Here is a 57671-nt window from a genome sequence, read left to right as displayed (position 1 = left end):
GCACTGGCTGAAAACTGCCCCGTCCTTCTCGCCCAGCTCGGAGAGTGCTTTTTCCGTGCGATGGCGGCGGAGTTTATACGTCAACAACCGCCTTCTTCTCCTGTTTTGGCGAGTTATGGCGCGCAATTGCCGGACTGGATTGCAACGTTTCAGCCATTGGCAGACTGGCCCTGGCTAAGCGATCTCACCCGGCTGGAAATGTTGTTTATTGAATCGCTGCACGCGGCGGACCCTGCTGTACAAACGGCAGAAGTGGCCCCCAGTGACGATCCCGCACAGTTGCTGATGGAGATCCATCCCTCGGTACGGCTCTTCAGTTCAGATTATGCCGTCTTCAGCCTGTGGGCCTCACACCAACAAAGTGAAAACGAGATGGCGCTGGACCCATTCCAGCCGGAACATATGCTGCTGTGCCGCGTTGACGACGACGTACGAATAATGTTGCTCAACCGTGCGGAAATGCAATTTGTTGCCATGATCCAGTCCGGTCGGTGTCTTACCGAAGCCCTAAATATCGCCGCTAGGGAGGATACAACTTTTGAGCCCCAGCCGGTTTTACAACGTATGCAGCACTACGGGCTGATCCTTTCTCTATATAGCAACACGGAGCGTTAAGATGGCATTCCTCAAAATATTAGTGTTAAAAGGGCAACACATTGCACAGGAAAGTGTTATCCCCTTTCTGGCGCGCATTAGCCTTGCCGCAACATTCTGGTTGTCGGGCCAAAGCAAAGTGGTGGGATTAAACATAGATATTTTAGAGGCACGCACACCCTGGCAACTAGGGATTCCGCGCGTTACCGACAGCTCCGTGTCGCTCTTTACCAGCGAGTACAAGCTTCCTCTGCTGCCACCCGATGTTGCTGCCATCATGGCCGCGACCGCAGAACACTTATTTCCGCTGCTGCTGATTGTCGGATTAGCGACACGCTTCTCTGCGCTAGCATTAATGGTGATGACGCTGGTGATTCAGATATTTGTTTATCCAGATGCCTGGCCTGTCCACGCTACCTGGCTGACGGCTCAGTTGTATCTGGTGACGTATGGCGGTGGGAGATTTTCGCTTGATCGCCTGATTTACCGCCATCGTACCTGATCCCCCCTCCCTACGTTACTTTATTTTGATTCTCGTTTTCGCCACGAACGAATGCGGAAGTGATAGTACGCAGGTCGGCAAGCTGTTGTCTGAAGTTTCGGCACCCGTCGCACATTCGCAAATGCAGCATTAGCTGAACATGTTGAGAAAGCACGATTTTTTCATCCAGCGCCTGAGATATCAGGCGCGTAGCTTGGTAACAACTAAGCATATTTACCCTCCTTAGAAAACCAGCGTTGTGACAAACATTCGCGTAAACGCATACGTGCACGCCAGAGCATCACATTCAGGTTGCTGACAGAGAGCGCCATTTCCTGACAGATCTCCTGAGTCTCAAGACCAATAAATTCGCGCATCATAAATGCCCGCGCGTTTTGCGTTGGCAGCTGTGTCAGACAAAGCTCGAAAACCGTCCAGAATTGCTCCTGCTCGGCCGCCTCATCCGGTAAATGCCAGCGCTGAGGAGGCTCGTTTCGCGGCCAATGACCAGATTCATCAAACAGTGCTTCGAAACTTTGCTCATCAACATCATCAGTCAGTTGCACGCTGCTGTACCGATAACGCATACGCAAGGCGTCCGAGATTTTGTTGCGCAGGATCGTAAACACCCAGCTCTTCCAGGCAGCTCGTCCGGCAAAAGAAGCGGCATTCTTCATCGCCCCTTCCAACGCCTCTTGGACAACATCTTCCGCCTGATGAAAATCATTCAGCTGCAAGCTGGCAAACTGCAACATCTGTTTATGCAGCATGGAAAAAAACTGCGGATCCCGCAGCAAGTTACTGATATCGGACATTTTAGTTTCTATCTCAACAGGATCGTTCTGGATAACCGGGTATTATTGGCAGAATCGCTGAAATTCACTCACATGACTTAGGGACCGTTTGGGGAACGGAGGTAATTCTAAATTAAATTTGTTTTTTGTACAGCAGGAGAAGTATCTTTTTCCAGAACAGATTACTTTTCACTCAACTTCATTGAATCCGTTTGCGCACAGTATCATAGGCTTTTTCATCCTCGCGTTTACCAACAGCAAGTACCTATTATCACGATTTCTTCGTTAATCACTTGATAAATCAACCGAAAACCAGCCACAGCGGCCACTCTCCTGCATAATGGCAGAAAAATTACTAATACCGGAATGAGAATTGAGTTTGTAACAAGGCGAACGAGGCTGAGTTACCTGAAGCATGGCCTCTCCCCAACTGAAAACATCACCGATAAAAACATTCTCCTAAATAAGGCAAATTATGGAAATATTTTCTCCAAACGCTGGAACAATAAAGAAATCTTCCTGATCAGGAAATTGATGTTTTCAGAAATCGTAGTGTTCGCGAGGATAATACGATCGGGGCCACCATGGACGCGGGTTTCGGCCTGTTCATCATCTTCCAATCCAAGAGAAGTCAGACGCAAGCTGCCATCAACCATCCGTTTGTTAATTGCACTGGCAGACAGTTTTTCTGATATTTCAATTTTGCCTGTATATACCTGCGGATAATACATAATTCACTTTCCTTATTGAAATCAGTCCGACGATATCATCATAAGCCAATACCCAATCAATAAAAATGCCGGCAGTAATATCAGCCGGCATAGCAGAAAAGAGAAAATGAGTTAGAAAATTATTTCACTTTTTCCTGATAACGTTTTGCTGCTTCATCCCAGTTAACAACACTCCAGAACGCTTTAATGTAGTCAGGACGACGGTTTTGATACTGCAAATAATAGGCATGTTCCCAAACATCCAAACCAACAATTGGATAGCCAGAAGCACCGGAAATAGCTTCACCCATTAACGGGCTGTCCTGGTTAGCAGTAGATACAACCGCCAGTTTGCCATCATCTTTCAATACCAGCCACGCCCAGCCGGAACCAAAACGAGTCGCAGCCGCCTGCTCAAATTTCTCTTTAAAAGAATCCACACTACCGAAATCACGTTCGATAGCTTCTTTTAATGGGCCTTGCAGGATTGTCCCTAATTTTAAGCCTTTCCAGAACAGACTATGGTTAGCATGTCCACCCGCATTGTTACGTACAAAAGTACGCTTATCAGCAGGTATCTTATCTAATTGCTGAATCAGATCATCAACATTCAGTTTTGCCAGATCAGGGAAGGCTTCCAGAGCGCCATTGGCATTATTAATGTAAGTCTGATGATGCTTGGTATGGTGGATTTCCATCGTCTGCTTATCAAAATGAGGTTCCAGAGCGTCATAAGAGTAAGGAAGGGAAGGTAATGAATAGCTCATATCATGTACTCCAGTCATATAAGAATGGTTCAAAGTCCACACCTTGTGAACAACATGATCATTATAGTTAATTAAATATTATTGGAAATGATTATCAATGCCATATTCTCACTATGGTTTTATCATACAACTGTGTTTCAGTGACTTATCAGTTAATTTATCTATATTTAAGATTATTATTGGATTAGGATTTTAAATTACTATTTTTGGTTAGCAATTAAACCTAATTATCCCCACCACACCAAATGACAATTACGTGAAAAATATTCTTTTTATTGCGTGATCTTCCGCGCAAAAAAAAAACAAAAATTCTCCTTACACTTTAGTTAACCTTGTTTTGACATACTATTAACATTCGCAAGGAGAATATTAATATGACCCAAATAATAAAGCACGCTATTCCTGCTGTCATTGCAGAACATGCCCTGATGAATAAACAACAATATCAGCAAGACTATCAATTATCACTGCAAGATCCCGAAAAGTTTTGGGGTGAGAAAGGTAAAATTGTTGACTGGATTAAGCCTTACACCAAGGTAAAGAATACCTCTTTTGATCCTGGACATGTCAATATCCGTTGGTTCGAAGATGGAACACTGAATCTAAGCGCAAACTGTCTCGATCGCCATTTAAAAGAGCGTGGTGATCAAACAGCTATTATCTGGGAAGGCGATGATCCAACAGAGTCCAAAACAGTAACCTATCGTGAACTGCATCATGATGTATGCCAGTTTGCTAATGCATTGAAAAATCTGGGTATTAAAAAAGGCGATGTTGTTGCTATTTACATGCCGATGGTGCCGGAAGCGGCAGTTGCCATGTTAGCATGTGCCCGCATTGGTGCTATCCATTCTGTTATTTTCGCAGGTTTTTCTCCTGATGCCGTATCCGGTCGTATCATTGATTCGAACACTAAATTGGTTATCACTGCCGATGAGGGTTTGAGAGCCGGACGTACAATTCCCCTGAAAAAGAATGTTGATGACGCATTAAGTAATTCAGCAGTTGTCAGTGTATCTAATGTTATTGTTTTTAAGCGTACCGGAAATATTGGTAATTGGCACTCAGGTCGCGACCTATGGTGGCATGAGTTGACAGTAGGCGTAAGTGCTGACTGCCCAGTTGAAGAGATGAACGCAGAAGATCCCCTGTTTATTCTCTATACTTCCGGATCTACCGGTAAACCTAAAGGCGTGCTGCACACCACCGGTGGCTACCTTGTATATGCATCCTTATCATTCAAATATGTATTCGATTATCATCCAGGCGAAATCTATTGGTGTACAGCAGATGTGGGCTGGGTGACTGGACATAGTTATCTGCTCTACGGGCCGCTTTCCTGCGGTGCTATCACTCTGATGTTCGAAGGCGTACCAAACTATCCTGCGGTTAACCGTCTAAGTCAGGTTGTTGATAAACATAAGGTAAATATCCTGTACACGGCACCAACAGCAATTCGTGCCCTGATGGCTGAAGGGGACAAAGCTATTGAAGGAACGAAACGGACTTCTCTGCGTATTTTGGGATCAGTCGGTGAGCCTATTAACCCGGAAGCATGGGAATGGTATTACCAAAAAATTGGTAACAGCAAATGCCCGATTGTCGATACCTGGTGGCAAACAGAAACCGGTGGCTTCATGATAACGCCACTGCCAGGAGCAACTGAACTGAAAGCCGGTTCCGCAACTCTACCGTTCTTCGGTGTTCAGCCAGCGCTGGTTGATAACCTTGGTGAGCAATTAGAAGGTGTTTGTGAAGGAAACCTTGTTATTACTGATTCCTGGCCGGGACAAGCACGCTCACTGTTCGGCGATCATGACCGTTTCGAACAAACCTACTTCTCTACCTTTAAGGGAATGTACTTTAGTGGTGATGGCGCACGCCGCGATGAAGACGGCTATTATTGGATAACTGGCCGTGTTGATGATGTATTGAATATCTCCGGTCATCGTCTGGGCACGGCTGAAATTGAATCCGCTCTGGTTTCCCACCCCAAAATTGCTGAAGCCGCTGTCGTCGGTGTTCCACATAATATCAAAGGGCAGGCAATTTATGCCTATGTCACGTTGAATCACGGCGAGGAACCTTCCCCAGAATTATATACCGAAGTCCGTAATTGGGTGCGTAAAGAGATCGGCCCGATCGCTACACCAGATATCCTGCACTGGACAGATTCTTTACCAAAAACCCGCTCAGGAAAAATTATGCGCCGCATCCTGCGTAAAATTGCTTCCGGTGATACCAGTAATCTGGGAGATACCTCAACACTGGCAGATCCAGGGGTAGTAGAAAAACTATTGGAAGAAAAACAAACAATGAATATTTCGTGACATACCATGCCGCCGTAAGGCGGCTTAATCAATGAATATAATAAAAATAGTAAGAGGACATTCTGATGAACGACGCCATTTACCAAGGGATCGAGAATAACCCTCGTTTCAAAGAATTAATTGAAAAACGAGGCCGTTTTGCATGGCTGCTATCAATAATCACATTAGTTTTGTATGTCAGCTTTATTTTCCTCATTGCATTTGCACCCGAATGGCTGGGTACCCCTCTTTATGCTGGTTCATATATTACCCGTGGGATACCCGTTGGCATTGGCTTAATTGTTATCTCATTCATCTTAACTGGCCTGTATGTAATCAGAGCTAATGGCGAATTCGATCGTCTTACCTCACAAATTCTTGACGAGGTAAAAAAATGAAGAAATTTTTGCTAACAATAATACTGCTATTTCCTGATCTCATATGGGCCGACACAATCTCTGGTTCCGTAGAAAAGCAACCGGTCAACATTCAGGCCATTATTATGTTTGTCCTGTTTGTTGGTTTCACACTCTATATCACTTACTGGGCCTCAAAAAGAACGCGCTCCCGTACTGACTACTACACTGCGGGTGGACGTATTACTGGCTTCCAAAATGGCATGGCGATTGCGGGGGACTTTATGTCCGCAGCATCATTCCTTGGCATTTCCGCTCTGGTCTATACATCTGGTTACGACGGGCTGATTTATTCTATCGGCTTTCTCATTGGCTGGCCCATTATCCTATTTCTGATTGCCGAACGATTAAGAAATCTTGGGCGCTACACTTTTGCAGATGTTGCTTCTTACCGGTTACAACAACGCCCAATCCGTACTTTATCTGCAATTGGCTCACTGGTTGTTGTTGCCCTCTATCTTATTGCACAGATGGTTGGAGCAGGTAAGCTTATCGAATTGCTCTTTGGCTTGAATTACCATATTGCGGTCGTATTAGTTGGTATTCTGATGGTACTTTATGTTCTGTTTGGCGGCATGCTGGCAACGACCTGGGTACAAATTATCAAAGCCATTCTATTGCTGGCTGGCGCTACCTTTATGGCTCTTATGGTCATGAAAGCGGTAAACTTCAATTTCAACATGCTGTTTAAAGAAGCTGTTGCTGTTCATTCAAGAGGTGAAGCCATCATGAGCCCAGGAGGGTTGGTATCTGATCCGATTTCCGCACTTTCTCTTGGTCTCGCATTGATGTTCGGTACCGCTGGTTTACCTCATATCATTATGCGTTTCTTTACTGTAAGTGATGCGAAAGAAGCACGAAAAAGCGTTTTCTATGCTACTGGCTTCATCGGCTATTTTTACATTCTTACGTTCATCATCGGTTTTGGCGCTATTTTCCTGGTCAGCCCAAACCCGTCATTTAAAGATGCTACAGGTGCGCTAATCGGTGGTACTAACATGGCAGCCGTTCACCTTGCAAGTGCAGTTGGAGGGAATTTGTTCCTCGGTTTTATCTCCGCTGTAGCTTTTGCCACCATTCTGGCAGTTGTAGCAGGACTGACACTGGCTGGAGCATCAGCAGTATCACACGACCTGTACGCAAACGTCATTAAGCGCGGCAAAGCCAACGAGCGCGATGAATTGAAAGTATCAAAAATAACTGTTGTGATACTTGGGTTTGTCGCAATCGGATTAGGTATTTTATTTGAGAATCAGAACATAGCCTTTATGGTTGGATTGGCATTCTCTATTGCTGCAAGCTGTAACTTCCCAATCATTCTTTTGTCTATGTACTGGCGCAAACTCACTACCCGTGGCGCATTAATCGGAGGTTGGCTGGGGTTAATTACAGCTGTCGTTTTGATGATCCTAGGTCCAACAATTTGGGTCAGCATTCTCAGCCATGAAAAATCAATCTATCCTTATGAATATCCAGCATTATTCTCAATGATTGTCGCTTTTGCCGGTTCATGGCTATTTTCTCTTACCGATAATTCACTACAAGGTATGCGGGAAAGAGAATTATTCAGAACTCAATTTATTCGATCACAAACAGGGCTTGGTATCGCACAAGGAAAATCACATTAGTTACGATTTTATACTCAACCTCTCCTTCGGGAGAGGTATTTTTATTAGGAAGCCATCTAAGCTATCGCCGTGTAAGCATTTGGCAGCACCATATAAATGCCAGTAAATACCGCACCTACACCGTGCTCACCACGGACCGTCACCTCCAACTTCACTCTCGCTTTGTAGCCTTGCGCAAGGCGAGCCAAATCGCCGCTCATATTTTTGAGATCCGCAACAGAACTTGGCCTGCCAACGATAGGCTTTTTGTAACGGATATTGGCATCAGCCAGAATAATATCACCCCCCAGTTGGCGTTCTTGTAACAACAGCCAAATCAACCCCCAACCGGTCAACGTTGCCAGTGAGAACAGACTACCTGCAAAGAGAGATTGATGAGGATTTTGATTCCCTGCTTCCGGCATCGTGGTAATAAAACTCTGGCCGGTATATTGAGAGATCCGCACCCCCATTTTCTCACTGAGGGGAATATGCTTGTACCAGGCTTTTTGCAGTTCATTGCACCAATCCGGCCGGTGAAGAATATCATCAAGCGTCGCAACAGGTTTGATCATCAGAAAATGGCGAATGGGTGTTGTTTGCGGGCTGGTAATTGGCCCACGATTTTCGAACCCCAGTTTACTGAAAAAATCTACCGCATGTTCACGGGCGCTGCATACTACCCGTTTCACACCTTCTTGACGGGCAACAGATTCCAGGGCCATTGCGATCAGTTTCCCCAACCCTTTGCCTTGCACATGGGGATGTACTGCCAGAAAGCGGATGGCCCCTTCGCTATCCGCGTTGATATATAAACGCCCTACCGCCACCGGGTTACCTTTCTCATCCACAACCATCTGGTGATGAGCCATGGTGTCATAACCATCTTTCTCAGAGCCTACAGGCTGATGCAATGGCTTACGCAACATTTCCCAACGAAATCGATAATATGCTTCCAGTTCTTGTTCTGTTTCAGGTACTCGCAGATGATACATAGAAACTGCCCCTTTCTTTTAATCATGATGTGTAATCGGGGGTAATTGCGCTTTACTGGCTGCTTTTCGTGGCTACACCTGCAACCAGAAAGTGACTGGTCCATCGTTTGTCAGACTGACTTTCATATCGGCAGCAAACCGCCCGATTTCTGTTTTTACACCACTTTGGCGGCATCGTTCAACAAAATAGCGATATAATTCATCAGCCTTATCCGGATTTGCGCCGCCAGAAAAACCAGGGCGCATTCCCTTTTGAGTATCAGCAGCCAGGGTAAACTGGGAAACAACCAGTAAACTGCCGCCAACTTGTTGGACATTCAGATTCATTTTGCCCTGCTCATCACTGAATATCCGATACCCTATCACTTTCTCACATAATCGTTTTGCCTTTTGTTGATCATCTTCTTTTTCAACGCCCAGCAATACCAGCAGACCGTGACCAATTGCCCCGATCATTTCGTTTTCAACAACAACATTTGCCTGTGTTACTCGCTGGATTAACGCAATCATACTTTTCCTTAGATATTAGCATCCGTGCACTATCCCCCATTATCAGTTCAATTACTCTTCTGTTCAGAAAAACCGATTGTTTTGAAATAGTCTGGGACTGTCTGCCGGTCAATAACATGAACACTATTTATGCCTAACGCACCGGCCGCCTCTACATTTTCCAGCACATCATCAAAAAATACCGCCTGATCCGGTGAGAAACCTTCTGCCTCAAGAACATATTTGAAAATATCAGGTTCAGGTTTGCGCATTGCCAAATCCTGGGACAGATAGAGGTAATCAGCCGATACCGCAATTTCCGGGTAATTATGCGGCCAATAATCCAAGTGCAAACGGTTTGTGTTGGATAACACCACAACCCGATGCCCTGCTTCACGTAATTTATTCATTATTTGAATAACTTCAGGACGAATATCAATAAAAATAGCATGCCATCCGGCAGCAAACTGCTCAAAACTGAGTGAAATATTCATTTCCTGACATAAAGTATCAGCGAACTCCAAATCAGTAATTTGACCACGCTCATGTTTTTCAAACGTTTCTCCCATTGAGAAACTTTTCGTCAACGTCGCAAGAGGTGTGCCGCTCAAATTACTCCAGACAGCTAAAACTCTTTTAAAATCAATATCAATAATCACATTACCCATATCGAAGATATATAGCATGACCACCTCCTGGTTAATTAGTAACTTTTTACTTTAATCGTATTTCTAATTAGAAAACAGTACGGAAAAGTAAAAAGCGAATTACTTCACGGTATTTTTCTTATGAAACGATAAAGTAGCCTCCAGATCAAAAAAGTAGAGTAAGGTGTTATTTTATGTTGTGGTTCCTCCTTTGTATTGGGCTTCTTCTGGCAGGATATTTCATATACGGCAAGATTGTCGAAAAAATATTCACCATTCGACCAGAAAGAAAAACCCCCGCGCTTTCTATGGCAGATGGTGTCGATTATGTTGCAATGTCCACCCCAAAAGTTTGGCTAATTCAGTTACTTAATATTGCCGGTGTCGGCCCTATTTTCGGCCCGATTCTTGGTGCCCTCTATGGTCCACTGGCCATGCTGTGGATTGTCTTCGGCTGTATCTTTGCCGGCGCAGTACATGATTATTTCTCTGGTATGCTCAGTGTTCGTGCACGGGGAGCATCAGTACCCGTCATCGTCGGTAATGAACTGGGCAAAGCCATGAAACATTTCATGAATATCTTTGCTGTCATTCTGCTGATGCTGGTTGGTGTAGTATTTGTTCTGAGTCCGGCAGGCTTACTGAACAACTTACTAAAAGAGGCTATCGGCTGGGATAGCATTGCTATCTGGGTTGGCGTTATCTTTGCTTACTATATTCTCGCGACACTGGTCCCTATTGATAAAATCATCGGTCGCCTTTACCCACTATTTGGTGCGTTATTGCTGTTTATGTCTGTCGCGCTTATGGTTGGTTTGGCTATGAGCGATAAACCTTTCTACTCACAAGGATTGGATTTCACCACTAACTTTAACCCGAAAGACCTTCCTGTTTGGCCGTTGTTGTTTGTCACGATTGCCTGTGGCGCTATCTCCGGCTTTCACGCTACTCAGTCCCCGCTGATGGCACGTTGTATGCAGAATGAGAAAAATGGCCGCTTTGTTTTCTATGGTGCAATGATTGGTGAAGGTATTATCGCGCTGATCTGGTGTACACTGGGGCTGAGTTTCTATGAAGACACTAACGCATTGCAGGCAGTGATTGATCAGGGTACTGCCTCTCTGGTTGTGCATGAAGTTTCCACTTCTCTGCTGGGCACTGTCGGCGGTATTCTGGCCATCCTTGGTGTGGTGATTCTGCCAATTACTTCCGGCGATACAGCGTTCCGTTCTGCCCGCTTGATTATTGCTGAATTCCTGAATATTCCTCAGCAAGAAATGACCAAACGCCTGTTATTAAGTGTGCCCATGTTTATTGTCGGTTATCTGATCACCAAAACCGATTTCAATATCATCTGGCGTTACTTCGGCTGGGCAAACCAAACTACAGCAATGGTTATGTTGTGGGCTGCCTCTGCCTGGCTGCTGCGCCGCGATAAATTCCACTGGATCACCACCCTGCCGGCCATGTTCATGACAGCGGTGTGCTTCACCTATCTGGCATTCGCTCCAGAAGGTTTTGCCCTGGATTGGAATATCTCTGTCGTTATCGGCCTGGCGGCAATGGTGAGTGTAACGATTATCTTCTTTGCAAAAGTCCGCTCTAAATCAGCTTCTGATAATATAGAAGCCGAAGCACTAAATGAGTAAAAACCAAAGAAAACATTAAATATTAATAACAGCCCCTTAGGTAAAATGTCGAGGGGTTTTAATTTCCACTGAGGTTAGGTTCCTTGATAATGTTAAAAACACCACAGTCAGAGCAATTGGTTTAAAGAAAGGGGAATTTCCCCAGTCGTAAATAGCTGGGAGAGCTTCTTTATAAGTGATGAACGCCCAACCAATGATTTCTTATCTAAAAGGGCATCCCAACACCAACCAGAACGCGAAACGTTTTAAAGACAAACCTATCAGTAATGATAATAAATGGGAGAATCTTCAAGCAAGGATGCAATTCACCTCCCATAATCATTGCCTGTTTAACGGTTAAATAAAAACAGCTCATTAAAGCAGAAACAGCCCCTTCAAATGAAATTACACTCATTATTCTGGGTGATGGCAAATACAATAAAAATTGACTACAATTATTATTTGCAACACAGTACGAATAGTGGTTGAACTATACACCATTCGAATACCAGAACTTCGCTTTAGCCGCATCCATGTCGGAAAAAGCGATAAATGCAGGTTTACGCATTTTCAAATACAGGTTGTTACAGATATACCAACAGATAGTTGACTTCATTAATGGCACCAATAGTTTTTCTTTATGGTCAACCGGTCTTTGGATGATTGCTCGCTTATTATCGAAGCAAGCAGTATCAAGCTTGGTATTATGAATTCCTCCCCTGAAGAAGGCTATCTGCTCAGGTGAAGGTTTTGAATGTTTTTAGCATTAATAGGAGAATGAACCATGTACATGTTTTTACCATTTTTACTCGCATTATTTGCAGTCATAACCACCCTGGTTGGAAAGAATAAAATTAGCTATACCCTATGGAGCCTTCTTCTGGTGACAACCATAGCTTGGTTTATTCATCATGCGACTGATTCGCTAAATCTATCTTTTTAACAGGAGACAATTTGATGAATCAGGTATTAACAACAAAACAGACGATCAGCTACGGCATGATATTCAACATCATTGGGTTATTTGGTATTAGTGCCGCACTTACCGTTGCCTTCTATTATCAACTAGTCCTTTCTGAATTGCCTTGCCCATTATGTCTGCTACAGCGGACAGGCATGATCATGATAGGATTTGGTTTCCTGTTTAATCTCCGTTTTGGAATAAAAAGCGCACACTATGGCATCGCGATTATCGGCAGTATCGTGACCGGAATTATTGCAATCCGACAAGTGTTTTTACATATCACACCTGGCGATATCGGTTATGGCTCTGCACTTTTTGGTATACATTTTTATACTTGGGCTCTCATCTCCTCAGTTATCGCTATCATCGCCATATCAGTCATGCTGATATTGAAAAGTCTGGTAAAAACGACCGAAGAAAAGGAAAGCAAGTCTGTTTTCGGTCAGATTATTATTGGAATATTTGTCGTATTAATTACAGCAAATTTGATCTCTACCATTTTGGAATGTGGCGGCGGGCAATGTGATGACAACCCAACGTTTTATCAATTGCTGGGTAAATAAATCCAAAAAAACTCAGGGCACCATCGGTGCCCTAAGCATTTGCATGGCAGAAAGATTACGCCTCTTTGCTGCGATGCGCACGACGACGGTCGTTTTCTGTCAGATGGCGTTTACGCAGGCGAATTGACACAGGAGTCACTTCTACCAGTTCGTCATCATCAATAAACTCCAGAGCCTGCTCCAGGGTTTTCTTAATATACGGAGACAAGGTTGTCGCTTCGTCAGTACCAGACGCACGGACGTTTGTCAGTTTCTTACCTGTCAGGCAGTTAACTGTCAAGTCATTGGAGCGGGAATGAATGCCGATCACTTGGCCTTCATACACTTCCGCACCATGCCCCAGGAACAACTTACCACGATCCTGCAAGCTATAAAGCGCATAAGCAACCGCTTTACCCTGACCATTGGAAATCATGACACCGTTCTGACGGCGACCGATTTCACCCGCACGAATATCATCATAGTGGCTAAATGTTGCATACAACAGGCCAGTACCAGAGGTCATGGTCAGGAATTCAGTCCGGAAACCAATCAAACCACGGCTTGGAATGATGTAATCAAGGCGCACACGGCCTTTACCGTCGGGCAACATATCGCGCAGATCAGCTTTACGCTCACCCAGTGCCTGCATCACATCACCCTGATGTTGCTCTTCAATATCCAGAGTTACCTGCTCGAATGGCTCTTGTTTGCGGCCATCGATCTCACGGAAGATAACTTTCGGACGAGATACCGCCAACTCAAAACCTTCACGGCGCATGTTCTCAATCAGAACAGATAAGTGCAATTCGCCACGGCCAGAAACACGGAACGCATCTGGATCTTCGGTTTCTTCAACACGCAGAGCGACGTTGTGAACCAGCTCTTTCTTCAGACGCTCAAGGATCTGGCGTGAAGTAACATATTTACCTTCACGACCACAGAAAGGAGAGGTGTTAACACAGAAGAACATGCTTACCGTCGGCTCATCAACAGCCAGTGGCGGCAGTGCTTCAACCGCATTGGTATCACACAGGGTATCAGAGATATTCAGCTCACCCAAACCGGTAATCGCAACGATGTCGCCCGCTTCCGCTTGCTCACTCTCAATACGCTCCAGACCCAGGTGGCCCAGAACTTTACCAATTTTGCCGTTCCGGGTTTTACCTTCGCTATCAACAATCGTCACGTTCTGGTTTGGTTTAACCGTACCACGCTTGATACGACCAATACCGATAACACCAACATAGTTGTTGTAGTCCAGCTGAGAAATCTGCATCTGGAATGAACCATTAAGGTCAACTTTCGGTGGCTCTACATGATCGACAATCGCCTGATACAACGGAGTCATATCTTCGGCCATATCAGTATGCTCAATACCGGCAATTCCCATCAGTGCAGATGCATAGATAATTGGGAAGTCCAGTTGCTCGTCAGTCGCACCCAGGTTTACAAACAGGTCAAACACCTGATCGACAACCCAATCAGGACGTGCGCCAGGACGGTCAACTTTGTTGATAACCACAATAGGTTTCAAACCATGAGCGAACGCTTTTTGAGTTACAAAACGGGTCTGAGGCATTGGCCCATCCATGGCATCGACCAGCAACAATACGCTGTCAACCATAGACATAACACGTTCTACTTCACCGCCGAAATCAGCATGTCCCGGAGTGTCTACGATATTAATACGGTAGTCATTCCATTTAATGGCGGTATTTTTTGCGAGGATAGTAATTCCACGCTCTTTCTCCAGATCATTGGAGTCCATCACACGTTCTGTCGCTGTCGCACGGTCACCGAAAGTACCGGATTGTTGCAGCAGCTTGTCAACCAGGGTAGTTTTACCATGGTCAACATGCGCGATAATGGCGATATTACGCAATTTTTCGATCACAAACTTTGCCTCAGGCATTTAGAAATAGCGCGCTATTGTACACACATTGGTCGAGGGACTAAACAGGATCACAAGAATCTGTTCTTAACAACTTGATACAAATGGAATTGTGATCCCTTTCACGCCTATAAAAGATGCACTATTGATAAAAATGCACCGACAGGGTGCAGGATAGTAACATAATCGCACTAATACAGTGCAATTTTCCTGAATATTAAAGTATTCCCCCATGGGGATACCCATAACACAGTATATTGCAAGGTGTCAGAAAGTTGGCACGCTTTTCGCAATTGTTTTCCTCATCTAATAAGATTGTTTTTTACAACAACAAGTTTGCAAACGCGTAAATAGCCTTGTTAAGGTAAAACAATGTAACTGTGTTTTCTTTAAGTCTTAATCTAAAACCATTTTACCAAGACCGACACAAACCAGGAGAAACCGAGTATGTCCGCTGAACATGTTTTAACCATGATTGAAGAGCATCAGGTGAAGTTTATTGATTTGCGTTTCACTGATACCAAAGGCAAAGAACAACATATGACCATTCCTGCTCATCAGGTTAATGCGGACTTCTTTGAAGATGGCAAAATGTTCGATGGCTCTTCAATTCACGGTTGGAAAGGTATTAACGAATCCGACATGGTGCTGATGCCAGATCCAAGTACAGCGATGCTTGATCCGTTCTTTGATGATGCCACTCTGATACTGCGTTGTGACATTCTGGAACCTGGCACGATGCAAGGCTATGAACGTGATCCACGTTCCATCTGCAAACGCGCTGAAGATTTTTTGCGCTCAAGCGGCATTGCAGATACCGTCCTGTGTGGTCCAGAACCTGAATTTTTCCTGTTTGACGACATACGCTTCGGCAGTTCTATGTCTGGTTCCTATTACCATATCGATGATATTGAAGCAGCATGGAACTCCGGAACTCGATACGAAGGCGGTAACAAAGGCCACCGACCTGCGGTAAAAGGCGGTTACGCCCCGCTGCCTCCGGTTGATTCTTCTCAGGATTTACGTTCAGCCATGTGCCTGACAATGGAAGCGATGGGACTGGTTGTGGAAGCTCACCATCATGAAGTTGGCACTGCCGGTCAAAATGAAATTGCTACTCGTTTCAACACGATGACCAAAAAGGCTGACGAAACCCAGATTTACAAATACGTCGTACATAATGTGGCGCACAATTTTGGCAAAACCGCCACCTTCATGCCAAAACCACTGGTTGGTGATAATGGCTCCGGCATGCACTGCCATATGTCCCTGTCTAAAAACGGCGCCAACCTGTTTGCCGGTGACAAATACGGTGGTTTGTCCGAACTGGCGTTGTTCTACATCGGCGGTATTATCAAACATGCCCGTGCACTGAACGCATTTACCAACCCGACAACCAACTCTTATAAACGTCTGGTTCCGGGCTACGAAGCACCGGTTATGCTGGCCTACTCTGCCCGTAACCGTTCTGCATCCATCCGTATTCCGGTTGTCGCCAGCACCAAGGCCCGCCGTATTGAAGTACGTTTCCCTGACCCGGCAGCTAACCCTTATTTGGCATTTGCCGCTCAGTTGATGGCTGGCCTTGACGGTATTATCAATAAAATCCATCCGGGTGATGCGATGGATAAAAACCTGTATGACCTACCACCGGAAGAAGCCAAAGAGATCCCAACCGTCGCTTCTTCTCTGGATGAAGCACTGTCAGCATTGGATACTGACCGCGAGTTCCTGACCCGTGGTGGTGTATTCACCGATGACGCCATTGATGCTTATATTGAATTGAAAAACAGTGAAATGGAGCGTGTCCGCCTGACACCACATCCACTGGAGTTTGAACTGTATTACAGTGTGTAATTAGCAGCGCCATTCCCGCTGATCATTTTTGTTGCCGTGAAACATTTAGCCCATCTTCGGATGGGCCCTTTTCCTGCCCCCAAAGTTCAGACTTTAACTGGGCCTTACGCTCGAATATGATACAGTGCACCAAAAAGGTGCGGGAGTGTAAATGAAAACGGAAAACCTACCCGATACCGGGCAAATATTAAACTCACTGATTAACAGCGTACTGGTGCTGGATACCGATCTCGTGATCCGCTATGCCAACCATGCAGCGCTGCAACTATTCGCTCAGAGCGCCCGTAAACTATTAGGTACACCTCTTCCGGTGCTGTTCAGTTACTTTTCACTGGATACAGAGCTGATGCACGCCAGTTTAGTCAGCGGTCAGAGTTTTACTGACAACGAAGTGACGTTAGTGGTTAATAACCGCTCTCATATTATGTCGCTCAGTGCCCAACCCATTTCCGGGCAGTTTATTTTGCTGGAACTGGCACCTATGGATAGTCAACGCCGGTTAAGTCAAGAGCAGGTACAACAAGCCCAGCAGATAGCAGCACGGGAATTGATTCGGGGGCTGGCACATGAAATTAAAAATCCTCTCGGCGGGCTGAGGGGAGCTGCGCAATTACTTTCAAGAGCGCTGCCTGATCCTGCTTTGCAGGAATACACCCAGGTGATTATTGAACAGGCGGACCGGTTGCGTCATCTGGTAGACAGATTACTTGGCCCACAACATCCGGGCGAACAAATTAAACAAAGCATTCATTATGTTGCTGAACGGGTCTATCAATTAGTCTCGCTGGAAATGCCGGATAATGTCACACTGATAAAAGATTACGATCCAAGTCTGCCGGAACTGGCTCACTACCCGGATCAAATTGAGCAGGTGCTGCTGAACATCACCCGTAATGCCTTGCAAGCTCTGGGCACACAGGGTGGCACCATTACCCTGCGTACCCGGACCGCGTTCCAAATCACCCTGCATGGTCAGCGCTATCGTCTGGCCGCCAGAATAGATGTGGAAGACAACGGACCAGGTATCCCGCCACAGATTCAGGACACACTGTTTTACCCGATGGTTAGTGCTCATGAAGGCGGAACGGGTCTTGGTCTATCCATTGCCCGCAATTTGATAGATCAGCACTCTGGTAAAATAGAATTTACCAGTTGGCCGGGGCACACAGAATTTTCTATCTACTTACCGATCAAGAAATAGAGGATAGCTATGCAACGAGGAAAAATCTGGATCGTTGATGATGACAACTCAATCCGCTGGGTACTTGAACGGGCGCTAAGTAGCGCGGGGATGGAATGCATCAGTTTCGCAGACGCTGATAGCGTACTGACTGCACTGACCCAAAGCACACCGGATGTCCTGATTTCTGATATCCGTATGCCGGGAATGAACGGCTTACACCTGCTAAATAATATTAAGCAGAGTCACCCGTTGCTGCCGGTCATTATTATGACAGCCCATTCTGATCTGGATGCCGCAGTCAGTGCCTATCAACAAGGCGCTTTTGATTACTTACCAAAACCCTTTGATATTGATGAAGCTGTCGCACTGCTGGAACGCGCGCTTAGCCACTCCCGCGAACAGAATCAACCCGCTAAAAACCCACAGGTCATTACACCGGTTTCCGACATGATAGGTGAAGCGCCTGCTATGCAAGATGTTTACCGCATTATTGGCCGCCTTTCCCGCTCTTCGATCAGTGTGTTGATTAATGGCGAATCCGGTACAGGAAAAGAGCTAGTGGCTCATGCCTTGCACCGCCACAGTCCAAGAGCCAATGAGCCATTTATTGCACTTAACATGGCAGCGATTCCCAAAGATCTAATTGAATCAGAGCTGTTTGGTCATGAGAAAGGGGCTTTTACCGGTGCCAACCAAATACGTCATGGACGATTTGAACAGGCCAATCGCGGTTCACTATTCCTTGATGAAATTGGCGATATGCCATTGGACATACAGACCCGCCTGTTACGAGTATTGGCTGAAGGCCAGTTTTACCGGGTTGGCGGCTATGCCCCCGTGAAAGTGGATGTGCGGATTATTGCTGCCACCCACCAAGATCTTGAACGCTTGGTAGAAAAAGGCCAATTCCGTGAAGATCTCTATCACCGCCTGAATGTTATTCGTATGCAGTTACCCCCCCTGCGTAACAGAGTGGAGGATATCCCTCGTCTAACCCGCCATTTCCTGCAACAAACCGCCAAAGAGCTGGGCGTAGAAGCAAAAATTCTCCACCCTGACGCAGAAATTGCTTTAATGCGCTTACCCTGGCCGGGCAATGTTCGCCAGTTGGAAAACATCTGCCGTTGGCTGACAGTGATGGCGGCAAGTCAAGAAGTATTGGTACAAGATTTGCCGTCTGAATTATTTGAAACTCATCATCCTGAAACCAGCATGGCAACATTAGCAACAACAATGCCGGAAAACTGGCCGCAGCTACTCGCTCACTGGGCAACAAATGCGTTGGAAAATGGTCAGAAGGATCTGCTATCTGAAGCCTTACCATTGCTGGAACGTACTTTACTTAACTGTGCGCTTAAACATACCCAAGGACATAAGCAGGATGCTGCACGCCTGTTAGGTTGGGGACGAAATACTATTACACGGAAACTAAAAGAATTGGAGTTGGAGTAAGGAGATAACATCTCCAGCCCTCTCTGATCCCCAAAACTGGCAACCAGAAGTTCATCAGTAACCTGCTTCCTTCTGGTGCCAAAAAGCCAGCACATAGATAGAATCAATACTTGCATCAAATTGCCTATTGATTCCTTTTCCTATAAAGCCACGCCAGAGCTATGTTGACATACCCGTATATATCAATGAACAACCATTTTGCGTCCAAATAGTAGTAAAAACAATGGGTAAAACATCATTATACCGATTAAAACCAGAGATTAAAAAACGGCTTTTAATAACAGTTTAAAACTTGCCAATTATAGACCTATCAGTGAAAAATAATTGGCTTTATTAATGCTTGTATATCCAGTAAAAAAGGGGAAATAAGAATGTTGAATAGGTTAATCAGATCGTCTATTTTGAGAAATGAACCGACTTTAATAACGTTTTCAACCTGGAAATAAACTTTTTTATAAGCCAGTTAAATAACCGAATATGAAAAATAGGAGTAGCAAAATCCTAAAATACATGATCTAAATTACAGTCTCTTAAATCGCCCATTTAACCTTGTTTTACACTATTCTATCCTGCTCAATGGCATTGCTTTTATACGGTTTTATTTAAATTATTCATCTTCTTATACCTTTACTGTGGTTTAACGCTAAAATCAACTCATGTCGTTACTTTTTTAAGTCATTTAAACACTCCGTTAATGCTTAAATACCCATTTAATCATTATAATCTTTCTGATTAATTAATGCCCTAGACTTTTCACCATTGTTGATGTAATAAAGCATTATTAAATTAACTTACCGATTCATTTAAATAAAAGCGGAGGATAGTATTGTCGATAAACGAATTAAATATGGCTGTGAATAATCCGTTTTTAACCACTCTGTATCTTTTTAAAAAGCAGGTATTAATGGAGTATCTATCTTTTAACCCTTAACTAATAGATAGCTGAGTTAATCACCCATAAAAAAACTTACGGACGTCGAAAAATGAATAGTCTTTATTAAGCAGCTTTTGTAAATCTCATCGTTTTTCCTTTTCCCGTATTTAATTTTTGAGGTTTAAAACCACAGAAGGTAAAATATATACCATCTGAAAAATTGCATTTATTGAGTTAAATCCATCCATTATATAAAATCTTTTATATCTCTCCATTCACACTTTTAAATAATTATGTCAGATTAATTCAATATAAAATAAGTGGAGTATAAAATCGCTAAGAAATGAATTAAACATAGCAGGGAAAACAAAATGAAATCCCGCCCATCCCCGTTGATAAGTGCTAATAAACTTATTAAGCACCTGCTCAATCAGAGCTATGAAACATTCAAGGCACGCAGTTCAGTAGGCTTTTTGCTAAACGTAGCAGCAGTGTTAATTACCTACTCCTTCCCCAAAAACCCATTTGAATCTACGTGCCTCAGAGCTGACTTTACTTAACTGCTTATAACCAGAATTTTAACCATAAATAGCACGAGTTTCAGTCACATTCTCACGCTTATCAGATTCAGCAACAGTAAGAAACTCACGCCACAACGTAATCAGTCGCTCAAGATCAGCACGGGAAACATTAAGATGTGTCACTAAGCGAGTGACAGAATCTACACTCAAAATCACACCTCGTTCTTTCATCCAAGGTCCCAACTGCGCGGCTTCATGCGCTGGTATGCGTAAAAATACCATATTAGTCTGTGCCCCAGGCGCCAAAACTTCCACACCCAGCGCACTCAATTGTTCAGCCAGCCACTGGGCATTATCATGGTCCTCACGTAACCGTTGAACATTATGCTGCAATGCATAACGCGCTGCGGCAGCTAATATTCCCGCCTGACGCATTCCACCCCCAGTCATTTTGCGCCAACGCCGTGCCTGCTTGATGTATTCTGCATCACCACACAGTAAAGAACCCACTGGCGCTCCCAACCCCTTGGACAGACAGAGGGTCAGAGTGTCGCAATACTGAGAGAGAGTACTCAGTGGCACATCTAACGCCACAGCCGCATTGAGAATACGTGCCCCATCAACGTGCAATGCCAAGCCTTTCTCCTGCGTAAAAACTCTGGCCTGCTGCAAATATGCCAGTGGCAGTACCTTACCATCGTGTGTATTTTCTATGCTGAGTAAACGGGTCCGGGCGAAGTGAGCATCGTCTGGTTTGATAACACTGGCGACAACATCCAGAGGCAATGTGCCATCCGCCGCCATATCAATCGGCTGCGGCTGTATACTTCCCAATACGGCAGCTCCACCCGCTTCATACAGGTAGTTATGCGCATTTTGACCCACAATATATTCATCACCTCGCTGGCAATGGGTAAGCAACGCCACCAAATTAGCTTGCGTACCAGTAGGCAGAAACAGCGCAGCTTCCTTGCCAGCCAATACAGCAGCTTCGTGTTCAAGCTGATTAACATTAGGATCGTCGCCATAAACATCATCACCCACTTCTGCTAATGCCATGACCTCACGCATAGCCTCACAGGGTTGGGTAACAGTATCACTACGTAAATCAATCATAGGTGGCTCCTGTATATTATTTTGGAAAACTATTTTGCTTAAATAGCCAGAGGATAATCTTTTATATATCTGACAATGTCATAACCATACCTACTTATGCTTTTAGTCAGATCCTGTATTAACCGTAAGAGATAATATAATTTCTACCATAAAACATCCCTGGTATAATTTACTGAAAAGTATCAAAACATCAGCAGAGTAAAAACTTGGCATAAAGCAGGATAGAATGAATAAGGTCACTTACATATAGAATACCCGCCAAAACAGCGATATAAACCTAATTAAACCAAATAATCAAATCACTCTCGAAAACTGACGCTGGCGAACCTGCTGACGCAAATAAATATCAAAGCACATACAAATATTACGAATAAGCAACCGACCTCGCGGCGTCACCCAGATCTGTTTTTCATCCATTTCCACCAGCCCATCCTCAACCAATGGTGTCAATAATTGCAAATCTTCCGCGAAATACCCGGAAAAACTCAACCCATATTGTTGCTCAATATCAGCAAAATTTAGCCGGAGATTACAGATCAGCGCTTTGATAACATCACGGCGAATACAATCATCCCGAGACAAGATTAAACCACGCCACAAGGCATGCCCTTGTTTTTCTAATTCCGCATAATAGGTTTTTAACTCTTTCTGGTTCTGAGAATAACTATCGCCCAACATGCTGATAGCAGAAACGCCCATTCCCAGAAGATCACACTCTTCCTGCGTGGTATAACCTTGAAAATTGCGGTGCAACTTCCCTTCCCTCTGAGCGACCGCCAACTCGTCATCCGGACGTGCAAAATGGTCCATGCCGATAAATTGGTAACCATTTCCTGTCAGTGTTGCGATGGTTTCCTGCAAAATATCTAACTTTTGTTCAGCACTCGGTAAATCATGCTCTTTAATTTTACGTTGAGCGGCAAATAAATTCGGTAAATGAGCATAATTGAAAACACTCATTCTGTCCGGAGATAAGGCTAATACTCGTTTCAGAGTGAAAGCAAAGCTTTCAGGTGTCTGTTTCGGCAAACCATAGATCAGATCAATACTGGTGGAATTGAAACCGGTTTCACGGGCTCGTGCGACCAGAGCAAAGATGAAATCTTCATCCTGTTCACGATTAACCAGGTGCTGTACTTCTTTATTAAAATCCTGCACTCCCATGCTCAGACGATTAAAACCTTCACTGCGCAGGTGGTTGATCACATCCAGTTCAATTTCACGCGGATCGATTTCAATAGAAATTTCAGCATCCGACAGAAAATCAAAATGATTACGCAACATTCCCATCAATTTACTGATTTGGTCTTTATCAAGATAGGTTGGTGTACCGCCACCCCAGTGCATCTGGCTAACTTTACGGCCAGAAAACAGTTTCGAACGCTCACGGATTTCACGTTCAAGCCGTTGCAGATATTCCTCTGCTTTATGCTTCTGGCGAGTCACCTGTTTATTGCAACCACAGAAATAACAGAGTTTATGGCAAAACGGGATATGAACGTAGAGAGAAAGCGGTCGTTCAGGATAACGGGCAGCAGCCTGCATAAACGCTGCATTATCATACTGTTGATTGAATTCCAGCGCCGTAGGGTATGAAGTATAACGGGGGCCGGAGTAATTGTATTTCTGGATCAAAGGCAGATCCCAAACTATGGCTTGCTCAGACATTCTCATTCCTTCCGATGTTTCTGTCTACCAAAGCGCAACGCTTGCAAGTGTTTTATGTGTTGCGCCGTGGTGACTCTGCGCAACCGGATTTTACGCCGCGACAATCGCCATAGTTTACCCAATAACCACAGCAGATAACATACTAATAGTGTGGTTATCAAGGTTAATCCGCCTTTAATCATGGAGGATTAAATTAATTGCCTTTTAGCAGTTGCATAATGTCATCTGGCTTCTCTTCTTCCTCACCTGGCTCAATCCCCAACTCTTCCATCAGGACATCAATGCGATCCAGTGTGGTGTCAACATAGACGTTATCTTCTTCAGACAGTTTTTCACCATTTTCCAAACGTTCCAACAATGCATCCAAACGATCATCATTTTCCAGCATTGCCAGCTCTTCCTGCGGCGACAGGCGGGGCTTTGTCTCAGCTTTAGCTTTGGCCGCCACAGGTTTCACCGGCGTCTCTCCGATAATCAGTGGAACAGGCACTTTACTGCCAAGACGTGGATCACGCTGCTTCCTGCCTGTTTGTTGTTTGTCGCTACTTTTTTCCTTATGACGGCTACCTGCCGGATTACCACTGTGCTTTTTCTGGCGCTTACGCTCACGCCCTTCCGCATTCAATTCTTCGCGGCTTTTTCTTTTCTGTTTACCAGCAGATGCTTTCGCCGGTGCTTTTTTCTTTAACTGGTTCATAGCCCATTACTCAGTTTGGTTTATCAGGGTATTGCTGCGGCGAAATCTAGCAGAAACCACACGTATAGAAAAGCGCCACAGATGATTCTTTCTCTTTAAAAATCTAGCTAAAGTCCCTTATTATTCATGATTGGTTTAACCACCCGCGAATATTCTAATAGTCTCGGCTTTCAATAAGTGATGAATTGATATGCTTTTTTCTGATACTTCTTCCTACAAACCCGTCTATTTATGGGTAATTAGTTATGCTTTGTTATGGATTATAGTGGGTTACTCATTTGATCCAACCGTCCCCTATGATGCCGTTGAAGCATTGAATTGGGGTAAAAACGGAGAATGGGGATCACCTAAAAATCCGTGGCTGGTGGGCGCAATGATACTGCCTGCTATCCATATAAGCGGTATTTCATTAAGTTTTTACTGGTACTTCATACACTTTATCGCTATCGCTATTGGTATGCTTGGTGTATGGCATCTGGCGTTCCGGCTGACAGGAAAAAAAGAGCTGGCATGGCTCGCCATGCTGACATTAAACCTGTCTGGTATTATCAACTTTGATATTATCCCTTACAATGATAATTATCTACTGATTATGCTATGGCCGTGGATTATGCTGTTCTTCCTGCGGGCGGTATATGACAACCCACATTGGTGGATAGCATTTGCACTCAGTTCCGGGCTGGCGACGATGGGGAAATACTCTTCCCTGGCACTGGTCGGCTCAGTTTTTCTACTGACATTGTTTGTACCCAGAGTTCGTCAATGTTACCGCCAGCCGGCTCTCTATATCGCCCTGGTTATCTGGTTTATGCTGGTACTGCCTAACGTTTGGTGGCTGTGGAACAATGATTTTGCTGCTTTCAAATGGGTAGATTCACAGATAAATAGCGGTTTCAATCTGCATACTACCAGATCGTTATTATCCGTGTTTTATCCACTGATTATTGTTGGCATCATTATCTACACCCTTGGAGGCCGTATTGGCTGGCCAAAAGAGCAACCGGGCCGACTGGCAAACATGGTTATTCTGTTACCATTGCTGATTATCTATTGCTGGTTCTCATTCAATAAAGGCGGAAGAATGACTGAATGGCTGCAACCCTTTATGTCTGTTTCATCAGCGCTGTTGGTCGGTTCTATTACCCGTTTTCCACAAAAATCATTACTCAGCACTCTACGCGGGCTGGCAGTTACCGCAGTATTGGTTTTGATGGGATATGTTTTTGTTATGGCCGCTAATGTCCGCGGTGCCGGCCATGAATTTGAAGGCATCAAAGATTTTTCCTGGCAACTGGATCAACGCTGGCAACAGCTCTATTCAACACCATTGCATTATGTCGGGGGCGAATACTTGCATCAGTGGCTAACGTTCTACGCACCAAGTCAACCAGACACGATCCAACCTTGGACGTTGGAAGAGCAAGTGCCAAATATCTATAACCGTCATGTTAAAGCAAGCGATATTATACGTGACGGCGCTATTTTGATCGGAGGAAAGGGTAAAACCTGTGAGCAGGAAGATTTTCACCGCGTTTTGCAAGACTGGCCAAAACTGAAAATAAAGAGTACTGAAGAGTTTCTTTTCCAGCCTGAACCTGAAACGAAACCAATACCAATCTGCGTAGGTTTTGTGTCACCGGAAAAATATCAGTAGTTTTCTCTGAAATTTGAAAGCCTGATTTAACAGGCTTTCAACACTTCATCCGCCTTTAATGTGCATCCACAAATACCATTTTCAGCACAAATAACAATGTCACCACCACCACACAAGGGCTGATTTCACGCCAGCGGCCAGTTCCTGCTTTCATTGCACAATAGGCGATAAAGCCAAGAGCAATGCCTTCTGTGATTGAGAAACTGAATGGCATCATTACTGCGGTGATAAATGCCGGAACCGATTCGGTTAAGTCATTCCATGTCACTCTGGTGAGACTGGACGTCATTAGCACCCCGACATAAATCAATGCTCCGGCAGTGGCGTAAGCCGGAACCATTCCCGCCAATGGAGAAATAAAAATAGCCAGCAGGAATAAAATTCCCACAACCACCGCTGTCAGCCCAGTACGGCCACCAACAGAAACACCAGAGGAGCTTTCAATAAATGCCGTAACGGAAGAAGTGCCAATATAGGCACCAGTAACCGAACTCAGGCTGTCCACATACAGCGCCTGTTTCATACGCGGAAATTTACCATTGCTGTCCGCCAGTCCAGCTTTGTCTGTTACCCCAATCAAAGTACCAGAGGAGTCAAACAAATTAACCAACATAAAAGAGAAAATAACCCCTGCCAGACCGATATCTAGCGCACCAGCAATATCAACCTGACCAACAACCGTCGTCACACTTGGCGGTAAATCAAATATCCCGTTATATTCTACATCCCCCAATATCAGGCCAATTACCGTGGTGATCACAATGGAAATCAACACAGCTGCATGAATATTACGGGCCACCAGAATCGTAATAATGAAAAAGCCCAACGCCCCCAGCAAGACATTATGCGAAGCAAAATTACCCACGGTAACAATAGTGTCTGGATTAGGTACGATGATACCCGCATTTTTCAGCCCCATCATGGCGATAAACAAGCCAATACCGCTGGTAATCCCTACCCGCAAACTAAGCGGGATATTTGCAATCATCCAATAACGGACACGGAAAATTGTCAACAGCAAGAACCCAACAGCGCCCCAGAAAATAGCCCCCATAGCAACCTGCCATGAAACACCCATTGCACCCACAACCACAAAAGCAAAAAATGCATTCAGCCCCATAGCAGGTGCGGCTGCAACCGGCAGATTTGCCAGCAATCCCATCATAATACTGCCCAGAGCGGCAATCAGACAGGTTGTCACGAACACCGCTTTGATATCCATACCCGCAACCGACAGAATTTGCGGGTTAACAAAGACAATGTAAACCATAGTTAAAAACGTGGTCAGCCCGGCAATCACCTCAGTCCGCACCGTCGTTTTGTGTTCTTGCAATTTGAACACACGTTCAAGTAAGCCCTGAGCGTTTTCAGCGCTGGGAATCATCATACTCATAAGTTATTTGTTCCAAAAAAATTGCGAAATTTTCGACTTATCGTATAACAAACAGGCAAGAAGAGTCATATAAATCTGGCAAAAAAGGAAACGATTGCTACGCCGATAATCAATCAGTTACACAACACTATGATTATTGAGGAAATATGAGAAATAATCCTGAAACAGGCTTTTAACCACAGACAATAAAAGTCTATTAAAATATCGAATACTTTTGTAATCCAGAAGGTGTAAATCTAATAAGCAACAATAAATATCAGATTTATTATAATATTTTATAAGTTAATCACCAACATATTATCTGAAAAGATTATTTATTCTGTTATTTCAACGACTTTCTATTATTTCCATAGAACCACTTATTTATTTAAAATTATTGTCTATATTTCAAGGTGAAAATATATTTTTATCATATAAAATCAGGAAAAATAAATTAATATTAAAAATCCCCCTATAATTAAAATAGGGAGATTATACCGTAAGTAAAAATAATTAAATAAAAAATTAACACTGAGGAGCCAAGATTAATTTTTCTTTCCGCCAAAAACGGAAAATAGATATTTTTCTACGTTGCAGAGAAAAACGGCGAACAATATAGTTTGCTGTCAATTCCAGTGTCAAACACATCACAAAATAAATCAACGCGACAAATAAAAAGACTTCTGTCGGATACACCATACTGCGGTTATTAACCTGAGTTGCCAAGAATGACAGTTCTGCCACGCCAACAATATAAGCCAGGGAAGTGTCTTTTATCAGAGCGATCCATTGATTAATAAAAGAAGGTACCATCATACGTAATGCCTGTGGCAAAACAATGTACCAAAGTACCTGCCAACGGTTAAAACCTAATGATAACCCTGCCTGCCACTGACCCGCACCAATCGCAATAATTCCCGCTTTCACCCCATGAGCCAGATAAGCGGAGGTGATCAACGCCAGAGCACAAACCACTGTAGTAATTTCAGGAATTTCCATACCAAGCATCACAGGCAGCAGAAAGTAAGTCCAGAAAATCAGCATAATGACGGGAATTGCACGGAAAAAACCCAATACTGCGGCTAACAGGTTAACCCAGAAGCCTTTCAGCATTGCCAAAGCAACGCCTGCAACTGTACCTAATACAATAGAAATCGCACCCGCCATCAGGCTAATAACTAATGTCAACGCTGCGCCTTCAAGAGGGCCATCAGGAAAGGTTCCTAATAGTAGGTAGCGCCAGTTTTCTGCAATAACTGAAAAATCCATTTTAATATCCTCTTGCTATAGCTTGTTGTTGACGCCATTGTCCCCAACCTTCCATGACCGCAATCGTGGCGATATACAGCACCGTCGCAACACCGAATGCTTCAAATGTCCTCAGTGTTTCGGTTTCCACCTGACGAGAAGCGTATGACAGTTCAGCCACACCAATCGCCATTGTCAGCGACGAGTTTTTCACAATATTCATATACTGTCCCAGTAATGGCGGCATTGCTATCTTCAATGCCTGCGGCAGTACGACATATCGCATTGCCTGCCAACCAGTCAGTCCCAATGCATGAGCCGCATATTTTTGCCCACGCCCTACGCCCTGAATACCTGCCCGTAATTCTTCCGCGACAAAGGGGGCTGTATAGAGGGTCAAGCCGATAAATCCAGCCAGAAATTCGAACGAAGGCCATACCAATGATAGACCTAACAGATTGATTTCATGAGGTGTATTCAACCAGAACATTACCTCTTGCGGCAGTATTTGCCCTGATGCAAAGTACCAGAAAAACAATTGCACCAGCAGAGGCGTATTACGAAATAGGGTGGTGTAAGCCGTTACCGGCCAACGGAGAATTTTTAGTTGGCTGTCACGGGCAACAGCCAGAACAAAGCCCAGCAACGTGGAAGCCACAACGGTACAAGCGGATATCCATAGCGTAATCAGGAAACCCTGCCAAAGCCACGCCAGATATTGGGGAGCAAGCAAGTGTTCTGTAACAAATAACTCAAACATATCTTACGATTACCAAACATTACCAATGGTAAAACCCTGCAACACAAGGCGCGGGGCTGATTACCGAAGTTTTAACTTATCAGGACTTAGCTTGCTGCTCCAAAGGCGCAAACTTAAAGTCACCTCGCGGCTGAGACGACTTGGTCTCCGGGCCAAACCAGCGGTTATAAATTTTCTCTGCTTCACCCTCTTTTTCCAATTTCAGCAGCGTTTGGTTCACCGCTTCAACTAAGCGCTCTTCCCCTTTTGACGCAGCCACGGCCTGATATTCACGGGTGATGCTGAAAGGAGAGATCTCAAACTCCGCTTTTTGTGCTGCCGGTACGTTAGCCAGCAGACCGACCAGTTTAGCGTCATCCTGAGTGATTGCTTGTACATTGCCGTTACGCAGCGCAGCAAATGCCAGAGGCGTATCGTCATAAGAGATGACTTTTGCTGTCGGATAATGCTCACGCAGAGTGATTTCCTGTACCGTTCCCTTATCAGCACCGATACGTAAGTTTTTAATGTCATCCGGAGATTTCAGAACGCCTTTACGGGCAATAAATTTTTGCCCGGTGGCAAAATAAGGGATTGAAAAATCGACTTGTTTAGCACGCTCATCCGTTACCGTAAAATTGGCAGCAATCAGATCAATTTTCTTTGATGCCAGCAGTGGCAAACGGTTTGCCGGGTTAGTTGGACGCAGTTCCAGTTTAACACCCAGATCATTAGCAATCGCGTTTGCGATATCCACATCATAACCCGCCAGTTTTTTGGTTTGCAGGTCAATAAAACCAAACGGCGGATTACTGTCAAAAACAGCGATCCGCACTGTGCCGGCTTTTTTAATATCATCCAGTTTATCGGCCTTCGCAACACCAGTAACCAGTGCTAACCCAGCTAGCAACGCCGTAACAAGAACACGGGATTTCATTGAAAACTCCTGACGGTAATTAAATGTTTATTAATCACCACAAGCTATCAATTTCACTATAGTGCAGGAAATAATATAAAAAACTATATTTATAACTATTAAGAATTATAAGATAAAACAGTGCCGGCAAAAAACGCCAGCATTGTCAGCAAGTTACTTGTTATCTTTAGTCAGCAACCTTTCCAGCTCATCACCACCTACATGCCGGAAATCCTGCCCTTTGACATAGTAGAAAATAAATTCACAGATGTTTTGGCAACGGTCGCCAATCCGTTCAATAGAACGTGCACAGAGCAGGACAGTCAGCACACTTGGGATGGTTCTGGGATCTTCCATCATATAAGTCATGAGTTGGCGGACAATGCCTTCATATTCTTTATCCACCTTTTTATCTTCGTGATAGATACGAATAGCTTCTTCCAGATCCATGCGAGCAAAAGCATCTAAAACATCATGCAGCATCTGGATGGTATGGCGACCAAGCGATTCCAAACTCACCAACAGTGGCTGATGCTGATATGAGAATTTCTCAAGTGCCGTCTGGCAAATTTTCTTTGCCACATCTCCGATTCTTTCCAGTTCAGCAATGGTTTTCGAGATTGACATAATCAGCCGCAGATCACTGGCCGTCGGCTGGCGCTTGGCAATGATACGAACACATGCTTCATCAATAGCGACTTCCATCATATTGACTTTATGATCGTCCTCAATCACTTCACGAGCCAGCTCTGCATCCTGATTATGCATCGAGGTAATCGCCTTAGAGAGCTGTTCTTCCACCAGCCCACCCATCACCATCAGTTCAGTACGGATATGCTCCAGTTCAGCATTAAACTGACCAGAAATATGTTTATTGAGATTCAGATTGTCCATGTTACGCCCCGTAATCAACCATAACGACCGGTAATATAGTCTTCAGTTTGTTTCATTTTTGGTGTGGTAAACAATGTGTCTGTGTCACTGAATTCAATCAATTCTCCAAGGTACATAAACGCGGTATGATCTGAGCAACGCGCGGCCTGCTGCATATTGTGAGTCACAATCACCACGGTATATTCAGATTTCAATTCGCTGATCAGCTCCTCAATACGACCGGTAGAAATCGGATCAAGTGCAGAGCAAGGCTCATCCAATAATAGAACGTCCGGACGGATCGCAATTCCACGGGCAATACATAAACGCTGCTGCTGACCACCAGACAGACTGTATCCGCTCTGATGCAGTTTATCCCGGGTTTCATTCCATAATGCAGCTTTGGTTAAAGCCCACTGAATACGTTCATCCATTTCTGCTCTTGAGAGTTTCTCAAACAGACGGACACCAAACGCGATATTGTCGTAAATAGACATCGGGAATGGCGTCGGCTTCTGGAATACCATTCCCACTTTGGCACGCAGCAACGCCACATCCTGTTTATCAGTCAGAATATTATTGCCATCCAGCAAAATTTCTCCCTCTGCCCGCTGCTCACCATACAATTCATACATTTTATTGAAAGTCCGTAGCAACGTAGACTTACCGCAACCAGACGGACCGATAAAAGCCGTTACTTTATTCTTTTCAATATTCAACGTAATGTTTTTCAGCGCGTGAAATTTGCCGTAATAAAAGTTCAGATCACGTACCTGAATTTTACTGCCAGCGATATCATTAGCCATGTTCATTTACTTCTCTCTGTTGAAAATATCAGTCAGTGCTTTTTCTTAGCAAACAGCACACGCGCTACAATGTTAATCAGCAATACACACAGGGTTATCAATAATACGCCTGCCCACGCCAGTTGCTGCCATTCAGAAAATGGACTCATCGCAAATTTAAAAATAGTGACCGGCAAGTTGGCGATTGGCTGACTCAAATCAGTACTCCAGAACTGATTTGAGAGAGAGGTGAACAGCAACGGCGCTGTCTCCCCGGCAATTCGGGCAATTGCCAGCAACACACCAGTGATAATGCCAGATACTGAGGCTTTCAGCGTGATGGCCGAAATCATCTTCCATTTAGGTGTTCCCAAGGCATAGGCTGCTTCACGTAAGCTATCAGGAACCAGTTTCAGCATGTTCTCAGTGGTTCTGATGACAATCGGCACTTGCAACAACGCTAAGGCGATCACCCCAGCCCAACCGGAAAAGTGCTGCATTTTCGTTACAACGACAGTGTAAACAAACAAGCCGACGACAATAGAAGGCGCTGACAGCAAGATATCGTTGATAAAGCGGATCACCTCTGCCAACCATGAACGGCGGCCATACTCAGCCAGATAGATACCCGCCATGATCCCCAGCGGAGTACCGATAATCGTCGCCCATAAAATCAACAAGCCACTCCCCACAATGGCATTTGCCAGGCCACCACCTTCGGTATTCGGTGGCGGTGTCATTTCCGTGAACAACGCCAACGACATACCATCGACGCCTTTGGTGATGGTGGAGAACAGAATCCACACCAGCCAGAACAGACCAAACAACATGGTCGCCATTGATAATAGCAGAGCGAAGCGATTTTTCTGACGGCGCCATGCCTGTTTACGGCTACGCGCCTTTGCATCAATCGGCTTTTGCCCATCCATTGTTGCCATATCAACGCCCCTCATTCTTCGCCAGACGCATGATCATTAATTTTGACAACGCCAGCACAATAAAGGTGATCACAAACAGAACCAGACCAAGCTCCATTAATGCCGAGGTATGTAAGCCAGATTCAGATTCAGCGAATTCGTTCGCCAGCGCAGAAGTAATACTGTTACCCGGCATAAACAGTGAGAAACTGTCAAGCTGGTAAGTATTACCGATGATAAAAGTCACTGCCATTGTCTCCCCCAGCGCCCGGCCAAGGCCCAGCATGACACCACCAATCACACCATTGCGGGTGTAAGGCAACACAATGTGCCAGATAACTTCCCAGGTAGTACAACCGATGCCATAAGCGGATTCTTTCATCATCACCGGGGTTTGTTCGAATACATCACGCATAACCGAGGCGATATAAGGAATAATCATGATAGCGAGAATGACACCTGCCGCCAGAATGCCGATGCCAAAGGCAGGACCGGAGAACAGTTCACCCACAATTGGCATACCGGAAAGGACATTGCCAACTGGCTGCTGGAAATAGGTGGCAAACAGAGGTGCAAACACAAATAATCCCCACATTCCATAAACAATACTTGGAATCGCGGCCAGCAACTCAATTGCTACACCAAGCGGGCGTTTCAGCCAGTTAGGTGCCAGTTCCGTCAGGAACAGTGCAATCCCGAAACTGACAGGCACCGCAATGATCAGGGCAATCAACGAAGTGACCAACGTACCGTAAATAGGCACCAATGCACCAAATTGTTCTGCCGGGGCATCCCACTCTTTATGCCAGAGGAAAGAGATGCCGAACTGCTGGATACTAGGCCAGGAGGCAATAATCAATGAGATAATGATGCCTCCCAGCAAAAACAAAGTCATCAGCGCAGCTAGCCGAACCAGTGCGCTGAAAATAATATCGCCGTTTTTACTGGGTGCTTTTATTGCCGTTTTTTGTTCGGCCATAGAGCTTATTCTCATCCGGGTAAATTCCCCCTTTAACGGGGGAGAAATCAAAACTACAAATTTAATCGATACTTCAAACCGTTGCCATCAACACGATTTAATACAGAATCTTACCGCTGCTATCCTTTACATGGGTTTTCCAGGCCGCACGAACTTGCTCAACCACTTCTTTGGGCAGGGTTGCATAATCCAGATCATTCGCCTGCTTACCACCTTTCTCGTAAGCCCAGTCAAAGAATTTCAGTATTTCTGCCCCTTTGACGGCGTCTTTCTGCTGTTTGTGAACCAGAATAAATGTAGTGGAAGTAATCGGCCACGCGTTTTCACCTTGCTGGTGTGTCAAATCCTGAGCAAAGGTTTTGTGCCATTCCGCTTTCTTCGCGGCGGCGCTGAAACTCTCTTCCGTCGGGCTGATAACGTTGCCATCTGCGGATATCAGTTTGGTATAAGCCAGATGGTTCTGTTTAGCGTAAGCATATTCAACATAACCAATGGAACCCGTCAGGCGCTGAACGAATGCAGCAATGCCATCATTGCCTTTACCACCTAAACCAACAGGCCAGCTTACTGTGGAACCTGCGCCGACTTTTTCTTTCCACTCGCTATTCACTTTAGAGAGATAACGGGTAAACACAAAAGAGGTACCGGAGCCATCCGCACGACGTACCACTGCAATATCCTGCTCCGGCAGTTTTACCCCCGGATTCAATTTAGTAATCGCCGGATCATTCCACTTTTTCACTTTACCTAAATAAATATCACCCAACGTTTTACCATCCAGTGTTAATTCACCGGATTTAATACCTGGGATATTAACCGCCAGCACGACCCCGCCGATGACCGTCGGGAATTGAAACAAACCATCAGCCGCTAATTTTTCATCAGATAAGGGCGCATCGGAAGCACCGAAATCAACGGTATTTGCCAGAATTTGTTTTACGCCACCGGAAGAACCGATGCCTTGATAATTGACTTTATTACCTGTCTCTTTTTGATAAGAATCTGCCCACTTGGCATACACCGGAGCGGGAAATGTCGCACCTGCCCCCGTCAAGCTGGAAGCAGCGAATACAGGTAGGGTTATCAGAGAAAACGTCGCTGCCATTATGCCGGCTACAGTGGTACGCGTCAGTTTCATAATCCCTCCTAATGGGATATTGAGAATCAACAAAGAAATGTGTTCGTCAGATTAAAAAAGGTGCAGAAGGGAAAATAGGTCAGTTTAGTTACAGCAAAATGTCTTAATTATGACATTTTTATGACAGCGCAATGCAAATTCAGCCTGATGCTGACATAAAACTGTCATCTCCAAAGGCCATGAAATTGAAGCTGGAGATTGTCATCAGGCCATTAAAAATTATCTTCCACAACAGGAATACAAGCACGAATAGATAATCCACCTCTGGTGCTGGTACCAATTTCAATTTTCCCGTCATGAGCATCAATAATTCGCTGAACAATAGCCAAACCTAACCCCGTCCCACTGTTGCTACGCGCCCTTTCACCCCGAACAAATGGCTGAAATAACCGTGGCAAATCTTCCGGCTTAATTCCTGCGCCATCGTCCTCTACCTGAAACCAAGCAAACTCATCGGTCTGACCACTACTGACTTTAATCCAGCCATTACCATAACGATTGGCATTAACCAGCATATTAGCCAATGCCCGTTTAATAGAAATCGGATTCGCGTTAACGGTTATTGGGGGCAGAGACAGATTATTTTCAATATCCTGCTCATAGCCATTTTCTGCGGAAATAACCTCTTTGAGAATAGAATTAAGTTCACAGAATTCCATTGGCATTTCCTGCCCGGTACGAAGATAATCAATAAATTGCGCAATGATGGCATTGCATTCTTCAATATCTTTATTGATAGACTCAGACAAATAAGCATCTTCCTTATTCATCATTTCTGTTGCCAACCGGATACGTGTCAGTGGAGTTCGTAAATCATGGCTTACCCCAGCAATTAATATCGTCCGGTCACTTTCCAATGACTTTATTCCTGCGGACATTTGGTTAAATGCACGAATAGAAGCACGAACTTCCGGAGAACCCGCTTCCCGCACCGTGGGCATCATAATCCCTTTACCCGCCTGTCTGGCAGCATACTCCATTTCCAGCAAAGGCCGGTTTTGAAAACGGATATAAAGCCAGATACAACCAAACGTCAGTAATAGAATTGCCAATGTATAACGGAAAATAGGTGAAAATTGATTTTGCTCGATTTCAGTCAGAGGAACCCTGACCCAAATATCGGGGGCCAAATAAGAATTAAGCCAAAGTATAGGGCTCTCTTTATTGATTTCCAGGCGAAGATCAGCGTTGCCACCAAGGTATTGACTCATCTTCTCACTCAGGAAATCATAATGCCTGGCCCAACGTAAACCTTGTCTCTCTGCATCAGACTCAGAATACAGCGCAATACCCAACTCCTGATAAATCTCCCGGCGCACTACCGGTGAGATAACCAGAAAAGATCCATCTTCCAGCTTCAATTTTTCAGCCATTAAAGTACGAACTTCATACGCTAACACTTTATTGAACTGCTGCAAGCTTGGCATGATAACGAAATTCACAACGATCAGGTAACTGGTGACCAGACTGATAAACAGCATAGCCACGACCAGGAATAAAGTACGGGTAAAAGTGCTGCGAGGGGAGAATCTCAATCGCTTCATACACGGCTTCCATCAGGCACAAAAACATAACCCAGCCCCCAGATGGTCCGGATATAGCGCGGGTGTGCAGGATCTTCTTCAATCACACGGCGCAGACGTGAAACCAAAACATCAATAGATCGCTTCATGGTGCTGTATTCCCGGCCGTGGGCTAAGCTCATCAGCTTATTACGGGACAGCGGCACACCAGGATAAGAAACCAACACTTTCAGTACGGCAAACTCACCACTGGTCAGCACTATATGTTCATCTCCCTGAAACATTTCCCGGGTACTCAGATTAAGACTGAACTTACCAAAATTAATAATTGCATCATCCTCAGCAGGTATGCCCAGTAATTTATTCGCCTGACGGCGTAATACCGCCCGGATACGCGCCAATAACTCACGAGGATTAAATGGCTTAGGAATATAATCATCAGCACCAATCTCCAGCCCAACAATACGGTCTACTTCTTCCCCTCTTGCCGTCACCATAATAATCGGCACCGGATTATTTTGTTTTCTCAGTCTTTGACAAACAGAAAGCCCATCTTCACCAGGTAACATTAAATCCAATACAATTAAGCTAACAGATTCCCGTGTTAATAAGCGGTCCATCTGCTCCGCATTAGCAGCACTACGTACCTGAAAACCTTGCTCTGTCAGATAACGCTCTAATAACATTCGTAAGCGCATGTCATCATCCACCACAAGGATTTTGTTACCTTCTTGCATTATTGAACTCCAAATAAATACTACATGCTTTGCTAAATTTATCATTATGAAGAAGATTAAACCAAAGATAGAAGCCAGATATATATATTTTAAGATAATTTCTATAGGACTTATTTTCGTACGTTATTAATCTAAATGATTAATTCAGTGGTAAACCACTGACTGGCAAAATCCTGTAATTAGCTGTTATACATTGATTTTTTACGATAATTTCGTCACCGACTGGTTTATTCATCAATATCCTGGCTACCGGGGAATTAACCGAAATCCACCAGATAACTGCACCAAATTCATCAGACAGGCTAAACAAACAATGCTTTCCGCTTCATATCATCTTCCCATCTGATCCCCGCGCTAGCATAAACCTTTTCTTCCTGACGAGGATCTGAATCGATCATTTTCAATACATCCCAATGCTTGGACAAAAAACTACCCGGATAGGTTTCTATTAATCTTTTCTTACCATAATAAACAATTTAGTTCGCTTTTTCTCCGATTGAACCCTCTGGCCTGTTTTTCATTATCAATAAAGCAGGAAGCGCGTCACATTTTCTGTCATGCAACCAATACAATGCTTCAATGCTGAATGGATACTCACTTTTTCGCAGGCAATGGCTAAAGAAACGACGATGATCTTGCCTCCCAAATGTAACTCATGCGCTGACCTTGCAAAATGGGAAGGATTTATTAACTCACAATTTTCCGAGCAAAAATTTTACTCTTTAGCGGTTAAAAAACTTAAATATAATTTACAATTTATGTCACAGATGACAAATTATGTCTATTATTAATAAATATGAAAAATAATACATGACTCACCCAACCAGAATCAAAAATATGATTATTTTTATAATAAATCAATTAGTTATGTCATTTCTTTGCTTGACAATGAAAAGTCGACATAATTGCAATGACATAGAGTGTTCCTTTTCGTCTCCAAGGATTACGATATGAAACAATTACAAAATTTAATATCTCTTACTCCGTATCAACAAGATATCTTTTTTGAAAATCAGCGCAATCCACAAAGTGCTCAATACACTTTGGCACATATACGGTATCTTTCCGGGGATATTAATCTTGATAAGCTCGTTATGGCGGTAAATAATGTTCTTAATCAGGAAATCATCGGCAAAATACAAATTTTAGAAGAAAATGAGTTATTAACCCAGCGTATCAATCATTGTATGGCTGAGGTTAAAGTTGAGATAATCAACAACGAATATTTACAATCACAATCTCAAACTAGTGAAGACTTTATTTCGGCATGGCCGGCTAAAGTCTTCAGTTTAACCGGTGTTCCTCTGTTAGAAGTCGCCATTGTCACCCTGAACCAGGCTAATTATGTTGCCCTTTTGTTACGTACCCATCATATTGTTTGCGATGGTTGGGGGATAAATTTACTCAGCACCAAAATCCTCCAGCAATATCAGAGTTCAAAACCCGTCCCAGAATATGTTAACACGCAAAAAGAGTATCTGGAGGCTATTACCCGCTCGATAGAACATCTAAAACATCATTCTATGGTGAATGATGTCTCTGCGTTGGCGAAAACTATCGAGGGAGTTGAACCCGTTTTATTTACCCGTAAGAAATCAACCGAAAATACCCAATTTATAAAACAGCAGATGACATTAACCCGTTCTCAGGTTGAAAGTGCATTAGCAACTGGAATGTCCCCCTTTCTAGTTATGACCACAGCACTGGCTATTTTATTAGCTCGGATACACAACAATTCTCATATCACTATCGGCACCCCACTATTTAACCGTCAGGAAAGTAATATCAATATCATTGGTGAATGGGCCAATACGCTGCCAATTTCCGTGACAGTTGACTCCGAGATGAGCTTGCGGGTATTAGCACAGCAAATTAAGAAAAAAATCAAATTCCTGAAACGATATGAACATGTTCCTCTGAGCCAACTAATAAAAACACGCAATAGAGCCGGCAATATTTCCCGCCAGCTATTTGATGTCATAGTTTCCTATATTCAGTTACAGAAGATTCCTGCGTTCGAAGAGATTGAGTACCATGTAAATGCTTACGCCAATGGTCATGAAACAGATGTTTTAGCCATTTATATGATGACCAACGGTGATAACAATGATGTCGCTATCAATTTCTGGGGTGCCGCTGATGTTTTCAATACTGACTATTCATTTGAACAGTTTATCGCATCACTCTCACAAATAATTTTACAAATCATCACAGCACCGGACAGTTGGATTTCACATATTGATATCTCTCCGACAGAGGAGCAACAACAACTGCAATTCTTTGAACAGGGGCCGAACATCTCTTTCTCTGATAGAGAAACCATTTCTACCTTATTTGAAAAACAGGCTGCTTTACATCCTGGAGCCATTGCCATTAAGTCGGCAAAACACGTGGCACAATCCTGGAGTTATCAACAACTACGGACTCATACCGATAGTATTGCATCCATGCTGGTCGGGCATGGAGTGCAATCCGGGGATGTTGTTGCCGTTATGATGGAACGTAGCGAGGAAATGTTAGCTTCCATTTTTGCCACCCTGAAAGTGGGGGCAACTTACCTGCCCATTGATATTTCTTATCCTGCTGAAAGAATAGAATATATTCTGCAAGATAGTGGCGTTTTCGTTATTCTGACAGAATACCCAATCAATGAAACACTCGCTGAACACTATCAAGTGCTAAACAGCCGGGATGCATCTCATACCGTAACATTACCATTACGTAATCGTTCTGGCCCCAATTCATTGGCTTATATCATTTATACCTCAGGTTCCACCGGGTGGCCGAAAGGTGTAATGATTGAACACAGATCAGTCGTTAACCGGTTGGAATGGATGCAGGAGAAATATCCGTTAAATGAAACCGATGTTATTTTGCAAAAAACACCTATCTCGTTTGACGTTTCCATATGGGAATTATTCTGGTGGTCAATGACTGGCGCCTCTGTCGCTTTGTTGCCACCCGGAGCACAAAAAGATCCTTTAGAGATCATTAAAGCGATTAAAGAATATGATGTAACGACAGTGCACTTTGTTCCTTCAATGCTGCTTCCTTTCCTGAATGTACTGGAAAGGCAACCTGAGTTGATCCGCCAAATTGGCAGTCTACGCAGAATTTTCACCAGCGGCGAAACATTATCCCCCGCCCGGGTAAATCAATTTAAGAAGATCTTTACACAGTTTGGCAAAGACGTGCCGCTATTAGTTAATCTATACGGACCCACCGAAGCAACAGTCGATGTTTCCTACTATGAGATCTTTCCTGATTCAACAGAAGACATTACCCGAGTGCCAATTGGTTATCCTATCAATAATACCGCGCTGCGTATTATGTCGCTTCACAACACCCGGCAGCCAATTGGTGTAGCAGGGGAATTACAAATTGGTGGCGTGGGTCTGGCTCGTGGATATCTTAACAAGCCTGAATTAACTGATGAGAAGTTTATCCGTGACATATCCGGTTTAACAACAGAGCGTTGGTACCGCACCGGGGACCTGGCCAGATGGTTGCCTGATGGCAGCATCGAATATCTTGGACGTATTGATAATCAGGTAAAAATCCGTGGAAACAGGATCGAGTTGGGCGAAATCCAGAACACGCTGGAGAGAATGTCGGGCATTACCAGTGCAGAAGTCCTTCCTGAGCATGATGAGCAACGTGGCACCTATCTTTGCGCCTATTATGTCGCCAGTAAAAATTATACCGCAGATACGCTGCGTGACCGTCTGTTAGACTCCTTACCTGAATTTATGGTACCGGCAAAATTTATTGCTGTACCCTTTATTCCTCTGACACCGAATGGTAAGGCGGATCGCAATGCGCTGAGTCAGCTAACACAGGATAAAGTTCTTGAGGCGGCACATATGCCCTCAACCGAACTTGAAAAAACCTTGGTTAAAATATGGCAAAGCGTTCTGAACATCAGCAATGTTGGTATTAGAGATAGTTTCTACGCTATCGGTGGTGATTCAATCCTGATGCTGAAAATCCGTTCCGAAGCTGAAAAAGCAGGCATCAAAGTCACTCTGTCGCAGTTGACGCAATACCTGACCATTTCTGAGTTGAGCCATCAGGTTGAACTCTCACAACCTATCGCAGACACGTTGGATCTGTTGCCATTTGCCCTGATTGATGAAGCTGAAAAGGCCAGATTATCTGGTTTTGTGGATGCCTATCCGGCGACACAGCTGCAACTGGGTTTGATCTATCATAGCCAGCAGGCCAATGATTCAGCAAAGTACAAAGATGTTTTCCGCTATACCCTTCAAGCTAAATGGGAACCCAATCACTTCAGGAAAAGTGCAGCGGGATTGATTCAAAGGCACCCAGCTCTGCGTTCACACTTTAATCTGGCTGACTTTAAAGAACCTCTGCAAATTGTGAATGAATATGAATCTATTGATATTGATTCAGTTGTTGTAATTACTGATCTCAGTACAATTGATATTATTCACGCTGAATATCAAATTATCCAATATATGTATCAGCAGACACGCCATCATTATCTCTTCAATCATGCACCACTATTTAGCATCAGATTATTTAAAACAACAGAAGCTCTTGAACTCATTCTGAGTTTTCACCATGCAATCCTGGATGGCAGCAGTGTGGCTAATCTGATACGCGAATTACTACATCACTACATCGATAGTGATGGAAATGGTATGACTGATATCCATCTGCCGTCACCCGCATTGTCTGTACGGAATGAATTACTATCGCTAACATCCGTAAAGGACAGAACTTATTGGCAGAATGAGCTTTCTGGATTATCCCGGACACAGGTTACGGGCTATAGACTCTATGATGTTCCATCTGATGAAGTATTGATATCGAAATCAATATCACTACCTGGTGATATAGAAGAACGGCTAAAAGACTGGGTACAACAAAAACGTGTATCAACTAAGTCCGTATTTTTCGCTGCACATTGCGCCACAATTGCCTTATTTGCTGAACAGGATGAAATTGCTACGGGCTTAATCACTCATAGTCGGCCTGAGGCACAGAACTCAGAATATTTATTGGGGTTATTCCTTAATACATTACCGGTTCGTTTTTCAGCAACAGGTAAAACCTGGATAGAATGTGTCAATGACGTCTTTATCACAGAGCAACGTCATTCGCCACATAGAAAATACCCACTCAATGCTATCCAGCAAGCGGCGGGCGATGGAGCAAAAATCAGCACTGCTTTTAACTATGTCTATTTCCATGCATTAGTAGAAGTCTTTAATTCTCCCGATTTGCGTTTGATTTCATTCACACCCTGGGAAGAAACCCATTTTGAAATCCTGGTCAACGTTATGACGGATTTTGCTACCGGCCGTAACGTATTACGTTGTGACTTTGATGGTACAGTGTTCTCATCGGTTCAGGCTGATATGTTTATTGATGCCTACTTAACCATTCTCAGAAATATTGTCAACCGCAGTGACGAAAAAGCCTCACTTAGCACCATACCCAAAGTACCCACTCATGCTATTACTCCCTCTTCAACTTTCACATCTGTTATTGATGCTATCAACTGGGCTGCCAGCCAGCATAAGTCAGCAATCGCGCTGAAATATGGCAATGAAAAATGGCGATTTGATGAACTTTGGCATAAGTCGGCACTTATCGCTGATGCTTTAGTAAAACAGGGCGTTCGCGCAGAAACGCCAATAGGAATTGCGTTGAAGCGCTCACCGGAATTGATTGCAACATTGATCGGTGTATTACGTGCAGGAGGGATCTGTTTTCCGCTGGATTTAAGTTATCCAGCCCAACGCATTGAAGCAATGATTGGGCAGGTAAAACCATTGATCATTATTACCAATACAGAGCAGCAGCCAACAAGCCCTCTACTTTCCTCTACGCCATTAATTGATGTGAATGAGTTGCTTCAAGGGCCAGATTCATTAATACAACCGACTGCCGTTACTATTGCTCCTGAGCAGATAGCCTATTTACTCTTCACTTCCGGCTCTACCGGTATACCAAAAGGCGTTGCCATGCCGCATCGAAGTCTGGCTAATTTAGTGAAATGGCAAAACACAACAACCAGTGGAATCCGGGCATCATCGACACTGCAATATGCACCACTGAGTTTTGATGTTTCGTTCCAGGAAATTTTCTCCACATTAGCCTCAGGCGGAACATTACATCTTGTCAGAGATGAGCAGCGCAAAGATCCGGCTAACCTGCTCCGATTGCTTCATCAGCACCAAATCGAGCGCATTTATCTGCCTTATGTTGTTCTGCAACAATTGGCAGAAACAGCGGATACATTGAATATTTACCCCGAAAAACTAAAAGTAGTCATTTCATCAGGAGAGCAGTTACGCGTTACGGATGAAATCAGGAAGTTTATTGGCAAACTCGAAGATGGGCTCCTTGAAAACCAATACGGACCAACAGAAACGCACGTTGTTACCTCATTTACCATGAGCGGTCATACTGAAACTTTCCCGGCATTGCCGCCTATCGGAACCGCGATTGACAATGTTAACGTGTTGATCCTGGATGATAAACTACAGGAAGTGTTACCTGGAGTACGTGGTGAGATTTATGTTAGTGGCTCCTCATTAGCCCTGGGATATTACAATCAACCGGAACTGAGCGCTGAACGTTTTATTACACTCACAAACTCCCCAAGGAAATGGTATCGCACCGGTGATCTGGGCATCAAATTGAATAATGGTGTGATATTGTGCCTGGGACGTAAAGACTCCCAAGTTAAGGTACGTGGTTACCGGGTCGAACTGGCCGAAGTGGAACTCGCTATTGCCAGTACACCAGGTGCAGATAAATTCATCAAAGACGTCGCCGTTGTTGTTCAGCAACGTAATATCAATGACCGTTTCCTGGTAGCATTTCTGGTGGGAGAAAAGAGTGACAATATAGTTGATAAGGTATCTGAACATCTGCTCGCCACTCTGCCGCAATATATGATCCCCAGCCATATCGAATGGTTAGATTCCCTGCCTAAAACACCGAGTGGCAAAAGGGATGATGGTCAATTAAGCCAAACCGTTATCACCCGGCAACATATCGACAGTCATGATGGGCGGCCTGAAGATAGCCATGAACGTACATTATGCGAACTGGCTGCCGATTTGTTAAAAATCCCATCGATTTCTGTACATCAGAATCTGTTTGATATGGGAGGAACCTCTCTAACAGCCATGCGTTTGGTGGTATTGGTTGAAAAACATTTTGGCGTCAATATTCCGCTATCGGTATTTGTCAGTGATCCAACAATTGCCCAGTTGGCGCTGCGGGTTCGCCATAGTGATGCACAAGCGCACTTTAGCCCACTGGTGCCGATGCGTACCACCGGTAAACGCCGCCCACTATTCTTTGTCCATCCAATGGGCGGTAACGTTCTGTCTTACCTTCGTTTAGTTAAACATTTCCCGATAGACCAGCCATTTTATGCATTGCAGGCTCACGGTGTTGAAGCAGGATCAACACCTCTCACCACGATACAACAGCAGGCAGCTAACTATATTCAAGCTATCCGGCAGGTACAGGCACAAGGGCCTTATTCACTGGGCGGCTGGTCATATGGCGGCTTTGTCGCTTTTGAAATGGCCCGGCAACTGAAAGAAGCAGGCGAAAAAATAGCTGATCTTTTTGTACTGGATACGACGGCGCTGAATGCACAATCACAAGGGAAAACAGATGATAACGCCTTGTTGAATTGGTTCTTCTGGGAACTACTATGGCTTAACCAAGGCGCGGATTTACCTGAACAAATTGTTCCCGAATACATCACCACCTTACAGGAACGTTTTGAATACATTACCGAACACGCCATCGCGATTGGAGCCATTCCACAGGGGAGTTCAAGAGCTGTGGTACAGCGACTGTTTGAAGTCTACAGGACTAACTGGCAGGCTGCCGCAGATTATTCAACTCATCACATTGCTGATATTGACATGACATTGTTGCATGCGACCCGACCTTTACCAAACGTATTGCGTTCGATGCATGACACGATCCGCAGTGAATATCGTGATCCCCAAAATGGCTGGGGCAATAAAACTACAGGTAAGTTGAATGTCATTGATGTCCCTGGCGATCATCTGGAAATAATGGAAGAACCCTGCGTTGCCGAAGTCGCAAAAGTGATTTTGAATGAAATGCGTATCTCTTCCTCCCTAACCGCAACATCAATTAAGAGCATAAAATGAATAAACCTTTGAAAGTCATTATCATAGGTGCAGGAATTGGTGGGTTGACAACCGCAGTCACTCTGCAACATATCGGTTGTACCGTTGAGATCTACGAACAAGCACCGGAGCTGAGGACCCGTGGTTCTGGGTTATCAGTGATGTCTAATGCCTCAGTTGCGCTTGGCACCCTAGGCATCAATCTTAATTTGGAGCACTTTGGCGCTCCAGCCAAAACCTTTGAAATACGTACTGCCGGCAATCGTTTATTAAGGAAACTGCCATTGGCTGAGGTTTCCGCAGAAAACGGCGCTGCCAGCGTGTGTATCTCGCGTAAGGCATTACAACAGGCACTGCTGCAACAGTTACCCGGTATTGAAGTCAAAACATCGGCTAAGGCAGTTGAAATCCATCAATCTGCCACTGATGTATCTGTAAAATTTGCTAATGGTCATGAAATCCAGGGAGACATACTCATCGGTGCCGATGGCATTTACTCTACCGTACGGAATCTAATTCATGGTTCAGAACCTACCCGCACTGCTGATTATATTTGCTGGTTAGCTATCACTCGTTACCGGCATCAGCAAATTACGCCAGGTTATATCGTGCATTATTGGGGAGCTGGTAAACGGATTGGTTTAATTGACATTGGTGGGGAAGAAATTTATTGGTGGGGAACGGCCAATATGAAAGACAAACAAGCACGAACCTGGCAAGGCACCAACCAAGATGTTGCAGGTTTCTACCAAGGCTGGCCGAATATTGTTTCAGATATCATCTTAAAAACACCTTCGACAGATATTATCGCCGTTCCCGCTCAAGATCGTCCTTTTTCTCCACATTGGGGAAAAGGCCGCATCACATTATTAGGCGATGCCGCGCACCCGATGCTGGCCAGCTTAGGGCAAGGAGCCGGAATGGCAATGGAAGATGCTGCTGTTCTGGCTCACGCTATCATGCAGAAAGCTGATCCTATAGCGGCGTTGCGTTTTTATGAAAAAACACGTATCCCAAGAACAGAAATGCTGGTCAATGCCTCAAGATCGATGAGTGATATCGAGCAGGAGGAGCGTTTTTTCCCTCGATTGAAACGAGATCTGGCCCTGCGCCTAGCGCCTGAATCGACATTGAAACAGAATATCAAAAACTCCCTGATATTTCCCATGGTTTATGTTACAAACCCTCGTTGAAGCTACCTACTGGCAAAGTCTCTTGCTCTCGATTAACATCGAAATTCGCAGTTTCTCTATGGCACATCCTGATCAAATATTTTTCGCCTGTATTTTGTGACAAACACCAAATATATGTGCATCAGGAAAACACAATGTCTACCACGGCGAATATCAGTTTCATTTTTCATAGACCAAAATATAATAGTGGATATGAAACGATTTCAAGCCGTTAAATTTCAATTAAGACCAAGCGGTCAGCAGGGGCTTGTCGTTTTGTTTTCAACCGTTCACTTGCGCTCCAGAACGAGGATCATGAAGCCACGACGATGGTCGGATTCGAGTGTCAGGTATGCGGATATACAGCGAACGCCGAAATGAGCCAGGCTTCGGTCTGAACACGGGTAGGGATCTTCGTCCTTTTGGGCGGGGAGGATGTCAACAATGCAACTTACTGTCTCTACAACATAAAATGAAGACTAAGCTTATAACCCGCGAAGGTTACAACAAACTAAAAGAAGAATTGGATTATCTATGGCGTGAAGAACGCCCGGAAGTCACTAAAAAAGTCACTTGGGCGGCAAGTCTCGGAGACAGGAGCGAAAACGCAGATTATCAATATAACAAAAAGAGACTACGGGAGATTGATCGAAGAGTCAGATACCTAACCAAGAGTCTGGAAGAACTACGGTGTGTTGATTACTCCCCTCAACAAGATGGGCGTGTGTTCTTCGGCGCATGGGTAGAAATCGAAAATGATCAAGGGGAGATTAAACGCTTCCGTATCGTCGGGTACGATGAAATTTTTGGTCGCAAAGACTACATATCAATTGATTCTCCAATGGCCCGGGCTTTACTGAAGAAAGAGGTCGGAGACAGTGCAATCGTTCATACACCAACAGGAGAAGTCTTGTGGTACGTGAATGAGATCGAATATATTAAATAGTCTGTATACTGTTTCAACATGATATAATTAAATTCCAACTCTATTTAGTTTTGATAATAGTCACGCATATAAATTCATAAAAACGGAATGTATTTTAAAGTTTACACAGTCTGAATATAAAGAAATAAAAAATAATATTCGCCACTTGATTTGAGCCGGACTTATGTTAGAAATATAAGCAACCAAATTATTTCAATCGAGGAAGTTAAGCTTACAATAAACTTTACTGATATGTAACTCCCTTGTTTATATTTCGTGGAAATATAATTTCTAATTATTTCTAATATAACTCTGTACTATACAGAGTAGAAATTAAATTTCATTTTTTACTAAAATACTAGAAAAACAGAATTTTCAAGATATTTATCTAGAGGATGCATTAATGAAAATAGCAGGCATAGCAGGATCACTTCCATCACGGCTTGTCACAAATCAAGAAATTATTAATTTAGTTGAGCAACATTCAAAAGAAACTTTTCAGGGAGATTTACCCAAGACCTTAAAATCAATCGGAAAATTACTCAATAAGAGTGGTATAGAAACCCGATATTGGCTAGCTGAGGGTGAAAAGCCCATGCAACTCATGGAAGCAACATTCGATCGCGCTTTAGAACAAGCTAATATCAGCAAAGCAGAAATCGATCTGTTGATCTACCCTAGCGTCACTCGTGGCTTCACTGAGCCGGCCAATAGTACCTTTATCGCAAAAGCACTGGGACTCAATTGCAGGAATTACGATGTCATAGACGCCTGTAATGGTTGGGTGACAGCGATGGATATTATCAATAGCAAAATGAAGGCGGGTGAAATACGCTATGCTGCTATTGTTAATATGGAGTTTGGTATGTCCGATGGTGGGCCTATCTTCCCACAGAACTTTTCTTTGTCTTCTTCATCAGAACTGGCTTATAAATTTCCAAGTTTTACGATAGGCGAAGCAACAACTGTCACCATACTGAGTAATGAATCACCTGACAACTTCCAATTTTCTTATATCAACAGACCAGATTTAGGCGATTTATCTACCATTTCCTTACCTAACTGGGAACTGTTTTGTAACGATTCTGATGTTGAACGTATTTCACCTCTTGGTGGACAATGCCGGTTTAATTCATACGCAGCACTACTACATGAATATGGCCGGGAAGGAACAATAGAGGTATTTAATAAGCACCAAGTTTCCAACAATGATATTCACAAGATCTTTATTCACACTGGTTCACCAAAAATGTGGCACGAATTTGGACAGTCGATCGGTGTTGATAACAAGATGCATCATGTTGGACACAAAACAGGTAACATTGTTACTGCCTCTATTCCTTTTGGAATCATTGATGCTGTTCACCAAGACATGTTGGAGAAAGAGCAGTTCTGCATGGGATGGGCAGGAAGCGGTGGAATGGTTTTTGCTGCAATATCATTTAAACTTTAATACGCATTTTTACTGATACGACCAAAGCAAATAGCAAGGTACACGAAATCGGAAATATATCACCGAAGCTAATTGATATTACTATCCCAGTTTGATACATATTTGAAGCATCGATATTATCACAACGGGCTAGAGCTGAGATATGCGCCTGCGCTGCTAATGATAAAGAAACAGATATGTCAGATTAAAGATACAATACGTAAACTCCTGTCCACATTGGCCTGAAGTAGAGATTCATCTAGAGAGATCATCAATAAAGCCGGAAGACCGAAAAGTCTTCTGGCCTGAATTAATAAAAAAATAAAATGACTCTGAACACATATTTTATTCTACATTTCTTTAATTAAATTAGCTTCACTAATCCTAAATATTTTTTTATTTATATCCACCCTCTCAAAACAAAATTCAATTTCCTCCAATTCCAGAAATGGGACGAGTAACAATAATTGGCTCCATTGCGTTACAGTTACGATAACAGCCTGATTCACATACGAGGCAACTCTTTCCATCAATATTTCTGTATAAAAGCCCAGAGTAGGCTCGCCTTCACGGGCAATGTAACTAATTCCTTACGCGAAAAATCTAATGAAAAAATTTGATTTAACCGCAGTTGCTATAGCGTAACCGGCAACAAATTTGTTGAATTATGTCGTAGCCCGCCAGAATAAGATCAGACGTGAACTGGAAATTGTTTCTCTCAGAACGTATAAAGGGGGTTTTGTGAATATTTGAAGCTTATCCACCAGAAGAAAACACAACATGAATGAATCCTTAAGCCAAATTATTGCAAGTGAGCTACAGGCCCAGCCACAGCAGGTCCTTTCAGCGATGAGTTTGCTGGATGAAGGGAATACTGTCCCTTTTATTGCACGATATCGTAAAGAAGCCACCGGCGGTTTGGATGACACCCAACTTCGCCAACTTGAGAGCCGTCTTGGTTATCTGCGCGAACTGTCAGACCGCCGCCAAACCATTCTTAAATCCATTGACGAACAAGGCAAGCTGACACCAGAACTGGCCGAAGCCATTAATGGCACCCTGAGCAAAACCGAACTGGAAGATCTTTATCTGCCATACAAGCCGAAACGTCGTACCCGCGGGCAAATCGCGATTGAAGCAGGTCTTGAACCTTTGGCGAACTCTCTGTGGCAAGATCCACAACAAGAACCGGAATTGGTTGCCGCTACTTTTGTTGATACCGATAAAGGTGTAGCCGATACTAAAGCCGCTCTGGATGGCGCTCGTTATATCCTGATGGAACGTTTCGCCGAAGATGCAACATTATTGGCAAAAGTTCGTGACTATTTATGGAAAAATGCCCATTTGGTCGCCAAAGTCGCCACCGGAAAAGAAGAAGAAGGTGCTAAATTCCGCGACTATTTTGATTACCATGAACCTATCGCACAGGTCCCTTCTCACCGCGCATTAGCCATGTTCCGTGGCCGTAATGAAGGCATGCTGCAACTTTCCCTGAATGCTGATCCCCAGTTTGATGAACCACCCAAAGAGAGCTACTGCGAACAGATTATTACCCAACATCTTAATCTGCGCCTGAACAACGCACCGGCGGATAGCTGGCGCAAAGCCGTCGTAAACTGGACCTGGCGTGTCAAAATATTGCTGCATCTTGAAACGGAATTGATGAGCACTTTACGTGAGAAAGCAGAAGATGAAGCTATCAAGGTATTCGCCCGTAACCTGCAAGATCTGTTGATGGCCGCACCAGCGGGTATGCGCGCGACAATGGGACTCGATCCAGGTCTGCGTACCGGTGTTAAAGTTGCCGTCATTGATGCAACCGGCAAATTGATTGCCACAGACACTATCTATCCGCACACCGGGCAAACCGCCAAAGCAGCCGCAAGCACGGCCGCGTTGTGTATCAAACATCAGGTGGAATTGGTCGCTATCGGTAACGGAACCGCTTCCCGCGAAACAGAACGTTTCTTTGCGGATGTCCAAAAACAGTTCGCAGAGATAAAAGCCCAAAAAGTGATTGTCAGTGAGGCAGGAGCCTCTGTTTATTCTGCATCTGAACTGGCAGCACAGGAATTTCCTGACCTGGACGTTTCACTACGCGGTGCGGTCTCTATCGCCCGCCGTCTGCAAGACCCACTGGCTGAATTAGTGAAAATCGATCCGAAATCTATCGGTGTAGGTCAATATCAACATGATGTCAGCCAGACCCAACTTGCCAAAAAGCTGGACGCGGTCGTTGAGGATTGTGTAAACGCCGTCGGCGTAGATCTGAATACCGCTTCTGTTCCGCTATTGACCAGAGTTGCCGGGCTGACCCGTATGATTGCCCAGAACATCATAAACTGGCGCGATGAGAATGGCCGCTTCAATAACCGTGCACAATTACTAAAAGTCAGCCGCCTTGGGCCAAAAGCGTTTGAACAGTGTGCCGGCTTCCTGCGTATTAATCACGGTGATAACCCGCTGGATGCCTCGACTGTTCACCCGGAAGCCTATCCGGTGGTTGAGAAAATTCTGGCGGCCACCGAACAAAAACTCCAGGAATTGATGGGCGATCCTTCCTCACTGCGTGGATTGAAGCCTCAGGATTTCACCACAGAACAATTTGGTGTTCCAACCGTTACCGATATTCTGAAAGAGCTGGAAAAACCAGGCCGTGACCCACGCCCGGAGTTTAAAACCGCGACCTTCGCTGACGGTGTGGAAACGATGAATGACCTGCATCCGGGGATGGTACTGGAAGGTGCGGTCACTAACGTGACTAACTTCGGCGCATTTGTCGATATCGGCGTTCATCAAGATGGCTTGGTGCACATCTCTTCGCTGTCCGATCGCTTTGTGGAAGATCCTCACACCGTAGTAAAAGCAGGTGATATCGTCAAAGTCAAAGTGCTGGAAGTTGATCTGAGCCGTAAGCGTATCGCGCTGACCATGCGTCTTGATGAACAACCGGGAGAAACCCACTCACGCCGCAGTAACAATCCTCAAACTGACCGCCACCCTGAACGTAATAACAAAAACCGGACTACTCCGCGCACTTCAACTCCAGCCGGAAACAGTGCCATGAGTGATGCGCTGGCCGCCGCATTCGGCAAAAAACGTTGATAGTCTTATAATCGCAAACACTATGCACTGCTTTAGCAGTGCATATCTCATCTCAGCTATCAGGTAAAATTCAAATGCACTTATCCCCGTCAACCTCAGTAACTTACTGAACATCAATTATTGAAAATGCGATTAATATTGAAATTAATGTTGGTTATTATTCTTATTTGCAATTAACATGCATAGGATGAAAATCGTACTTTATCTAATATAAGTACAACTTTAGTTCTCAAGATTCTTTCACTTATCACACATCCCGGAAGGTTATATGCAACTTCTTCCAGACCGCAGTTACAAGATCATTGGCTTTTCTCCCAAGATCAGCCCAGCTTACCGACAGAAATTACTGTCATTAGGCATGTTGCCCGGTTCCTCTTTTCATGTTGTCCGTTTAGCACCTTTAGGTGATCCGATACAAATTGAGGCCCGCAGAGTTAACCTGATTCTGAGAAAAAAAGATCTGGAATTTCTCACATTAGACGACGCCCAATGCAACGCATAATCCATTGCAAGCAATAAAACTGTTACTTCTAATTTGGCATCAAAAACATGAAAGCACTGACCATTGGCTTAATCGGCAATCCCAACGCCGGCAAAACGACATTATTTAACCAACTTACCGGCGCCCGTCAACGTGTAGGCAACTGGGCAGGCGTCACGGTAGAACGCAAAATTGGCCGTTTTATCACAGAAGACCATAAAATTGAGCTGGTTGACCTGCCGGGAACCTACTCTCTGACCACGATTTCTGAACAAACATCACTCGATGAGCAGATAGCCTGTCACTACATCCTGAGCGGTGATGCTGACATGCTGATTAACGTCGTAGACGCTGCTAACCTTGAGCGAAATCTCTATCTGACATTACAACTGCTGGAATTAGGCATTCCCTGCATTGTTGCGCTGAATATGCTGGATATCGCTAAAAGCCAGCATATTCAAATCAATATTGCTGAGTTGGAGAAACGCCTTGGCTGTCCGGTCATTCCAATGGTTTCAACCCGAGCAACCGGACTCAATGAACTGAAACAAGCGATTGACCGCCATAAACAGAATTCTGGGCAGTCATTGATTCGCTACCCTGACAACCTGTTGCAAGAAGTTGATCAGCTATTTGGTGCAATTTCAGACGATTTTAATGCTCAACAACGCCGTTGGTTAGCACTTCAGATACTTGAAGGGGACATTTACAGCCTGGAACGTTCTGGCCTTGCGGCCTCAATCTTGGCTGAATCCAAAGAACGCCTGCAACAACAGCAATACGAAGAACCTGAACTGGTTATTGCCGATGCACGCTATCAAAGCATCAACACCTTATGTATGGCAGTGATCGACAGCCAAAAAGCAACGCCAAACAAACTCACCCAGGCAATTGATAACATCATCCTCAACCGCTGGTTGGGCGTACCCATTTTCCTGGCGGTTATGTATTTAATGTTCGTACTGGCGATTAATATCGGTGGTGCATTACAGCCTATTTTCGACGCAGGTTCTATCGCTATTTTTATTCATGGCGTTCAATGGCTTGGTCATACGTTACATTTTCCTGAATGGCTGACTATTTTCCTCGCGCAAGGTATTGGCGGCGGTATCAACACGGTTCTGCCACTGGTACCACAAATCGGCATGATGTATTTGTTCCTCTCTTTCCTTGAGGACTCCGGTTATATGGCGCGGGCGGCGTTTGTCATGGACCGTCTGATGCAGGTTTTGGGTCTGCCAGGTAAATCTTTTGTCCCATTGATCGTTGGCTTTGGTTGTAACGTACCCTCAATTATGGGCGCGAGAACGCTGGATGCACCGCGTGAGCGTCTGATCACGATTATGATGGCACCATTTATGTCTTGTGGTGCACGGCTGGCAATCTTTGCCGTTTTTGCCGCTGCATTCTTCGGCAAAAACGGGGCAACCGTTGTTTTCTCTCTTTATATATTGGGCATTGTAGTCGCGATTTTGACTGGCCTGATGCTGAAATACACCATTATGCGTGGTGAAGCCTCGCCATTTGTTATGGAGCTTCCGGTTTACCATATTCCACATCTGAAAACCCTGCTGTTGCAAACATGGCAACGCCTGAAAGGTTTTGTTATCCGTGCAGGTAAAGTTATCGTTATCGCCAGTATGTTTATTGGTGCGCTCAATAGCTTCTCTTTCTCTGGTAAAGCCGTTGATAGCATCAACGAATCAGCACTAGCTTCGGTCAGCAAAGTTATTACACCACTGTTACAGCCAATTGGCGTTCACGCAGATAACTGGCAGGCAGCCGTGGGACTGATAACCGGCGCGATGGCAAAAGAAGTGGTTGTCGGGACACTGAATACCTTGTACACCGCAGAAAGCATTACAAATGAGCCATTTGACGCAGAGGGGTTCAACCTGCTTGGTGAACTGAAAGAGGCTGTTGGTGAAACTTGGGGGAGCCTGAAAGACACCTTCACTTTGAGTGTGCTTTCCAACCCAATCGAAGCCAGTAAAGGCGACGGAGAGATGGATAGCGGTTCTATGGGAATAATGAGTACAAAATTTGGCTCCGCTATTTCAGCTTACAGCTATCTAATCTTTGTCCTGTTGTATGTACCCTGTGTTTCTGTGATGGGCGCTATCGCCCGTGAAACAAGCCGCGGTTGGATGACATTCTCCATTCTATGGGGGCTGAATGTGGCTTACTCAATCTCAGCCTTGTTCTATCAGATGGTGACTTTCTCACAGCATCCACAAAGCAGCCTGATCATCATTCTGGCAGTAACCCTCTTTAACGCACTGGTGTTTTCCTTCCTGCGGCGCACACGCAGCCGCGTGACGATGAAACTGAGCAGCAACACTGGAAATAGTTGCCACTGCTCCAGTGGAAGCTGTCACTAGGAGTTAAGAATGATTAGCCTGTTAAAAGTAAGGGATACAGTCGCTCTGAATGGACGGGCAGATGCCAGGTTGTTGAGCCGCCAGCTTCGTGCGTCCGTACAGATGATTACCGCTATGCTTGAACAACTTACAGTGATGGGCAAACTGGAAAAGGTTGATGCAACTGCCTGCCTGAGTGGCAGTTGCAAACAATGCCCTGAAACACAGAAATGTGATACGGCGGTTTATCGGATCACAGGGAAATACTGAATCATACTTATAGAACAGTTCATCATATATTGATGAGTCTGAGATAAACCCTACTTTTTTAAAGTGGGGTTTATCAACAACCTTGTTGGCCCAAAGGGTTATAAATCACAGGTGGACCCTACCATTACTCATTTAAAAATAAAAATTCTTAGTTCAAACACACACTCTATTGATTTACAGGCATTTTTTGGAAAACAAATGCTCCGCCAAGCGCGGCAGCATAGCGACTTAAAGTATCCAGATTTGGCACACTCTTGCCATTTTCCATACGGCTGATGTTTTGCTTTTGAGTGCCAATTTTCTGAGCAACATCTTGCTGAGTAAGATGCAACGCTTTACGTGCATCCTTAAGCTGTTTCATCAATGTTTTGCGGATCTGAATATCGTTATATGCTTCCAGAGTCGCGGTATCTTCTAAGAGAAGCGCTTTAGCTTCAGAAAATGGGATAATATCATAATCATTATCAGACATTGTTAAGACTCCGTTTAATCTCTTTCATTCGTTGGTTTGCCAGATCAAGCGATTTCTTCGGCGTTTTTTGGGTTTTCTTTTGCAGTATATGAACAACATAAAACTGTTGTCCAACGGCAAAAAAGAAAAACCCCCTCGCGATACCCTCAGATGCATTCACTCTTAACTCTTTAAGCCCGTTTCCAATATCTCTGACTTTAGGCTCTTTTAAGTCTGTTCCAGCAGCGTCTAATTCTTCAATGGCTTCAATCATTGAAACTTTGAGACCAACAGGTAACTTAGAAAGCTCCTTGAATGCCGCTCTTATAATGTTTGCTGAAAACATAAAACTAATCCATTTAACCTATATAGATTATTTTAGCATGCACACCAAAAGTCATCGAACCGCCGCATTCATGCGGCGAACGCTTGACTATTCCAAACCACGCCAATAATAAGTTCGTTATATTATCAACCTCAAAACGCTTCTCTACTAACAAAATCAGTCAATAAATCAACAAATTCATCAGAATGAGAAATAAAAGGCGCATGGGCGGCATGACGCATCATAGCTGAAACTGAACGCGGCCATTTCTCATCAAGAATACTGATAACTTTTCTTGGCACCAAACCATCCAGATAGCCATAAATACGCAGAAACGGTATGGAAAGTTCAGCCAAAGGTTCTCTTAAATCTTCAGTCCGCAAAATCTCCAAACCAACATTAAGCACTTCAACAGAAGGCATCGGCTGCGCCAATACAACGGATTTCAGTAACCGCGCATCCTGACGGGCGCTGGCTGTACCCAATGTCTGCAAAGCAAGGAAACGCTCCACTGTTCGCTGGAAATCTTCACTAAGTTGATGCTCGAAACCGCTCAAAACCCCAGGTTTAATCCCCGGCCAGTCACCTTCTGCACTGAAATGTGGTGAAGACGCCACAGTAATTAATCCGGCAACCTTATCCTGATGGTTAAGCGCAATCCGGCTGGCAACCAACCCCCCCAACGACCAACCCAACCACAACGCATTTTCAGGCGCATACCGCCAGACTTCATCCGCCATATTATCAAGGCTCATCGGACCGTATTTCTGACTGCGGCCGTAACCCGGTAAATCCACCCGATGTAAACGAAAATGCGGAGCACATCGCATTTCAATGGAACGCCAAACTTCCGCATTCAACCCCCATCCGTGCAGCAACACAAGATCACGCGAATCTCCCGCAGAAGTCTGCCAAAACAGATCAGCCATTGTTATTCTCAACTTTATTTACCATCAAGGAAGAAACCTATGCTAACAATGGTTGGGTACTGTTGGCTATGCCATCAGCCTCTGTGGTTTCCACATCATGGAATATGCAGCTTTTGCAACAAGCGGCTGAAACGTCTGACAAATATGTGCCCTCGTTGTGCACTGCCCTCAGAATTAACCTCACTGCCTTGTGGGCGCTGTATCAAGAACCCCCCGCTATGGGAACATATGATCGCGATTACCGATTATCGCCCACCATTGAGCGGCCTGATTCGCCGCTATAAATATCACAGCACGCCACAACTCGCATCCGTTCTGGCGCGTCTGTTTCTGCTGCACTGGCAACAAGGCTATCGTGCTGGGCGATGGTATAAACCCAACATTCTGCTCAGTGTGCCACTGCATCGGCACAGGCGCTGGAAACGGGGATTTGATCAAGGTGTATTAATCGCAAAGCAACTATCAGAATGGCTACAATGCGATTATCAGCAAAGCATTCTGCAACGGACGCGTGCTACACTACCGCAAAGAAATTTATCAGCGGTACGTCGTAAAACCAATCTCAGGAAAGCGTTCCGGCTCTGTGGCCCCGTCATAGGACAACACATCGCCATACTTGATGATGTGATTACTACCGGTGCGACGATGACCGAAATTTCCCGTTTGTTAATTCGTGCTGGCGCCCGCTCAGTGCAGGTCTGGGCGATTTGCCGAACCTTGTAGTCAAGATGAGAATGGGCGTATTATAACCAACTATAGCAGTCAACTATTGAGCAAATGATATGATTAATATTACTGAAGCAGCGCAAGCCCATTTCGCCAAATTACTGGCAAACCAAGAACCTGGTACTCAAATCCGCGTATTTGTCATCAATCCGGGTACACCTACCGCAGAATGCGGTGTGTCTTACTGCCCACCTGACGCTGTTGAAGCAACGGATACTGAGCTGAAATTTGAGAAACTGTCAGCTTACGTTGA

At 44.4% G+C, this 57671-nt stretch carries 48 protein-coding genes and 3 pseudogenes (2 of these 51 cut by a window edge); 23 read left to right on the top strand and 28 right to left on the bottom strand.

Annotated features, from left to right (window positions below; translation table 11 throughout):
* On the top strand, positions 1 to 615 hold the 3' portion of the coding sequence (locus C5470_RS10970) for an HvfC/BufC N-terminal domain-containing protein (RefSeq protein WP_166288783.1). The gene continues 135 nt to the left of window position 1, outside the view; the window shows 615 of its 750 coding nt (coding positions 136–750); its start codon lies beyond the left edge, outside the window; it ends in the stop codon at positions 613 to 615.
* A 1-nt stretch (position 616) separates the two neighbouring features.
* Positions 617 to 1096 carry a DoxX family protein gene (locus C5470_RS10965; protein WP_166288780.1) on the top strand — a complete coding sequence of 160 codons (480 nt, stop codon included), beginning with the start codon at positions 617 to 619 and terminating at the stop codon, positions 1094 to 1096.
* Between the two features lie 10 nt (positions 1097 to 1106).
* Here the strand turns inward: C5470_RS10965 and C5470_RS10960 are convergent, their stop codons facing one another.
* The 4 genes and pseudogenes from C5470_RS10960 to sodA all read right to left on the bottom strand — a co-directional run bounded on the left by C5470_RS10960 (position 1107) and on the right by sodA (position 3346).
* Positions 1107 to 1307, bottom strand: coding sequence for a zf-HC2 domain-containing protein (locus tag C5470_RS10960; protein WP_166288777.1), 201 nt, complete (start codon positions 1305 to 1307; stop codon positions 1107 to 1109).
* Entirely contained in the window at positions 1300 to 1890 is a 591-nt protein-coding gene (locus tag C5470_RS10955; protein WP_166288774.1) for an RNA polymerase factor sigma-70, read from the bottom strand. The genes C5470_RS10960 and C5470_RS10955 overlap by 8 nt, the downstream gene beginning before the upstream one ends.
* 291 nt (positions 1891 to 2181) lie before the next feature.
* Positions 2182 to 2600: pseudogene (locus tag C5470_RS10950) on the bottom strand (MOSC domain-containing protein); the annotation flags it as partial.
* 119 nt (positions 2601 to 2719) lie between these two features.
* Entirely contained in the window at positions 2720 to 3346 is a 627-nt protein-coding gene (gene sodA, locus C5470_RS10945) for a superoxide dismutase [Mn] (RefSeq protein ID WP_166288771.1), read from the bottom strand.
* Between the two features lie 374 nt (positions 3347 to 3720).
* Here sodA and acs point away from each other — a divergent pair, with 374 nt between their 5' ends.
* From acs to actP, 3 genes are all read left to right on the top strand, one after another.
* A complete protein-coding gene (gene acs, locus C5470_RS10940) occupies positions 3721 to 5676 on the top strand; it encodes an acetate--CoA ligase (RefSeq protein ID WP_166288768.1) in 1956 nt (651 codons plus the stop codon).
* Between the two features lie 65 nt (positions 5677 to 5741).
* Complete coding sequence (locus C5470_RS10935) at positions 5742 to 6053, top strand: DUF485 domain-containing protein (RefSeq protein WP_166288765.1); 312 nt, start codon at positions 5742 to 5744, stop codon at positions 6051 to 6053.
* On the top strand, positions 6050 to 7699 hold the full coding sequence (gene actP, locus C5470_RS10930; RefSeq protein WP_166288762.1) for a cation/acetate symporter ActP: 1650 nt from the start codon (positions 6050 to 6052) through the stop codon (positions 7697 to 7699). The genes C5470_RS10935 and actP overlap by 4 nt, the downstream gene beginning before the upstream one ends.
* Positions 7700 to 7755: 56 nt before the next feature.
* On the opposite strand, the gene fabY is transcribed toward actP, so the two are convergent.
* The 3 genes from fabY to yihX form a co-directional block, all read right to left on the bottom strand.
* On the bottom strand, positions 7756 to 8673 hold the full coding sequence (fabY, locus tag C5470_RS10925; RefSeq protein WP_036846238.1) for a fatty acid biosynthesis protein FabY: 918 nt from the start codon (positions 8671 to 8673) through the stop codon (positions 7756 to 7758).
* Positions 8674 to 8745: 72 nt separating this feature from the next.
* A complete protein-coding gene (gene dtd / locus C5470_RS10920) occupies positions 8746 to 9183 on the bottom strand; it encodes a D-aminoacyl-tRNA deacylase (RefSeq protein WP_036846241.1) in 438 nt (145 codons plus the stop codon).
* 47 nt (positions 9184 to 9230) lie between these two features.
* Entirely contained in the window at positions 9231 to 9848 is a 618-nt protein-coding gene (gene yihX / locus C5470_RS10915; protein ID WP_036846244.1) for a glucose-1-phosphatase, read from the bottom strand.
* Between the two features lie 155 nt (positions 9849 to 10003).
* Here yihX and C5470_RS10910 point away from each other — a divergent pair, with 155 nt between their 5' ends.
* Positions 10004 to 11458: a carbon starvation CstA family protein gene (locus tag C5470_RS10910; RefSeq protein ID WP_036846247.1), complete on the top strand. Its 1455-nt coding sequence runs from the start codon at positions 10004 to 10006 to the stop codon at positions 11456 to 11458.
* 469 nt (positions 11459 to 11927) lie between these two features.
* Here C5470_RS10910 and C5470_RS23250 read toward each other — a convergent pair whose 3' ends face one another.
* Positions 11928 to 12053, bottom strand: a complete 126-nt coding sequence (locus C5470_RS23250; RefSeq protein ID WP_269149774.1) for a hypothetical protein — start codon at positions 12051 to 12053, stop codon at positions 11928 to 11930.
* A 168-nt stretch (positions 12054 to 12221) separates the two neighbouring features.
* On the opposite strand from C5470_RS23250, the gene C5470_RS22800 reads away from it, so the two are divergent.
* Together C5470_RS22800 and C5470_RS10905 are read left to right on the top strand one after the other, a co-directional pair.
* The gene (locus tag C5470_RS22800) at positions 12222 to 12380 is read left to right on the top strand and encodes a DUF5993 family protein (protein ID WP_241826046.1); all 159 of its coding nucleotides are present in this window, start codon (positions 12222 to 12224) and stop codon (positions 12378 to 12380) included.
* 14 nt (positions 12381 to 12394) lie between these two features.
* On the top strand, positions 12395 to 12964 hold the full coding sequence (locus C5470_RS10905) for a disulfide bond formation protein B (RefSeq protein WP_036846250.1): 570 nt from the start codon (positions 12395 to 12397) through the stop codon (positions 12962 to 12964).
* Positions 12965 to 13019: 55 nt separating this feature from the next.
* On the opposite strand, the gene typA is transcribed toward C5470_RS10905, so the two are convergent.
* On the bottom strand, positions 13020 to 14858 hold the full coding sequence (gene typA, locus C5470_RS10900; protein ID WP_166288759.1) for a ribosome-dependent GTPase TypA: 1839 nt from the start codon (positions 14856 to 14858) through the stop codon (positions 13020 to 13022).
* Positions 14859 to 15284: 426 nt separating this feature from the next.
* On the opposite strand from typA, the gene glnA reads away from it, so the two are divergent.
* The 3 genes from glnA (at position 15285) to glnG (ending at position 19329) form a co-directional block, all read left to right on the top strand.
* Entirely contained in the window at positions 15285 to 16694 is a 1410-nt protein-coding gene (gene glnA / locus C5470_RS10895) for a glutamate--ammonia ligase (protein ID WP_166288756.1), read from the top strand.
* 151 nt (positions 16695 to 16845) lie between these two features.
* The gene (gene glnL, locus C5470_RS10890) at positions 16846 to 17895 is read left to right on the top strand and encodes a nitrogen regulation protein NR(II) (protein WP_036846259.1); all 1050 of its coding nucleotides are present in this window, start codon (positions 16846 to 16848) and stop codon (positions 17893 to 17895) included.
* A 9-nt stretch (positions 17896 to 17904) separates the two neighbouring features.
* A complete protein-coding gene (gene glnG / locus C5470_RS10885) occupies positions 17905 to 19329 on the top strand; it encodes a nitrogen regulation protein NR(I) (RefSeq protein ID WP_166288753.1) in 1425 nt (474 codons plus the stop codon).
* 1452 nt (positions 19330 to 20781) lie between these two features.
* Here glnG and ltaE read toward each other — a convergent pair.
* The 3 genes from ltaE to yihI all read right to left on the bottom strand — a co-directional run bounded on the left by ltaE (position 20782) and on the right by yihI (position 24205).
* The gene (ltaE, locus tag C5470_RS10880; protein WP_166288750.1) at positions 20782 to 21840 is read right to left on the bottom strand and encodes a low-specificity L-threonine aldolase; all 1059 of its coding nucleotides are present in this window, start codon (positions 21838 to 21840) and stop codon (positions 20782 to 20784) included.
* A 294-nt stretch (positions 21841 to 22134) separates the two neighbouring features.
* On the bottom strand, positions 22135 to 23508 hold the full coding sequence (gene hemN, locus C5470_RS10875) for an oxygen-independent coproporphyrinogen III oxidase (RefSeq protein WP_166288747.1): 1374 nt from the start codon (positions 23506 to 23508) through the stop codon (positions 22135 to 22137).
* Between the two features lie 193 nt (positions 23509 to 23701).
* On the bottom strand, positions 23702 to 24205 hold the full coding sequence (yihI, locus tag C5470_RS10870) for a Der GTPase-activating protein YihI (RefSeq protein ID WP_166288744.1): 504 nt from the start codon (positions 24203 to 24205) through the stop codon (positions 23702 to 23704).
* Between the two features lie 190 nt (positions 24206 to 24395).
* Here yihI and C5470_RS10865 point away from each other — a divergent pair, with 190 nt between their 5' ends.
* A complete protein-coding gene (locus C5470_RS10865) occupies positions 24396 to 25859 on the top strand; it encodes an ArnT family glycosyltransferase (protein ID WP_166288741.1) in 1464 nt (487 codons plus the stop codon).
* A gap of 55 nt (positions 25860 to 25914) precedes the next feature.
* Here C5470_RS10865 and C5470_RS10860 read toward each other — a convergent pair whose 3' ends face one another.
* From C5470_RS10860 to C5470_RS23625, 12 genes are all read right to left on the bottom strand, one after another.
* Positions 25915 to 27246, bottom strand: a complete 1332-nt coding sequence (locus C5470_RS10860; RefSeq protein ID WP_166288909.1) for an NCS2 family permease — start codon at positions 27244 to 27246, stop codon at positions 25915 to 25917.
* A 510-nt stretch (positions 27247 to 27756) separates the two neighbouring features.
* On the bottom strand, positions 27757 to 28500 hold the full coding sequence (locus C5470_RS10855) for an amino acid ABC transporter permease (RefSeq protein ID WP_036846286.1): 744 nt from the start codon (positions 28498 to 28500) through the stop codon (positions 27757 to 27759).
* Position 28501: 1 nt separating this feature from the next.
* Complete coding sequence (locus tag C5470_RS10850; protein ID WP_166288738.1) at positions 28502 to 29239, bottom strand: amino acid ABC transporter permease; 738 nt, start codon at positions 29237 to 29239, stop codon at positions 28502 to 28504.
* A 79-nt stretch (positions 29240 to 29318) separates the two neighbouring features.
* Positions 29319 to 30155, bottom strand: coding sequence for an ABC transporter substrate-binding protein (locus C5470_RS10845; protein WP_166288735.1), 837 nt, complete (start codon positions 30153 to 30155; stop codon positions 29319 to 29321).
* 153 nt (positions 30156 to 30308) lie between these two features.
* Positions 30309 to 31028 carry a phosphate signaling complex protein PhoU gene (gene phoU, locus C5470_RS10840; RefSeq protein ID WP_166288732.1) on the bottom strand — a complete coding sequence of 240 codons (720 nt, stop codon included), beginning with the start codon at positions 31026 to 31028 and terminating at the stop codon, positions 30309 to 30311.
* 14 nt (positions 31029 to 31042) lie between these two features.
* Positions 31043 to 31813: a phosphate ABC transporter ATP-binding protein PstB gene (gene pstB, locus C5470_RS10835; RefSeq protein ID WP_394346970.1), complete on the bottom strand. Its 771-nt coding sequence runs from the start codon at positions 31811 to 31813 to the stop codon at positions 31043 to 31045.
* Between the two features lie 32 nt (positions 31814 to 31845).
* Positions 31846 to 32730 carry a phosphate ABC transporter permease PstA gene (gene pstA, locus C5470_RS10830; protein ID WP_166288729.1) on the bottom strand — a complete coding sequence of 295 codons (885 nt, stop codon included), beginning with the start codon at positions 32728 to 32730 and terminating at the stop codon, positions 31846 to 31848.
* Between the two features lies 1 nt (position 32731).
* Positions 32732 to 33688, bottom strand: coding sequence for a phosphate ABC transporter permease PstC (gene pstC / locus C5470_RS10825; RefSeq protein ID WP_166288726.1), 957 nt, complete (start codon positions 33686 to 33688; stop codon positions 32732 to 32734).
* Between the two features lie 97 nt (positions 33689 to 33785).
* A complete protein-coding gene (gene pstS / locus C5470_RS10820) occupies positions 33786 to 34826 on the bottom strand; it encodes a phosphate ABC transporter substrate-binding protein PstS (protein ID WP_166288723.1) in 1041 nt (346 codons plus the stop codon).
* Between the two features lie 212 nt (positions 34827 to 35038).
* Complete coding sequence (gene envZ / locus C5470_RS10815) at positions 35039 to 36370, bottom strand: two-component system sensor histidine kinase EnvZ (protein ID WP_166288720.1); 1332 nt, start codon at positions 36368 to 36370, stop codon at positions 35039 to 35041.
* Positions 36367 to 37086 (bottom strand): osmolarity response regulator transcription factor OmpR, encoded by a 720-nt coding sequence (ompR, locus tag C5470_RS10810; RefSeq protein WP_207626956.1) that lies wholly within the window; start codon positions 37084 to 37086, stop codon positions 36367 to 36369. The genes envZ and ompR overlap by 4 nt, the downstream gene beginning before the upstream one ends.
* A 139-nt stretch (positions 37087 to 37225) precedes the next feature.
* Entirely contained in the window at positions 37226 to 37396 is a 171-nt protein-coding gene (locus C5470_RS23625; RefSeq protein WP_166288717.1) for a GreA/GreB family elongation factor, read from the bottom strand.
* 640 nt (positions 37397 to 38036) lie between these two features.
* On the opposite strand from C5470_RS23625, the gene C5470_RS10800 reads away from it, so the two are divergent.
* Both C5470_RS10800 and C5470_RS10795 read left to right on the top strand, forming a co-directional pair.
* Positions 38037 to 45263 carry a non-ribosomal peptide synthetase gene (locus tag C5470_RS10800; protein WP_166288714.1) on the top strand — a complete coding sequence of 2409 codons (7227 nt, stop codon included), beginning with the start codon at positions 38037 to 38039 and terminating at the stop codon, positions 45261 to 45263.
* The gene (locus C5470_RS10795; protein ID WP_166288711.1) at positions 45260 to 46435 is read left to right on the top strand and encodes an FAD-dependent monooxygenase; all 1176 of its coding nucleotides are present in this window, start codon (positions 45260 to 45262) and stop codon (positions 46433 to 46435) included. Before C5470_RS10800 ends, C5470_RS10795 begins: the two co-directional genes overlap by 4 nt.
* Positions 46436 to 46500: 65 nt before the next feature.
* On the opposite strand, the pseudogene C5470_RS22475 reads toward C5470_RS10795, so the two are convergent.
* Positions 46501 to 46605: pseudogene (locus C5470_RS22475) on the bottom strand (IS200/IS605 family transposase); the annotation flags it as partial.
* 22 nt (positions 46606 to 46627) lie between these two features.
* On the opposite strand from C5470_RS22475, the pseudogene C5470_RS10790 reads away from it, so the two are divergent.
* From C5470_RS10790 to C5470_RS10760, 7 genes and pseudogenes are all read left to right on the top strand, one after another.
* A pseudogene (locus C5470_RS10790) lies at positions 46628 to 46737 on the top strand (helix-turn-helix domain-containing protein); the annotation flags it as partial.
* 149 nt (positions 46738 to 46886) lie between these two features.
* On the top strand, positions 46887 to 47360 hold the full coding sequence (gene greB / locus C5470_RS10785; RefSeq protein ID WP_166288708.1) for a transcription elongation factor GreB: 474 nt from the start codon (positions 46887 to 46889) through the stop codon (positions 47358 to 47360).
* 382 nt (positions 47361 to 47742) lie between these two features.
* Complete coding sequence (locus C5470_RS10780) at positions 47743 to 48792, top strand: 3-oxoacyl-[acyl-carrier-protein] synthase III C-terminal domain-containing protein (RefSeq protein WP_166288705.1); 1050 nt, start codon at positions 47743 to 47745, stop codon at positions 48790 to 48792.
* Positions 48793 to 49551: 759 nt separating this feature from the next.
* Positions 49552 to 51876 carry a Tex family protein gene (locus C5470_RS10775; protein WP_166288702.1) on the top strand — a complete coding sequence of 775 codons (2325 nt, stop codon included), beginning with the start codon at positions 49552 to 49554 and terminating at the stop codon, positions 51874 to 51876.
* 268 nt (positions 51877 to 52144) lie between these two features.
* Positions 52145 to 52378: a ferrous iron transporter A gene (gene feoA, locus C5470_RS10770; RefSeq protein WP_166288699.1), complete on the top strand. Its 234-nt coding sequence runs from the start codon at positions 52145 to 52147 to the stop codon at positions 52376 to 52378.
* Between the two features lie 47 nt (positions 52379 to 52425).
* Entirely contained in the window at positions 52426 to 54738 is a 2313-nt protein-coding gene (feoB, locus tag C5470_RS10765; RefSeq protein ID WP_036846326.1) for a Fe(2+) transporter permease subunit FeoB, read from the top strand.
* Between the two features lie 9 nt (positions 54739 to 54747).
* Positions 54748 to 54987 (top strand): FeoC-like transcriptional regulator, encoded by a 240-nt coding sequence (locus C5470_RS10760; RefSeq protein ID WP_166288696.1) that lies wholly within the window; start codon positions 54748 to 54750, stop codon positions 54985 to 54987.
* A gap of 166 nt (positions 54988 to 55153) precedes the next feature.
* Here C5470_RS10760 and C5470_RS10755 read toward each other — a convergent pair whose 3' ends face one another.
* From C5470_RS10755 to bioH, 3 genes are all read right to left on the bottom strand, one after another.
* Positions 55154 to 55459 carry a helix-turn-helix domain-containing protein gene (locus C5470_RS10755; RefSeq protein WP_166288693.1) on the bottom strand — a complete coding sequence of 102 codons (306 nt, stop codon included), beginning with the start codon at positions 55457 to 55459 and terminating at the stop codon, positions 55154 to 55156.
* The gene (locus C5470_RS10750; RefSeq protein ID WP_166288690.1) at positions 55452 to 55784 is read right to left on the bottom strand and encodes a type II toxin-antitoxin system RelE/ParE family toxin; all 333 of its coding nucleotides are present in this window, start codon (positions 55782 to 55784) and stop codon (positions 55452 to 55454) included. Before C5470_RS10750 ends, C5470_RS10755 begins: the two co-directional genes overlap by 8 nt.
* Positions 55785 to 55915: 131 nt before the next feature.
* Entirely contained in the window at positions 55916 to 56692 is a 777-nt protein-coding gene (bioH, locus tag C5470_RS10745) for a pimeloyl-ACP methyl ester esterase BioH (RefSeq protein ID WP_166288687.1), read from the bottom strand.
* Positions 56693 to 56731: 39 nt separating this feature from the next.
* On the opposite strand from bioH, the gene gntX reads away from it, so the two are divergent.
* Together gntX and nfuA are read left to right on the top strand one after the other, a co-directional pair.
* On the top strand, positions 56732 to 57415 hold the full coding sequence (gntX, locus tag C5470_RS10740; RefSeq protein WP_036846342.1) for a DNA utilization protein GntX: 684 nt from the start codon (positions 56732 to 56734) through the stop codon (positions 57413 to 57415).
* A gap of 59 nt (positions 57416 to 57474) precedes the next feature.
* On the top strand, positions 57475 to 57671 hold the start of the coding sequence (gene nfuA, locus C5470_RS10735) for a Fe-S biogenesis protein NfuA (protein ID WP_023044402.1). Its footprint extends 379 nt past the window's final position; the window shows 197 of its 576 coding nt (coding positions 1–197); its start codon is at positions 57475 to 57477; its stop codon lies beyond the right edge, outside the window.

The organism is Photorhabdus stackebrandtii (genome assembly GCF_011189495.1).
In the GTDB taxonomy this organism is placed as follows: domain Bacteria; phylum Pseudomonadota; class Gammaproteobacteria; order Enterobacterales; family Enterobacteriaceae; genus Photorhabdus; species Photorhabdus khanii.
This window is presented reverse-complemented; position numbering and strand designations above follow the sequence as displayed.

Bases quoted from the DNA above. Each gene is read 5' to 3' on its own strand.
- C5470_RS10965 (WP_166288780.1), top strand. From the start codon at position 617: ATGGCATTCCTCAAAATATTAGTGTTAAAAGGGCAACACATTGCACAG.
- C5470_RS10960 (WP_166288777.1), bottom strand. From the start codon at position 1,307: ATGCTTAGTTGTTACCAAGCTACGCGCCTGATATCTCAGGCGCTGGAT.
- C5470_RS10955 (WP_166288774.1), bottom strand. From the start codon at position 1,890: ATGTCCGATATCAGTAACTTGCTGCGGGATCCGCAGTTTTTTTCCATG.
- sodA (WP_166288771.1), bottom strand. From the start codon at position 3,346: ATGAGCTATTCATTACCTTCCCTTCCTTACTCTTATGACGCTCTGGAA.
- acs (WP_166288768.1), top strand. From the start codon at position 3,721: ATGACCCAAATAATAAAGCACGCTATTCCTGCTGTCATTGCAGAACAT.
- C5470_RS10935 (WP_166288765.1), top strand. From the start codon at position 5,742: ATGAACGACGCCATTTACCAAGGGATCGAGAATAACCCTCGTTTCAAA.
- actP (WP_166288762.1), top strand. From the start codon at position 6,050: ATGAAGAAATTTTTGCTAACAATAATACTGCTATTTCCTGATCTCATA.
- fabY (WP_036846238.1), bottom strand. From the start codon at position 8,673: ATGTATCATCTGCGAGTACCTGAAACAGAACAAGAACTGGAAGCATAT.
- dtd (WP_036846241.1), bottom strand. From the start codon at position 9,183: ATGATTGCGTTAATCCAGCGAGTAACACAGGCAAATGTTGTTGTTGAA.
- yihX (WP_036846244.1), bottom strand. From the start codon at position 9,848: ATGCTATATATCTTCGATATGGGTAATGTGATTATTGATATTGATTTT.
- C5470_RS10910 (WP_036846247.1), top strand. From the start codon at position 10,004: ATGTTGTGGTTCCTCCTTTGTATTGGGCTTCTTCTGGCAGGATATTTC.
- C5470_RS23250 (WP_269149774.1), bottom strand. From the start codon at position 12,053: ATGAAGTCAACTATCTGTTGGTATATCTGTAACAACCTGTATTTGAAA.
- C5470_RS22800 (WP_241826046.1), top strand. From the start codon at position 12,222: ATGTACATGTTTTTACCATTTTTACTCGCATTATTTGCAGTCATAACC.
- C5470_RS10905 (WP_036846250.1), top strand. From the start codon at position 12,395: ATGAATCAGGTATTAACAACAAAACAGACGATCAGCTACGGCATGATA.
- typA (WP_166288759.1), bottom strand. From the start codon at position 14,858: ATGCCTGAGGCAAAGTTTGTGATCGAAAAATTGCGTAATATCGCCATT.
- glnA (WP_166288756.1), top strand. From the start codon at position 15,285: ATGTCCGCTGAACATGTTTTAACCATGATTGAAGAGCATCAGGTGAAG.
- glnL (WP_036846259.1), top strand. From the start codon at position 16,846: ATGAAAACGGAAAACCTACCCGATACCGGGCAAATATTAAACTCACTG.
- glnG (WP_166288753.1), top strand. From the start codon at position 17,905: ATGCAACGAGGAAAAATCTGGATCGTTGATGATGACAACTCAATCCGC.
- ltaE (WP_166288750.1), bottom strand. From the start codon at position 21,840: ATGATTGATTTACGTAGTGATACTGTTACCCAACCCTGTGAGGCTATG.
- hemN (WP_166288747.1), bottom strand. From the start codon at position 23,508: ATGTCTGAGCAAGCCATAGTTTGGGATCTGCCTTTGATCCAGAAATAC.
- yihI (WP_166288744.1), bottom strand. From the start codon at position 24,205: ATGAACCAGTTAAAGAAAAAAGCACCGGCGAAAGCATCTGCTGGTAAA.
- C5470_RS10865 (WP_166288741.1), top strand. From the start codon at position 24,396: ATGCTTTTTTCTGATACTTCTTCCTACAAACCCGTCTATTTATGGGTA.
- C5470_RS10860 (WP_166288909.1), bottom strand. From the start codon at position 27,246: ATGATGATTCCCAGCGCTGAAAACGCTCAGGGCTTACTTGAACGTGTG.
- C5470_RS10855 (WP_036846286.1), bottom strand. From the start codon at position 28,500: ATGGATTTTTCAGTTATTGCAGAAAACTGGCGCTACCTACTATTAGGA.
- C5470_RS10850 (WP_166288738.1), bottom strand. From the start codon at position 29,239: ATGTTTGAGTTATTTGTTACAGAACACTTGCTTGCTCCCCAATATCTG.
- C5470_RS10845 (WP_166288735.1), bottom strand. From the start codon at position 30,155: ATGAAATCCCGTGTTCTTGTTACGGCGTTGCTAGCTGGGTTAGCACTG.
- phoU (WP_166288732.1), bottom strand. From the start codon at position 31,028: ATGGACAATCTGAATCTCAATAAACATATTTCTGGTCAGTTTAATGCT.
- pstB (WP_394346970.1), bottom strand. From the start codon at position 31,813: ATGGCTAATGATATCGCTGGCAGTAAAATTCAGGTACGTGATCTGAAC.
- pstA (WP_166288729.1), bottom strand. From the start codon at position 32,730: ATGGCAACAATGGATGGGCAAAAGCCGATTGATGCAAAGGCGCGTAGC.
- pstC (WP_166288726.1), bottom strand. From the start codon at position 33,688: ATGGCCGAACAAAAAACGGCAATAAAAGCACCCAGTAAAAACGGCGAT.
- pstS (WP_166288723.1), bottom strand. From the start codon at position 34,826: ATGAAACTGACGCGTACCACTGTAGCCGGCATAATGGCAGCGACGTTT.
- envZ (WP_166288720.1), bottom strand. From the start codon at position 36,370: ATGAAGCGATTGAGATTCTCCCCTCGCAGCACTTTTACCCGTACTTTA.
- ompR (WP_207626956.1), bottom strand. From the start codon at position 37,086: ATGCAAGAAGGTAACAAAATCCTTGTGGTGGATGATGACATGCGCTTA.
- C5470_RS10800 (WP_166288714.1), top strand. From the start codon at position 38,037: ATGAAACAATTACAAAATTTAATATCTCTTACTCCGTATCAACAAGAT.
- C5470_RS10795 (WP_166288711.1), top strand. From the start codon at position 45,260: ATGAATAAACCTTTGAAAGTCATTATCATAGGTGCAGGAATTGGTGGG.
- greB (WP_166288708.1), top strand. From the start codon at position 46,887: ATGAAGACTAAGCTTATAACCCGCGAAGGTTACAACAAACTAAAAGAA.
- C5470_RS10780 (WP_166288705.1), top strand. From the start codon at position 47,743: ATGAAAATAGCAGGCATAGCAGGATCACTTCCATCACGGCTTGTCACA.
- C5470_RS10775 (WP_166288702.1), top strand. From the start codon at position 49,552: ATGAATGAATCCTTAAGCCAAATTATTGCAAGTGAGCTACAGGCCCAG.
- feoA (WP_166288699.1), top strand. From the start codon at position 52,145: ATGCAACTTCTTCCAGACCGCAGTTACAAGATCATTGGCTTTTCTCCC.
- feoB (WP_036846326.1), top strand. From the start codon at position 52,426: ATGAAAGCACTGACCATTGGCTTAATCGGCAATCCCAACGCCGGCAAA.
- C5470_RS10760 (WP_166288696.1), top strand. From the start codon at position 54,748: ATGATTAGCCTGTTAAAAGTAAGGGATACAGTCGCTCTGAATGGACGG.
- C5470_RS10755 (WP_166288693.1), bottom strand. From the start codon at position 55,459: ATGTCTGATAATGATTATGATATTATCCCATTTTCTGAAGCTAAAGCG.
- C5470_RS10750 (WP_166288690.1), bottom strand. From the start codon at position 55,784: ATGTTTTCAGCAAACATTATAAGAGCGGCATTCAAGGAGCTTTCTAAG.
- bioH (WP_166288687.1), bottom strand. From the start codon at position 56,692: ATGGCTGATCTGTTTTGGCAGACTTCTGCGGGAGATTCGCGTGATCTT.
- gntX (WP_036846342.1), top strand. From the start codon at position 56,732: ATGCTAACAATGGTTGGGTACTGTTGGCTATGCCATCAGCCTCTGTGG.